Here is a 56174-nt window from a genome sequence, read left to right as displayed (position 1 = left end):
ATTTGCCGAATCGACCTTATTAAAGGTCAATAAGAGAATGATATTGATGACTTCGTCCAGCAAACCCAAGCCAGCCATCTGTTGCAAGAGGTCTCTTTCTGTTTGGGTAATGGTCCCCTTGCGTGTTTGCTTGATTTCTGCCAAGAACTGCAGGGCAGTTTTACTTTTAGCCTCTTTGATAATGGTCGTTTCCTTAGGACTAAAGTCAGAGGAAACAGGTTTTTGAGCAATTTTTTCCCGCATACGCTTGGTTGAAATAACCTGGGAAACAGCTGTTGACTTAGCCAGTTGATAGGTTTCAAACCAAGTCCATTTCTTCTCCTCAGCGATGGCAAAGAGGTTCAAGACATCGGACTGCTCATCTGCAAAACGAAGTCCATCTCGAGCCATAAGCTGGCGAAAATGGTCCAAGTCAAAATCGTTGGCCACTTTCTTCTTGAGACCAAGGTCTTCTTGACTTCCCTGTTCTGCCAAGTCTGGAAAGACTTGATTGAGTGAGACAGGTATTTCTTCACCATCAGCACTTTCAACTTTCAAATCCTCCACAGCCGAGTCGCCAATCTTTTTCTCTAAAAGTCTACGATAAACAGGATGCTCCAAGAAATCTTGACTTGAAAGAGGAGCATGGATAACTATCTGATAGGTATCACCCTTTTGATAGAGGGTCAAGAGATTAAAAGCAGATAGGATTTTCAAAGATTTTAAAAGTCTGTCCATCCCAAAATTGAGATGATTGAGAATGCTTGAAAAAAGGTATTCCTTTCTGCCATTATCCCAAAAACTAATCGTATAAAGATAAAGGCTCAGTGCCTCCTGACCGATAATCGGGAGGTAGCACTGTACCAGAGATGAGGTATCTTGCGACACCCGATTATTCTTTAGATAAGAAAAACGGTCAATTGGCTTCATTTATCTTTCCTTTTTCTTTTTAGAGGACTGGGTGATTTGTTGGAGCAGGCTCTCTAACTCACTAACATCCTTAAAACTACGATAGACACTGGCAAAACGTACATAGGTAATCTCGTCTAACTCAGCCAACTCCTCCATGACGAGTGAACCAATGTCCTCACTTTGAATTTCATTTTCATTTCGACCACGGAGTTTCTGTTCGATACGATTGACTACCATGTTGATTTCATCACTTGACACAGGACGTTTCTGGGCTGAGCGGATAATTCCATTAAAGATTTTATCTCTAGAGAATTGTTCCCGTGTGCCATCTTTTTTAACAACCACTAAGGTTCTTTCTTCTACTCGTTCGTAGGTTGTAAAACGGTGCTGGCATTCATCGCACTCACGTCTTCTACGAATAGTGTTCCCTTCTTCTGCTTGGCGACTATCGATAACACTTGACTTGGTAGCCCCACATTTTGGACAACGCATCCTTTCCCTCCTTATCGTTTTCTTTTCATTATACCATTTTTTAAACGATTCCCAAAACAATTCTTCTTTTTGCTTGACAAGTTTTTTGTTTTGTTGTATTATTTAATTAAGACAAAAGGATAAAAGAAAGGAGACCAAGATGTCCTGGACATTTGACAACAAAAAACCCATCTATTTACAGATTATGGAGAAAATCAAGCTTCAGATTGTTTCCCATACACTGGAACCCAATCAACAACTTCCAACCGTGAGAGAGCTAGCAAGCGAGGCCGGTGTCAATCCAAACACCATCCAAAGAGCCTTGTCAGACCTTGAACGAGAAGGATTTGTCTACAGCAAGCGCACAACTGGACGATTTGTGACTGAGGATAAGGAGCTAATCGCCCAATCGCGCAAACAATTATCGGAAGAAGAATTGGAACACTTCGTTTCCTCCATGACCCATTTTGGCTATGAAAAAGAAGAACTACCAGGCGTAGTCGGCGATTATATTAAAGGAGTTTAAGCCTATGTCATTACTAGTATTTGAAAATGTATCCAAATCTTATGGAGCAACACCAGCCCTTGAAAATGTTTCTCTTGACATCCCAGCTGGAAAAATTGTTGGTCTCCTTGGACCAAATGGCTCAGGGAAAACAACCCTGATTAAACTAATCAATGGCCTCTTACAACCAGATCAAGGACGTGTCCTTATCAACGATATGGACCCAAGCCCAGCAACCAAGGCTATCGTAGCTTATTTGCCAGATACAACCTATCTCAATGAGCAAATGAAGGTCAAAGAAGCCCTAACCTACTTCAAGACCTTCTATAAAGATTTCAATCTGGAACGCGCCCATCATCTACTTGCAGACCTCGGCATTGATGAAAATAGTCGTCTCAAGAAATTATCAAAAGGAAACAAGGAAAAGGTACAACTGATTTTGGTTATGAGTCGTGATGCTCGTCTCTACGTTTTAGACGAACCCATTGGTGGAGTGGACCCAGCAGCCCGTGAGTATATCCTCAATACCATTATCAACAACTACTCCCCAACTTCTACCGTTTTGATTTCTACCCACTTAATTTCTGATATCGAGCCAATCTTAGATGAAATTGTCTTCCTTAAGGACGGAAAAGTCGTCCGTCAAGGCAATGTAGATGACATTCGCTATGAGTCAGGTGAATCCATTGACCAACTCTTCCGTCAGGAATTTAAGGCCTAAGTAAAGGAGATTATTATGTTTTGGAATTTAGTTCGCTACGAATTTAAAAATGTTAACAAGTGGTATTTAGCTCTTTATGGCGCTGTTCTCTTCCTCTCTGTTCTTATTGGAATTCAGACACAATCCTTAATCAAACTACCTGAAAAAAATCTATCTGTTCTACTTTTTTTTCTATCTACTGTCTTTGGTGGTTTGATGGTTACACTTGTGATTTCAACTATCTTCTTGATTATTAAACGATTCAAAGGAAGTGTCTATGACCGACAAGGCTATCTGACTTTAACCTTGCCAGTTTCTGAACACCATATCATCACAGCCAAACTAATCGGTGCCTTTATCTGGTCGTTGATTAGCACTGCTGTCTTACTCCTATGTATCTATATTATCTTATTGTCAACAAATTCTGATGCAGTTCAACTTTCTACTCTTCTGTCATTTGTTGCAGAACATTTTACCGGCTTTAGTCTTACTGTCTTATCCTTCCTACTAAATACCATTTCTGGAATCCTCTGCATCTACTTGGCTATTTCCATTGGACAGCTTTTCAACGAATACCGTACCGCACTCGCTGTTGTAGCCTACATTGGGATCCAAATCGTCATAGGATTTATTGGAGTTTTCTTCAATACCAGTACTAACTTCTATGTCAATTCACTTGCAGGATTTAATGATAATTTCTATATGGGAGCAAGTACGGGCATTTTTGAAGAACTCATATTCATAGCTATTTTTTACCTCGGAACCTACTATATTTTGAAAAACAAGGTTAATTTGCAATAGTTTTTAAATAATTTTTACCTAGATATATAACATACTCATAGGACAAAAAGTCTTTAAAATCAGAAAACGCATAATATCAAGTGTTAAAAATCCTTGATATTATGCGTTTTATTGTTAGAAAATTTGCTTTATTTTCTCCTCTAATTGAGTTTTTGCCCAGCCTCAAAACACCAACTTCATTTTACCTACCAAGCACAGTCATTCGTCATTTATTTTTTCCAATATTATCTACGAACTTTGATAAAAAGAGAGGTACCATAGCTATAAAAACTTGCCCTCTTTCTCCCCATGCAAATAAAACGACTGCAAGAACAGCTGAAAAGATTGCTAAACATATAGATATTAGACGACATATTTTCTTATTATTCATAGCACTGCTCCTTTACTTCATAAATATTTTACAATAGATTTTAGTTGAAAGTATAAAAGAAACCCCAATCATGATACTGGCCAAAATTATGATACTTATAACTAGAAGGAAATGATTAGCTGAACTAATCCAGTTAATGAAAATCATGCCGAAAGTCGTTTTCTGAAGACCATACACTAATCCCATAACTAACGATAGTACCAGTATATTGACAATCGTATTTCCAAAAGCACCAAAGGCATATACGGAAGGAAGCAATAAGGCTACATACATGATTCCAAAGATTATTCCAATCAATGCCATAATTAAATGTAGATTGAGACTGTATTGATTAAACATGACATGGGTAGCAAGACTTAAACTCAATACTATAGAACTTACCAAAAGAATAAAAGAAATACAAGAGAGATACCTCGCTAAAATTATCTTAGATTTTGAAATTGGAAAAACTCCTACAAATTGATTCCAACCATTCTCACTATCTGATACAACTAAAGCTGTGGGAAGAGAAGCTAAACTTATTGGTAACACTATTAGTAAAAAAATTGTCCCCGATTCTCTTGCAAAGATTGTAATTAAGAATAAGGCTAAGGCAATAAATATTCTATTAATTATCTTTACTTTATTTAAAATAAGTTGCGCATCTTTATATAGTAGTCCTTTCATTTATTCGTTCTCCTTTGACTAAAAATAATAAAATTTCCCAAAGCGTTGCATAATTACTCTCGTCCTTACTCTTGTCAGATACAACTACTAAATATCGAACACTATCACCCTCTTCTAATTTATAATAAATGTCTACTTGATCCATATTGTTCTTTATTTCTGTTTTAATCATAAATCGGTTCAGTAAATTTTCTCTGTCTCCCTCTAGAAGAATCTCCCCATTATGGATAAAAATAAAATAATCTGCCGCCTGTTCTAAGTCACTCAAAATATGTGAAGATAAGATTACGGTCATATTCTCTTTTTTAACATACTCTTCTAAAATAGATAAGATCTCTCGCCTAACAATAGGATCCAAGCCACTTGTGGCCTCATCTGCAATTAATAGTCTCGGGCGATGAGCGAGTGCAGACGCAAAATTAAGTTTCACCACCATTCCTCTGGAAAATTCTTTCATCTGTTTTTGAGATGGTAAGTTAAACTTTTGAATAAAAGTGTAAAATAACTTTTTATCCCAACTAGGATAAATCATGCTCATCATTCTTTCAACTTGCTCCACCGAAAATGAAACTGGAAAAAAGTTTTGCTCTAAGACAACCCCTAGTTTCGATTTAATATCTTGCTCATGCTCTGAATAAGTTTGTTCAAAAACCCTTATACTATCCTTCTCAATCTGTAGTTGATTTAAAATCAGATTCAGTAAAGTAGATTTACCAGCTCCGTTTTCACCAATCAGTCCAATAACCTTACCTTCTGGAATCTCTAAGTTACGGACTTGCAATTGAAAATCCCCATACTGCTTGGTTAAATTTTTTATATTAACTATTGATCTGGCTCTCATGTTAACACCTCATCTAAATTATAACATCATGTATAAAATCGTTAAGCTATTCCCTAAAAAAATAAGACTCGCCAATAAAATATTAACTTTATTTGGCACATTAAGTTTTTTTAATTCCAGTAACAACAGCAAAGAAACTAGAACATAGTTAATAACACTAATAAATATAAAATACTGGTCAGTTATTTTCGTTCCTAATCGTATTCTAGGTATTAGACACGTCTGGCATTACTAAAATTTCTTAACTGCAAAAAAACATGAAAGTCTTAATTATTAGGATAAACTTACTAATCTGCCTTCCCAACATCAAGACAATTGGACTTCTTTTGTGATTGCACTCGAATCTCCAATTGTTTATTCTTCTGAATAAACTGTTGGTAAGGAATTGTATTACTAAACGTAAAAACACCTAGTAATGCTAATATAGCTAATTTTTTAATTCCGCGTTTTTTTCTCTTGCACTGAAACCCCTTTCTGTTTCCTTATTTTTATTCTAACATATATATTTTAATTAGCCAATTGTTTTTATTGTATTTTGAACTTTTTTTTCTTATTATTACCATAAAGAATTTTTTATTCCTTTAACTTGCTATTTTGAACTAAAAATTTTATAATGAAATTAAGCAAATAGGAAGGATTATTATCTTTTATGAATACACTCGCTGAGAAATTCAGAGTAAAGAGAAAAGAGTTAGGTCTCTCCCAACAAACTCTTGCAGAAGGAATTTGTGAACAAAGCCAGATTAGTAAAATTGAGAGAGGGCATTTCATTCCCTCCGCAGACCTTTTGTTCAAACTCTCACAACGACTTGAAGTACCATTAGATTATTTTTTTAATGAACAAATTGAAATTAAATCTAACCTCTCTAATTTCAAGCAATTATCTGCTCGACTATTAGATGACAGAAATTATGACGATTTGGAATATATTTATAGAATAGAGATTGAGCGAAGCACCTTTCTAACACTAGAAGACCGAACTTACCTTGAATGGATTAAAGCTATTATTGACTTCTATCAATATGACAGTAAGTGTGAGGCAATTTCTTCATTGGAAAATATATTATTAAAAGTCTCTTCAAATACTCTGATTTATTTAAAGGCGTTGAATACTCTATCTAATTTCTATTCCTTAGTGGGTCGTGAACAAGAATATGAGGCAAACTACTCTCATTTGATGGAGTTATATCAGACAAAAAATTTTGAGCATCAGGAGTTTTTATTTGGTTACATCAGAGTTCGTTACAACTACGCTCACTACCTAGTATCAAAGGAAAAATATAACGAAGCCATCCAAGAAGCTCTTGAGACGATTGAACTCTGTAAACAAAGACAGACAAGCTACCAACTGGCTCCTCTACTTATTCTTGTAGGAAATGCTGGAGCCAAATTTCTAGACAAAGAACAAGTCAAAAATTATTATATAGAAGCAAGAGAGTTATGTAAGATTTATAACAATCCTTTAATGTTGATGAAGATAGAAAATTATTTGAAGGAATTAGATACTGTTTAATTTATCCTATCATTAGAATTCTTCTTAAACTTTGAATAACCCCTAAAGCTAATAACCAGCTTGATTCAAATTCACTTCATAAATTAGTGGTATTTTGAGGTTTTATTTTATCAAGTATGTTGGCAAATTTCTCTAATCTTCTAACTTCATTATAGAACTTTAGGTATCAAAAGAGGCTGGGACAAAAGTCTAACCTTAAATATAAAAAGCGAACAAAACGAGTTATCTGAAACTTAGAATTCTGTTTTGTTCGCTTTTTTATCTAATCTATCGATTTTAAAATTTTATAATAAAGAATTCCTAAAATCAAAATCTTTTTGTCCCAGCCTCTTTTTAACTCAATATCAAACTGGCTACAATGGGGCTGACAAAGACATAGAGAATACCGGTGACACCGATAGCCAAGCCACCCATGGCTCCTGCTACAGAACCATATCGAAAGGCTGTCCCTGTTCCGACTGCATGGCCTGTTCCTCCAAGGGAAAGACCAACAGCTACTGGGTCGTCAATTTTCAACCACTTCAAAAGGGTTGGGCCGATGACACTGGTTAAAATCCCAGTTGCCACTACAACCACCAAGGTCACGGTCGTCAGACCTTGCAATTTTTCTGTGATTCCCACTGCCATGGCGGTTGTTACTGACTTGGGAAAGAGAGAAATGGCTAGGAAAAAATCCATGCCAAAGATTTTGGCCACAAGGGCTGTGAAAGAGGTATTGACAACTACTGCTAGCAGACTACCAAAGAGAATACTCCGAGCATGGTGCTTCATCAAGTGAAAACTCTTATAAAGGGGAATCCCTAGAGCAACAGTCGATGGGACAATCAAGTTGTTCAGATAAACCCCACCTTGGTAGTAATCTTGGTAAGAAATACCCGTCACCTTTAGAAAGATGATAATGAAAATAGCTGACAAAAGCAAGGGCGTTGTCAAAGGATGGGGAAAACGTCTGTAAATCAGCATTCCTACTAGATAAGCTAGGATAGACAGGGCAAGCCCAAACAGGGGATTGGAAACAAATTCACTCATTTGGCATCTCCTTTCTCATAATCTCCCTCAAACCGTCTCTTGATGAACTGAACTACCAAGGCTATGAGGATAATATTGATGACAGCCGCAAAAAAGACAATCAAAACAATGGGCAAGAGATAGGGAGCAATCACATCAAACTTCTCCATGATTCCCACTGCTGGTGGCAAAAAGAGAATGGTCATATTGGCCAGCAAGAAATTCCCCACCATATTGACATGTCTGGTTCTCAGCCACTTGAATTGTAGGGCTAGAAAGAGAATAATCAAGCCGATAATACTGCCTGGGATAGGCAAATGAAAGAAACTGGAAATTCCCTCTCCGATTAGAGAAATCACAAAGAGAATCATTAATTGAACATATAATTTCATCCTAAACTCCACGAAATAGACTTCTTGCATACCAGTTTACTCTTTTTTCAGAAAATTTCAAGGAAATACACAAGGGATAATGAAAATTAGAAATGGAAAGGGGATACAAACAATTCTTGACTTGTGAAAACTGGTATGATTTAGGATAAAAGATTTCAGCGTCCTTCTTGTCAGCATTCTTGAAAAGTAGTATAATTATTGCATGCGCAATCATCTTGTGATACAGAGACTGTCCGTGAATGGACTTTCTTCTATTTACAACTCTAAAAAGAAAGGAGATACTATGACCTATTTGGAAAAATGGTTTGACTTCAATCGGCGTCAGAAAGAAATTGAAAGTCTCTTGGAAGAGACTATTGCCCAGCAGAGCGAGCAAAGTCTGACCTTGAAAGAGTTCTACCTGCTCTACTATCTGGACTTGGCTCAAGAAAAATCTCTACGCCAGATTGACCTGCCAGATAAGCTTCATCTGAGCCCGAGCGCTGTTTCTCGGATGGTGGCTCGCTTGGAAGCCAAAAATTGCGGTCTGCTTAGTCGCAGGTGTTGTGATCAAGATAGGCGCTCTAGCTTTATCTGCCTGACAAGTGATGGGCAAAAGACACTGGCCACTCTACAAAAGGCTGTCGAAGAAAGCTTGGAAACTGGTTTAGATTTCTTGATTTAAGATGATTTTGAAAAAAAGTTGCGTGCGCAATCATTTTTCTTGACATTCTCTTTTACAAGGAGTAAAATAAAATCATCATTAAACAAAGGAGTTCTAAACATGATTGAAATTACCTATCTAGATGCCAGCAAGAACGAAAGAACTGTAACTTTCGAATCTTATGACGACTTTGATCGTTCGCAACAAGCTTGCCTTATCGGCGTCGCAGACTACTACCCTGTCCAAAAATTAACCTACAACGGTCATGATTTGGACTACCATGGGACTTATGGAGATGTCTTCTTCTATCTCATGAAACAAGATTTAAGCCAATATAACTAAAAAAGGAGAAATACAATGGCAAAAGCAATTACAGATGCAACATTCGAACAAGAAACAAAAGACGGTTTGGTCTTAGTAGACTTCTGGGCAACTTGGTGTGGTCCATGTCGTATGCAAGGCCCAATCTTGGATAAATTGTCTGAAGAACTTTCAGAAGATGTTTTGAAAATCGTTAAAATGGACGTTGATGAAAATCCAAACACAGCTCGTGCTTTTGGAATCATGTCTATCCCAACTCTTCTCTTCAAAAAAGACGGCCAAGTGGTGAAACAAGTTGCTGGTGTTCACACAGCAGAACAAATCAAGGCCATCGTTGCTGAATTGAGCTAATCAAACGAGAGACCAAGTACTTGCTTTGGTCTCTTTTTTCTTGCCCTTTGCCATTTTTCAAAAAATATGCTAGACTGTTAGTAGAATATTACGATGTTTGGGACATGCCATCGCTAAAAAAAACCTCTACTTGGTATTTTTTAGCTCCCTCAAGGGAGCTTTTTGCGTGCTCTGAACATTCCCCATTTTGGAAGGAGTACTATGAAACGTCAATCAGCCTTGGTCGTCTTTAGTGGCGGTCAAGATTCTACAACCTGCCTCTTTTGGGCTAAAAAACACTATGAAACAGTCGAAGCAGTTACCTTTGCCTACGGCCAACGTCATCATCTCGAAATTCAAGTTGCTAGAGAAATCGCCAAGGAACAGGGGATTCGTCATCACATCCTAGATATGTCTCTGCTGGGGCAAATCACTGAAAATGCCCTGACCTCTGATATGGAGATTGAGCAAAAAGAGGGAGAGGTTCCCAATACCTTCGTTGACGGTCGCAACCACCTCTTTCTATCCTTTGCGGCAGTCCTTGCTAAGCAACGAGGTATTAAAGATATCGTGACAGGTGTCTGCGAGACAGACTTCTCAGGCTACCCCGATTGTCGGGATGTCTTCGTCAAATCTCTTAATGTTACCCTCAACCTTGCTATGGATTACGACTTTGTTATCCAAACACCTCTCATGTGGCTAGACAAGGCTGAAACTTGGGAATTAGCCGACCAACTCGGTGCCTTTGACTATGTTCGTGAAAAGACCTTAACCTGCTACAACGGGATTATCGGAAGTGGCTGTGGAGATTGTCCCGCCTGCCACCTACGTCAACATGGGTTAGATGTTTATCTCTCACAGAAAGGAGAGGACTAATGTTTTTTGCACCCAAAGAAATCAAACAGGAAACTGGGGAGTCGCTTGTCTACAATCCTCACAGAACCTTGGTATCAAAAGAATTTACCTTTGATGCTGCCCACCACCTCTTTCACTATGAAGGAAAATGCAAGTCCCTGCACGGCCACACCTATCATCTGCAGATTGCTGTCAGTGGATTTTTAGATGAACGTGGTATGACCTACGATTTTGGAGACATCAAAGCGATCTACAAGAACTACTTAGAGCCCCACTTGGATCATCGCTATCTCAATGAAACCCTGCCTTATATGAACACGACTGCTGAAAATATGGTTTACTGGATTTTCCAAACCATGAATCAAGAGTTGCCCGACAAACGCGGTCTTCGTTTGGAATACGTTCGCCTCTATGAAACTCCGACTTCCTTTGCAGAGTTTAGACGGGAGTGGTTAGATGACTAGGGAACGTGTCCTCAAACTACCAGTTCTGGAAATTTTTGGCCCTACCTTTCAAGGTGAAGGCCGTGCTATTGGGCAGAAAACAATGTTTGTCCGCACTGCTGGTTGCGACTACCACTGCGACTGGTGCGACTCTGCCTTTACTTGGGATGGTTCTGAAAAACCAACTCGCATGACAGCTGACGAAGTCATTGCTGCCTTGGATAAACTAGGGAACTACGACTATGTAACCCTGTCTGGCGGAAATCCCGCTATCCTAGCAGCCAACATGGCTGAACTGGTCACTAAGCTCAAGGAACGTGGTGTCACCCTTGCTGTTGAGACCCAAGGCTCTCGCTGGCAAAATTGGTTAAAAGATATCGACCAGGTCACCCTGAGTCCCAAACCTCCTTCATCTAAGATGGAAGTCAACTTTGAGACCTTGGACTTTATCGTTTCCCAACTAGATCCAGACAAGGTCACCTTTAAAATCCCTGTCTTTGATGATGCTGATTTGGCCTTTGCTAAAGGGATTCAAGAACGCTACCAACCAGATGTTCTCTTCTTATCTGCAGGAAATCCTGAGCCCAAGGCCACAGGAAATATTGTCCAAGACCAACTGGACCGCCTCAAAGAACTCTGGGAACGCGTCGCTGCTGACGATAGCTGGGGCAATGTCCGTGTCCTTCCTCAACTCCATACCCTCCTCTACGACAACCAACGTGGTGTTTAAATTAGAAAGAAAAAATCATGTCACAACAAGAAGAAATGAAAAACCTAAGCCTCCTCGGCAACAAAGAAACCAACTACATTTTTGACTATCAACCCGAAGTCCTCGAGTCTTTTGACAATCGTCATGTGGAAAATGACTATTTCATCAAATTCAACTGTCCTGAATTTACCTCCCTGTGCCCAATCACTGCTCAACCAGACTTTGCGACCATTTATATTTCCTACATTCCTGACAAGCTCTGCGTCGAGTCAAAATCCCTCAAACTCTACCTTTTTAGTTATAGAAATCATGGCGATTTCCACGAAAACTGTATCAACACCATCGGGAAAGACTTGGTCAATTTGCTAGACCCTCGCTATTTAGAGGTTTGGGGAAAATTCACTCCGCGTGGTGGAATTTCAATCGACCCCTACTACAACTACGGCAAGCCTGGAACCAAGTATGAAGGCCTGGCAGAACAACGCCTCTTCCAACACGATCTTTATCCAGAGAAAATTGACAACCGTTAATACTCTTCGAAAATCTCTTCAAACTTCGTCAACGTCGCCTTGCCGTAGGTATGGTTACTGACTTCGTCAGTTCTATCCACAACCTCAAAGTAATATATTGAGCAACCTGCGGATAGTTTATTAGTTTGCTCTTTGATTTTCATTAAGTATAAATACGAAAAAGCCCTGTTCCTCAAACTGAGGAGCAAGGCTTTTTTAGTTTCAATTATTCTTCTGTTCCAAGGAAATTTTTAGCAACAAGTGCTGCAAGAACTCCACCAACGATTGGGGCAAGGATGAAAATCCATACTTGTTGAAGGGCTGCGCCACCTACCAATACAGCAGGAGCCAGGCTACGAGCTGGGTTAACTGAAAGTCCAGTGATGTTCAATCCCACAAGGATCATGGCCATCAAGGACAAACCGATTACCAAACCAGCAATCGCGCCATTTCCCTTGCTTTCTGAAGTCACGGTCATAATAACCAAGACAAACAAGAAGGTTGCAATCACTTCAAACAAGAAACCACCAAAGACAGTAACCCCGTTTGCCAAGGCATTTTCACCAAGACTAGCAGTTGACATACCTGCGTTCGACAAGAGGAAGAAGACCGCGCCAGAAGCGATGAAGGCTCCAACTACTTGTCCAAGGATGTAGTTTACAAGTTCTGAAGATGACAAACGTTTGTTTACAAACATAGCAATCGAAACCGCTGGGTTCAAGTGAGCACCTGAAACAGTTCCGATTGAGTAAGCAGCAACCACGATGGCCAAACCGAAGGCAAAGGCGATTCCAAGGTGACCAAGGCCATCAAGACCATTTCCAAAAACAACAGCTCCTGTTCCAATGAACACAAGCATGAAAGTACCGATTAATTCAGCAACAAATTTTTTCATTTTCTTTCTCCTTTTTTCAAAAACTAGATACTAGTCTATCAAAAGAGGGAAAGGGTTTCAAGAAAATTGATTGGAAATTTCAGGTTAAAATTCTGTAAAAACGGTAGTGTTTATTTGAAACATTTTTTTCAAAGGTGTATACTAATAGCGTAGTTTTGATAGGGGTTACAAAACTCATTATAAAAGCTCATTTGTAAACCTTTGCTGTTCTTTTATGAACGTTTGAATGGTATCGTGAATACCAAGGAGGAATCATATGTCTAAAGTTGCTATTGTCACAGGTGCAGGTCAAGGAATCGGTTTTGCAATTGCGAAACGATTGGTTCAAGATGGCTTTAAGGTAGGAGTCTTAGACTACAATCCCGAAACAGCTGAAAAGGCTGTTGCCGAATTATCAGCTGAAAATGCCTTTGCTGTCGTAGCTGATGTTTCGAAACAGGCAGAAGTTGCCCAAGCATTTCAACAGGTTGTTGACCATTTTGGTGATTTGAATGTTGTCGTAAATAACGCTGGAGTTGCTCCAACTACTCCTCTTGATACAATTACTGAGGAACAATTTACACGTACCTTCGGTATCAACGTTGGTGGTGTCATTTGGGGGTCACAAGCTGCACAAGCGCAATTTAAAGCACTTGGCCACGGAGGTAAAATTATCAACGCAACTTCTCAAGCTGGTGTAGTCGGTAATCCAAATCTAACTGTTTATGGTGGAACCAAATTTGCTGTTCGCGGAATTACGCAAACATTAGCCCGTGATTTAGCAGACTCAGGTATCACTGTTAACGCCTATGCACCAGGTATTGTTAAAACACCAATGATGTACGATATCGCTCATGAAGTTGGTAAAAATGCAGGAAAAGATGACGAGTGGGGTATGCAGACATTCGCAAAAGATATTACCCTAAAACGCCTATCTGAACCAGAAGATGTGGCTGCTGCTGTCAGCTTCCTCGCAGGACCAGATTCAAACTACATTACAGGACAAACCATTATCGTGGATGGTGGTATGCAATTCCATTAAGATACACAAAAAGAGGTTGGAAAATGATTCAACCTCTTTTATTAGTTTTTATTATCAGGTAGGAGGATACAATAGAAACCCTATTACTAAGTAATACTAGTTAATCCCTAGTATTGAAAAGACTGGATAGCTTCTTTCAAGTCATCTTGTAAACTGTTTCTCTGGTCAAGTTGGACATAGACTTCCAACAAACAGGATCTAAAGTTGGAAAATTTGTAAAAATCCTCCCTTTCTTCTATCGGAAAATCAACAGTTTTTATCCAAGAGGCTACTTGCTCTTGCGCTAACTTCCCTTGTAAAATCGGTTCATAAAGTACTCTGGCTAAACGCCAATCTTCATCATCTGTAAAACGAATGGGAATTCTTTTAAATAATGGGCCAAGTATGTCAAAGACTTCATGAATTCTGTTTTTAGGAAAGTCTGGATGACAAACCACCTCTGTCAGTAAATCGGCTCCATGTGCAAAAGCATGAACCCGACCATACTGACTTGAAAAACCTGTTGTATCCTTTTCTTTTGAAAGATAGTACAACCCTTGATTTAAAAGGACATTACGAATTCCTGCATTTAATTCCTGATAAAAAATCGATTGCTGGTTGGCATCAGCAGACAAGAGATTTGCATAAATAAGCGCCCTAAAAGAACGTTCAAGTGTTGACAAGCCTACCTTATCAATCTCCTTATCTAACCCTCCATCAGATGAAATCCCTTCAGCAATGAAATGAAATTGTTCCTGTGTAAATAGCTCTTCCTGAATCCCTCTAGCAAAGCTTGTAAAAACAAGGTCATCGCGAATTTCTGGAGAAGAATCTCCCAAATGATCAAGCAACCATTGGATTTCCTCCTGATGATAACTTGGTTTTTCTTCTTCTATTTTTCTAAGTAACTTTTGATACATGGTCAATACTTCTACATTTCTAGCAACTTGATATAATCTAGACCCCATTTCTCGACAGCATCTAAAACAACTCTGAATTCCTGCCCCATTTCGGTTAAGCTGTACTCAACTCGTGGTGGAACTTCGGCATAGACCTTTCGTTGAACAATCTTATCCTTTTCTAATTGACGGAGATGACGGGTCAAAATAGTTTGAGTAATCCCAGGCAATAATCTTTGCAATTCTTTAAATCGTTTGGTACCCGTACTCAACTGATAAATGATTACCAGTGCCCATTTCCCCGTTAAAACCCTCTGCGTTGTCGCAAATGGACAAATACCATACTCACTCACTTTATTTGTCATAAAATATCCTCTTTCTATTTTTTAAAAAAAATTTATCTTTTAGTATCAATAATAGTACTACTTTTGATACTAGCTATCGAAAAAGTATCTACTTGTTTTTTTGTTTGTAACTGTTACAATTATATCATAAAAAAGAAATGGAGAATATATATGTCAACAAACTTAGAAATTTTCAATGCTTATAACCAAGCTTTAATTGCTGGTGACTTTCCCAGTGTCTTTGAAACGATGGCAGACGATATTATCTGGCATCAACCTGGTACTCATAGTATATCTGGTTCAGTTGGTGGTAAGGACAAGCTAGGAACTCACCTGGCTACATTTGCTGAGAAAACTAGTGGAACCTTTAAGGTGATAACAAATTGGGTTTCTGACAATAAGGATTTAATCGCAGCCAATGTTACTTTTCTTGGAACACGTGCTGATGGTACTGAACTCAATATGAACGGGATTGACCTCTTCCGCATTGAAGACGGAAAAATCAAAGAAGTTTGGCTCTTCTCTTCAGATCAAGCTGAAGAAGATAGCTTTTGGGGATAATTTAAGAGGCCAGGACAAAAAATTTTGATTTTAGGAATTCTTTATTCTAAATTTTTAAATTAATAGATTAGAAAAAAAGCGAACAAGACAGAATTCTGAGTGTCAGATAACTCGTTTTGTTCGTTTTTTATATTTAAGGTTAGACTTTTATCCCAGACTCTTTTAATTTACTCTCCCAACTGGGCACTGTAGGCGATGATCTGATCAACTGTGTCTGACAAGAATTGGATTGTATCACGGAGTGGTTTGTCTGTTGAAATATCTGCTCCGATAATCATAGCTGACTCAAGCGGTGTCTTGCTACCACCTGATTTGAGAAGTTTGAGCCAGTCTTCAGCTCCAGTTTCTGAATTTTTTAGATGAAGGTAACCAGCAGTCGAGATAACTAGTCCTGCTGAGTAAGTGTAACTATACAAGCCCATATAGTAGTGAGCTTGGCGCATCCAAGTCAGAGCCGCATCGTCGTCAATTTCAATAGCATCTCCCCAGAAATCTGTCAAAACTTCCTTCATAATACTGTTGAGTTTGCTTGCTCCAAAGGTCTCCCCTTCTTCAATCAATGTATACACCTTACGCTGGAAGGCTGCTTCCAAAAGGTGGGTAATAAAGTTATGGAAGTAGGTGTCTGTCAAGCGGTGAGCAAGAGCGAAGCGTTTTTGACGTGGGTCGTCAGATTGGTGTTCCAAGTAATCACTGAGAAGCAACTCATTGAAAGTTGACGGTGCTTCAACATAGTAGGTCGACATGTGGGCATTAAAGTAGCTTTGGTGATTATCTGAAAAGATGAATTGACCAGAATGCCCGATTTCATGAATCAAAGTATAGACATCACTCAAACGACCTGTCCAGCTCATGAGGACATAAGGGTGCACGCGATATGGATCCGCCGCATAACCGCCAGAATCCTTGCCACTATTGGCAGCAAAGTCCACCCAGCGCTCTTCTTGATAGCGAGCAACTTCTTGACAATATTCTTTCCCCAAAGGTTCTACCGACTTCATGACCAAATCATAGGCGTCGTCAATAGTCACTTGAGGATTTAGGGCGCTATCCAAGTCCAATTTCCAATCTGCAAAGGTCATCTTTTCAAGACCATTTACTTTGGCAACATGCTTGAGGTATCTCTGAGCAACGGGCGCAAAATCCTTCATGATGAGGTCAATCTGACGATCAAACATAGCACGGTCCACTTCTTGCTCAGCCAGAAGGTAATCAAAGACAGAGTCGTAACCCTTCATATCTGCCAATAGTTTTTCAGACTTGACTTGGGCTAGATAGGCTGCTGCAGCCGTATTTTGGTGCTTACGAAGACCTTCTGAGAAGGAACGGAAAGATTTCTCACGAACCTCAGCATCCTCGTGGTTTTGGTAGAAATTCTCATAGGTCACAAAGCTGTTTTTGTAGGTCTTGCCATTGACTTCAAAGTCGGCCATTTCAAAATCCCCAGCTCGCATCTTAGTGTAAATGTCCTGTGGACTGTAGAAAACTTCACCGAGATTGGTCAAGGCCTTCTCCACATCAGCCCCTAGATAGTGGGCTTTTTTGATTTTTGCCTGACGAATAGCCGCCGTCAAATGAGGTAATTCACCCAAACGATCCAAGACTTCCTCATCAGCTTCCACCAAGGCATCGTCAAAGAAGGTCAAGACTACGCTAGCATCTGTTTCAAATTCCATCCCAGCTTGGGCAATGTTGGCAAATTCGTCATTGCTATAGTCTGTCGTCTGAGGCATAAAGCCATAGTTACCAATATGGCTCATCTGAATGTAGATTTGCTCCAGTTCCGCAAAAGCCTTTTCAAAATCCTCAAAAGTATGAAGATTCCCCTTGTAATTACGACTAAACTGGTTGATGTCTTCGCGAGCTTTCTCGATTGCACGCAAGAAATCCTCACGGTCTTGGTATAGGGCTGTTAAATCCCAAAGTTCCTTCTCTGGAAATTCTGAACGGTGTTTTTGTTCCATTTTCTTCCTCTTATTTCTCTAATTCTAATAAAACACTAAGGGCTGATAAGGCGTAAAGCGGTGCTGTTTCTGCTCGCAAAATACGAGGACCAAGACCTGCCAAGACTGCTCCCTTAGCTTCAAAACTTTCGATTTCTGCAGGTGACAGACCACCTTCTGGACCAAAGATAAAGAGCAATTTGGCTCCCTTCTCGAGTCCATTAACTGCTTGTAAAAGCGCAGCGGCTTCTCCTTCTTTTGCCGACTCTTCATAAGCCACTACAATGCGGTCAAATTGGTCAAGTTGGGCTAGAAAATCTCCTTTCTTCTCAAAAAGCTTGATACTTGGGACCAAATTACGCTTGCTTTGTTCTGCTGCTCCAAGGGCAATTTTTTCTAGTTTTTCAACCTTTTTACCCAATTTCTTGCCATCCCACTTGGCAACTGACCAGTCTGCTGGGAAGGCCCAGATTTGACTAGCTCCGAGTTCGGTTACTTTTTGAGTGATAAACTCCAGCTTGTCTCCCTTGGGAAATCCAGATGCGATGGTTACTTGAACGGGCAGTTCCACATTGTCATCTAGTTCTTGGACCAACTCAAACTGACGAGCTTCCACATCCAGCACATGCGCCAAACGCTTGACTCCATCATCAAAGACCAAAGTAACCTCATCATCTTCTTTCAAGCGCATTACCTGAAACATATGCTTGCTGGTTTCCTTATCCTCGATGATGACTGGCGAGGTAGCATTACCTTTTACAAAATACTGCTGCATGCTAGCCTCCAATCACACCGGAAATATCCTTGGTTTTCTTAAAGACACAGGCATTCCATTCCCCTTGAACCATGTGAGTTTCGAGGAAAAATCCAGCTGACTCAGCCGACTTGCGCACCATGTCCCACTTGTCCTTGATAATCCCACTCATGATGAGGTAGCCTTCATCCTTGACCAATCGATAAGCATCATCTGTCAGATGAATGAGAATATCCGCCAAGATATTAGCCACAATGACATCTGCCTCAATCTCAACCCCCTTAAGCAAATCACCTGCAGCTACATGGATGTTTTCCATGCCAGGGTTGAGCTCAATATTTTCCTGAGCCACACGAACCGCTACATCATCTAGGTCGTAGGCGAAAATTTCCTTAGCACCCAGTAGCGAGCTAGCAATAGAGAGGACGCCTGATCCAGTCCCCACATCTAGCACTGTTTCCCCACCACGAAGAACCTGCTCCAAGGCAAAGAGGCTCATCTTAGTGGTTGGATGGGTCCCCGTACCAAAAGCCATGCCAGGATCCAGCTTGATAATCTTTTCCCCAGCAGTCGCCTCATAGTCTGTCCACGACGGCACGATGGTCAAATCATGAGTGATGCGAGCAGGTTCATAGTATTTCTTCCAGTTGTCTGCCCAGTCTTCCTCAGCCAAGGCAGTCGTCCCCATCTTGACTTCACCCAAATCCATAAAATCTGTCAATTCTGCTAGACGAGCCTGCAAATCTGACTCAACCGTTGCTACATCAACCGTATCAGGGTAATAGGCTGTCACTACGATTTCTTCTTGCTGCTCGACCTCAGGGAAAATTTCACCGAAACGATTGACGTTGCCCACATAGTCCATACTGTCTTCAATCGCAACACCCTGGGCACCCAGCTCAATCAAGAGATTAGAGACTAACTCCTCTCCCTCACGCTTAACTGTAACTTTTAACTCTTGCCATGTTTCCATTATTAAGATACCAAGCCCGTAAAACACAAAGCCAAAATAGGAAATTCTCTGAAGACGCTTGTGTCTAAGAGAAGTTTATCTTTTTGGCACAGTGTTTAGGGCGGGTTCAGTTTAGAAATTTAACCGAACCATCCTTTCTAATCACTTACTTTTAAATAATCTTTTAATCTCTCTTGCAACTGAGGTACAGCTTGACTGGAGCTAAGAAATTCCTCGACATTCATCAGCTGATGGCCCTGTCCTTCATCTCCAAAGGTAATATTGTCAAATTGTTCTTGTCTTAGCTGACCAACCATAAAGACAGAGTACCGACCTTCATAGAGCACACTTGGATAAACCCTACTCCAAAGCAGACAATCCTCAGTCAGATGAATCCCCAGTTCTTCATAAACTTCACGCGCCGCACATTCAAATGGGCTTTCGTCCCCTTCACGGCCACCACCCGGCAACTCCCACATATTGGGCCAAGGGATATTTTCCTTATCATCACGCAAGATGACCAGTAGCTTATCACCACAAAATAAGGCAATCTTGCAACCTTGGAAATCAGTAAGTTCTATTTCCATATTAGACTCCTTCGGTTAATTCCTTTTCCAGCTCAGCTAACCAGTTTTGATAATAGCTTTTCTCATCCCGTAACATCCGACTGCTATTCATTTTCTGTCTAGCAATCTTCATAGCCTTGTGAGTTTGAACTACATCTTTCTTTACCTTAAATTGATACCAAGCTTGAATGACCTGCATATCTGCTGTTTTTAGAGATAAAAAGGATTTGACTCCTCGAATACTTGCATATTCTTCCGCCTTCTTATTATCTCCTTCCATCAGAGCAACTTGAAGAAGGTATAATTGAGAACTAGTTTTAGACATTGGATTGTCTGTTTTATCTAACACAGACTGAAACTGTTGCTTTGCAAGTTCTATATTATCATCCAATATGAATACCAACCCCTGAAGAGTCTGAACACTTTCTGCAAAACTCCCTCTCACCTCCTCATCAACAGGCATGATAAAGTCTTTTAAATCATATTCTTGAGGAGCTAGCAAGGTCTGGGCAGAATGCCTCAACATCAGGTAGGCGTATTTCGTATTTTCAGGGTGTTGTAGCAATTCCCAAATTTTTGCTCCATCGGTGATGCCGACTGGCAAAATGTTATTTAGGAAGAAAGACAAATTAAGAAAAATCCAAGTCCCTGCAAAATACCAGCTTCTTGTCAAAAACCCAAACACTATCGCCAATAATATCAAGCTGAGATGAACCATCAAGCCTCCTGAAAGCATCAGGATGATGCTTTGATCGCTTTCATCCTCTTTTAAACCAATGTATTGAGCACCAACATTTTTCATAATGGCTGTTCTACTAAGACGAAACTTGCATGACTTTTTGGTCAAAATAAAATGTCCTAATCCAAAAGCCACCAGCCGATAGCCTGTCAAGTAGCCACAAAAAGCATGTCCCAGCTCATGAAGAATAAAGATTAAATACATGCTTAGAAGAGCGAAGGCATAACCAAAAGTAAAGACTAAAACTGCGGAATACCCCAGCTCTGCAAATGCGATGGTTCCACAAGCAAAAGCCAGCATAATAAAGACAACAGCTAGCACATAAACCAAATAAATCCCAATTTTCTTCATAAAATCTCCAACCAACTCCTAGTATCTCGGATAAGGATAAAACTCTCCCTCTTCCAAGCCGACTTTTCCTTCTTCAAAGACTTCTTGGTTCCATTCCATGACGAATTCTTCTGCTTCTGGGTCTTCCAAAAAGTCCATGAGGGCATCTAGTCCAACCTCGGCAGTATCTTTGAGGAATAGCGCAAAATAAGCTAAGAATTCGCGGGAAAATCCTTTTTTAGGCAAGTAAGGGATGACAGTCAAATAGTCTTCCTCATTGACTGTTGATTTAGCAGGATTGTAAAAAAGCACTGCTTCTTCAAAGAGGATATCTTCTGATGAAACCTCTCCGTCTTCATCCACCATCTCCACGCCTGCAGCATTTTGCGCTTCTAACAAAAAACTCACTTCAACCGCGTGGTTGCGCTTATCCCAACTAATCTCAAAGTCAAAAGGAAAATTCTTCTCCAACTCTTCCTCTAAAACATCTAAAAATCCGTATGTTGCCATTTTGTCCTCTTTCTATGCGACTCTTTAATCGCCCCGATTGCTCGGAAATATGCTAAAATAGATACTACCATCTTACCACATATACATCAGAAAATCTACGTTAGAAAGGACTGCTATGCCAGACAATCTCGCGCTTCGCATGCGCCCTAAAACCATCGACCAGGTCATCGGTCAGGAACATCTGGTCGGACAAGGAAAAATCATCCGCCGCATGGTAGAAGCCAACCGCCTGTCCCTCCATGATTCTCTATGGCCCTCCGGGGAAATCGGCAAGACCAGTATTGCCTCTGCCATCGCAGGGACTACTAAGTATGCCTTTCGAACTTTCAATGCGACAGTTGATAGTAAAAAACGACTGCAAGAAATTTGCGGAAGAGGCTAAATTCTCTGGTGGTCTCGTCCTATTACTAGACGAGATTCATAGACTAGATAAAACCAAAGCAAGACTTCCTCTTACCTCTCTTGGAAAGTGGTCTGGTCATCATGATTGGCGCTACGACTGAAAATCCTTTCTTCTCTGTCACTCCTGCCATTCGTAGCCGTGTTCAAATTTTTGAGTTGGAACCTCTGTCTAACCAAGACGTCAAAGAGGCCCTGCAGATAGCTCTAAGTAACCCTGAGCGTGGTTTTGATTTTCCAGTAGAACTAGATGAGGATGCGCTGGATTTCATTGCTACCTCTACAAACGGAGACCTTCGCTCTGCCTTCAACTCACTTGACTTGGCTGTTCTTTCTACTCCCGAAAATGACAAGGGCATCCGCCATATCACTCTAGACATCATGGAAAATAGCCTGCAGCGAAGCTACATCACTATGGATAAGGATGGAGATGGCCACTACGATGTCCTCTCAGCCCTGCAAAAGTCTATCCGTGGCTCAGATGTTGATGCCAGTCTTCACTATGCTGCCCGCTTGATTGAGGCTGGTGATTTGCCAAGTCTCGCTCGTCGTTTGACTGTTATCGCTTATGAAGATATCGGTTTGGCCAATCCTGAAGCCCAGATTCACACCGTGACTGCTCTGGATGCTGCCCAGAAGATTGGTTTCCCAGAAGCCCGTATTCTCATTGCCAATGTCGTGATTGATTTGGCCCTTTCTCCGAAATCCAACTCAGCTTATGTGGCTATGGATAAGGCACTTGCTGACCTCAAAACATCAGGGCACTTGCCTATTCCGCGACACCTGCGTGATGGGCACTACAGTGGAAGCAAGGAACTGGGGAATGCCCAAGACTATCTCTATCCACACAACTACCCTGGAAATTGGGTCAAGCAAGACTATCTACCAGAAAAAATTCGTAATCATCACTATTTCCAAGCAGAAGATACTGGTAAATATGAACGGGCTTTGGCTCAAAGAAAGGAAGCTATCGACCGTTTGCGAAAAATCTGAAATCCTTTTCAAAAAATTGCACTTTCCTCTTGATTTTTTTTGAAAAAGTGGTATTATATAAACATAGAAACGCTGTGGTGTACGACTTCACACTTAAGTGTTGACCGACTATTTTTTGTATTATTAGGGAAACAAAAGTCTTCTAACAGCATGTAGGCCGTCTCACACGGAAACAGCTTCAGTTAGAGCGAGTTGCCCACCTGCTTAATTGCGCGGGTTCAATACAAACCGTGAAGTTTCGGCACCAATACAGCTTTTTTCTTTGCCTCCTTAGCTCAGCTGGCAGAGCAGCGGACTCTTAATCCGTGGGTCACAGGTTCGATCCCTGTAGGGGGCATCTAAATACAACAGGAAAAAGCCTTGTAAATCCAAGGCTTTTTTTGCTTGTCTATAACTGATTTACCCCATCATTTGTCCCACATTTTAAATCTATCTTTTCTTTTTGAATCAAATTACATCTTTACAAATAGTGTAAAGCCAGTTACTTTTGCTTTGATTCCATACAATATTTTCATGTAGAGAAGACAAATTTTATCTTCTCTTTTTATTTTCAAAATAATAAAAACTGATTTTCTTTTCATAAATCAGACTGAAACTTCCAAATTTTCCATTTTGTTTATTGACATTTCCTCTAAAAAGGTGTATAATATTTTTATTATCAAACTATACTATACTATATAGGGGGTATTGAAATGAAATTTTCTAATCGTTTACTGCTATTCCTTGCAGGAGTTGTTTTTGTCCTTTTAGGACTTTTCCTATTTACAAACCCAGTAGCTAATCTTGTTGCTTACAGCTGGTGGATTGCATTTGGTTTACTGGTTTCTTCTATAGCAGCTATTTTAGGCTATTTCTCTGTACCAAAAGAGCTTCGCTCACCAGCTCATCTTTTCCAAGGGATTGTTAATCTTCTCTTAGCTCTTTACCTCGTTGCCTATGGCTTTGTGACGCTGCCAGTTGTCATTCCAACTATTTTAGGAATTTGGTTAATTGTAGAAGCCATTATAGTTTTCTTTAAAGGCAATCGTCTGGGATTGATTTTCCCTATTATTGGCAACCATATCATGTGGATAGCGTTGCTTGCATTTTTACTAGGTCTAGTGATTTTGTTCAATCCAGTAGCTACAAGTGTCTTTGTCGTTTATGTCGTTGCCTTTGCATTTTTAATTGTTGGTTTCACCTATATCCTTGATGCCTTTCGTAAATAATCTAGCTGCCATTTTGGGCATATTAAAATAGCTGGGAAGTTACATTCTCAGCTTTTTCTGTTGCCTCCTTAGCTCAGTTGGTAGAGCAGTAGACTCTTAAGCTATGGGGCGCAGGTTCGAGCCCTGCAGGGGGCACATCTAAATCAACAGAAATAAGCCTTGAAACCAAGGCTTTTTTTAACGTCTAATAGCTTTTTGTAGAAAAGTATTTAAAAATAAAAGAGAAGAGAATCTCTCACTCTCTTCTCAGTATATCTTATTAAATTTAGTTTTTCTTAATCTAGCTGATTTTCCTTTGCAACGACAAATTCCTTAACCAATCGATAGATAACAGCAAATATCGGTGTAAAGAATATCATCCCAAGTAAGCCAAAGAGATTGCCTCCAATACTAGCAGCCGCAAGCGTGAAAATAGCTGGCAAACCAATAGATTGACCTACAACTCTAGGATAAATAAGGTTTCCTTCAATCAGCTGTATAACTTGATATAGAAGAAGAGAAAGTAAGGCTTGAGTAGGACTCACTGTGAAGATAAAAATCGCTCCCACAACACAAGCAATCATAGGCCCTACATAAGGAATGAACGATAGCACTCCTGCAAATATACCTGTCATTACCCCATAAGGTAGTCCAAACAGGCTGTAGCCAACCGCTATCATAACTCCTATGATGACTGCTTCAATCAGCTGACTCATCAAAAATTGGTCATAAGTCTCTAGTGCTACTTGTCCAATGTAAGTTAACTTTGTCACCACTTTCTCTGGAAATATAACTTTTAGAAGTCTACTCGTCATCGCTGCCAGATGTTCCTTACTGGATAAAAATAAAAAGGTAAATACTATAATCAGAAAGGCATTCATTATACTTTGAAAAAATATTTCCTATATTACTAGTCAGACCGGATAAGAAGGTTATCAAAGCTTGACTAATAGAGCTAGACTGTCCCTGAATTCCTGATACGATAGTTGACAGCATGTCTTTGGTTACAAATTCCGAGCTGTCTAGCAATTTCCCAAGTTGAGTCAGGACTGTTGAAAGGACTGCTCCCAGCTGACTAATAGTCTGAGCAAGGGTTGGAAGCACCAAAACCAAAAGACAGATCACGATTAAGATAAGAGATAGGAAAACAAGCACCATAGCAATCGGACGGCGCAACCCTGCCTTTACCTTCATTTTAACTAGGAATTCTTCAATTTTTTTCATGGGAACATTGAGCACAAAAGCAATGACAGCACCATAAATCAAGGTAGAAGTTACTTCAAAGAGAGATACTGCCCCTGATATAAAGCTTGATGCATTCAGAATTACAAGAGTAACCAGCCCTATAAAAAGTATTAATGGGGTGTATTTTTTTACTAAATTCATAAATTCTCCTTAATAAACATGTTTAGATACGACTATACTATTTGGTTTTTCAAACTCTCGGTCAAGGTAAGCTTGGTAAGTTCCTGGTGCGATAAATCCTTTGGGTGAGAGGATATCGGTGCCAGCCTGACCGACTATGGTATCAGCCAAGAGCACACAGTTTGTAGATAAGACAAAGTAGGATTTAAACTTAGATTTGATAAATTTATAAAGTTCCCCATCTGTCTCATGTCTGATTTTATAAGCGTAGGTGTAGTCTTCCTTACCATCACCTGTCATGATTTTATCTGCACTTGGCTCCCATGGAATCGTCAGTTGTTTCAATTCAGCCAACTTTTTCTGAACTGCTTTTTCCATTTCAGGCGTCAAATCTATCCCATAACCAAAAAGCGTTTTTTGACTCTCACGTTTACATAGGTCAATGTACTTGTCACGATCACAGAAATATAAGACACCATCTCCTACCATGCCAAATAAGGTCTCAGAAGACGGATCATAGTTGCCATAAGAAATAACACGGCCTTGATAGCAGATATCCACATGACCAATTGCCGAAAACAGAGAGGTCTCAGCTGTATGAACAAAAATTTCAAGCTCCGCTGTCTTACCAGACTTCACCATTCCAAGATGGATATCCTCTCTCTCATCAGCATTTTCCTGCATGAATTTGTTGATTTTTGCTAAAGTTCTTGCAGGGATGAGAGCGGCTAGGACAATAGGTAAGCTAATTCTAATACGACGTTTGAGATGGTTTTTCCCAATTTCCCCTTCAAATAAGAAACCGTCACGGATATTGGACAGACCATAAAGGAAAAAATAAGCCCCTAATACAAAGAGTTGAAAGACAGAATTTCCTGTAGAGGACAAAAGACTAGTCCCACCAAGAAAAACTAGTACGAGTCCATCTAGTAAGAGACGAAAACGAGGTCGAATTTTGTTTTTGCGGTAGAGAACATAGGTGACAAGGTTAATACTAGCATGAAAAATCTGATAAACTCCAATCACAAGAGCCAAAATATAAATCGGCACATCCGTCGCAAGATTGGAGCCAAGCAAATATCCCAGCACTAACAATTTAACCAGTGCAACTCCCAAGGTGTCCGTTGACTGACTTTTTTTGAAAATACGTAATACTAAATCTAAGACCGTTGCTATCCAAGCTAAAAACAGAACCAGTCGAATAACCTTTACTGGCAACCAAGTCCCCGTGACCATCAAGATGAGACCTAGCAGAACAAACAAGAACCCCTGAGCAAGTAATTTCTTACCTGTCAGACCTAAAGATAGAATTTTCGCCATATAAAAACCTTTCAACAATAAAAATTAAACACTCCGATTAAACTGACTAGTAAATAGCCAACACTACAAACAGCCTGTGCCAGCAACATATGGTGACTAGAAATGACTGTAGTAATGTCACCATCTTGTCTTATGCACTTCTAAAATTTGTTATATTGATTAGAAGCCAGAGCTTATAAAAACTAGCTAAACTCGAGAGATAGACACAATTGCGACGAAAAAATGTATAACCAATTCAACTTGTTAAGGTAAGAAAGCATTATTTCCAATCTATTAATTATTCATCTATTACCTATTATGACACAATATTCCCTATAGTTCAACTTTTTACTTGTTTTTATATTACACGGACTAAAAAGTTTTCAACAGTTGATTGCATTTGTTTTAATAAGTTTTAACCTTTCTTGGTTAGATAAAAAAAGAACCATACAGTTTAGAATCTGTATGGTTTTTGCCCCACTTTTGTCCCATTTTTAAATCATGACATTGAAAATACCTAAAATCACTTATATTTCAATATTTTTAATTGCTCTCAATATGAAAGTCCTTTCCAAATCCCTGTAGGGGGCATCTAAATCAACAGGAAAAAGCCTTGATTTACAAGGCTTTTTTGCTTGTCTATAACTGATTTGCCCCACTTTTGTCCCATTTTTAAATCATGACATTGAAAATACCTAAAATCACTTATATTTCAATATTTTTAATTGCTCTCAATATGAAAGTCCTTTCCAAATCCCTGTAGGGGGCATCTAAATACAACAGGAAAAAGCCTTGATTTACAAGGCTTTTTTGTGTATCTGTTCTACTTTTGGTCAACTAATGGATATCAACGGTATAATTTTATGAACACCCTTCCCAGACAGCTCTAATCTGATTGCACTCAAAATTTTTTAAAATTTAAAACAAAAGACTTGCTTTTCTTTTAATTTATGTTATAATTGTTCTTGTATCTGATACAAGTTTATTAAGAGAGGGATTCATATGGATACAAAATTCTCAGTTGCTTTGCATATCTTAACAATGATTAGTGAAAGCAAGGAAACCTTAAGTTCTCAAGCACTAGCTATTAGTGTTGGGACTAACGCTAGTTACATTCGAAAAGTGATTGCCTTATTGAAAAATGCAGATTTGATTCATTCCCAGCAAGGAAAAACAGGTTATCAACTCAGTAAGTCTCCAAAGAAAATGACTTTACTAGAGATCTACTATGCTACTCAAGAAATCAATCACATTAGTTTATTCCCTGTTCATCAAAATAGTAATCCCGATTGTCCCGTTGGAAAACATATCCAAGGAGCAGTTTCACCGCTTTTCGCTAGTGCCGAATCTCAATTAGAGAAGGAATTAGCAAATCAAACTTTAGAAGATGTCATTGACAATCTATATAAACAAGCCAAACAAGTCCGAAACTGATTTGATAGCAAGTCAAGTCAGTTTTTATTGGAAACAACATATACTTGTATCAGATACAGGTATATAAAATCATATTAAAAAGAAAAGAGAAAACACATGAAAGTCGCACAACACACTACTTATAACAAAAACAATATCACACTGAACATCACAGAAGTTGCTAAACCAAGCATTACAGACAAACAAGTCTTGGTAAAAGTAACCGCAGCCGGGGTTAATCCTCTCGATAACATGATCTCTCGTGGCGAAGTCAAGATGATTGTTCCTTACAAACTTCCTCAAACTGCAGGTAACGAAGTGGTTGGAATCGTTGAAAGCATTGGCAAGAAAGTTAACAACTTTCAGGTAGGAGATCGTGTCTTTGGCCGTCTGCCACTTGATCATATCGGTGCCTTTGCAGAATACGTAGCTGTCGATAGCCAAGCCTTAGCCAAGGTTCCAGACTATCTATCAGACGAGGAGGCTGCTTCTGTTCCTCTTACTGCCTTGACCATTATACAGGCTCTTGAACTCATGGGCGCTCAAGCTGGGAAAACGATCTTTATTTCTGGTGGGACTGGTGGTGTCGGTGGAATGGCCATTCCAATTGCCAAGGCCAAAGGTTTGAAGGTCATCACCAATGGAGCTGGAGATAGTGCTGAGCGTGTTCTGAAACTAGGAGCAGATAGATTTATCGATTACAAAACAGAGGATTATACAAAAACTGTTAGCCAGGTTGATTATGTCCTCGATACACTTGGTGGGGCTGAAACTGAAAAACAAATGTCTATCATGAAAAAAGGTGGTCATCTTGTTTCCCTTCGTGCCATGCCAAACGGTGCCTTTGCCAAACGCATGAATCTACCAAAATGGAAACAGATGATTCTTGGCTTAGCAGGTCGCAAATTTGATAAGATGGCGGAAAAATATGGCGTCCACTATCATTTTATCTTTGTAGAAAGCAATGGCGCTCAATTACAAGAGGTAGCTGACCTCTTTAGTAAATTAGAAATCAAACCCTCTATCGATACAGTTTATCCATTTGAAGAGGTAAATAGCGCATTAGACAAGGTCGCTAATGGTCGCTCACGTGGAAAAACAGTCCTCAGCTTTAAGAAATAAAAAGGAAAACACAATGTCATATCTTACTACAAAAAATCAATACATCACAGTCGACGGAAACAAAATCGCTTATCGCGAACTTAGTAAAGGCAAATCAAAACTACCTCTTCTGATGCTGGTCCATTTGGCAGCAACTCTCGATAACTGGGACCCTAAACTCTTGGACTTGATTGCTGAAAAGCACCATGTCATTGTAGTCGATCTTCCTGGTGTTGGAGCTAGTCAGGGCAAAGTTGCTTCGACGATTCCTGGAATGGCTAAGCAGACAATTGACTTTGTAAAAGCGCTTGGTTACGATAAAATCAATCTTCTCGGTCTTTCTATGGGAGGTATGATTGCCCAAGAAATCATCCGAATCAAGCCTACTCTAGTCAATCGTTTAATCTTGGCTGGAACAGGACCTCGAGGCGGAAAAGAGGTCGATAAGGTCACAGGAAAAACCTTTAACTATATGTTTAAAGCGGGACTCGAGCGCACCGATCCTAAACGCTATATCTTCTATAATCATGATAAACAAGGGAAAATTGAAGCTTTGAAAGTCCTAGGACGAATGGGGATGAGAACAAAGGAATTTGCGGATAAAGACATGAACCTATCAGGATTCCTAACTCAACTCAAAGCCATTAAACGTTGGGGGAAAGATTCTCAAGACGACCTAAAATTTATCACCCAAGCAACCTTAATCGTCAACGGGGATAAGGATATGCAGGTTCCAACGGAAAATTCTTACGATATGCATGAGAAAATAAAAGATAGCAAGCTGATTATCTATCCAAATGCTGGTCACGGTTCGATCTTCCAATATGCAGACGAATTTTCAACAGAACTAATAGCTTTCTTAGAGGACTAATATGGTCAAAACAATTCTGATTACAGGTGCTACTGACGGTATCGGTAAACATTTAGCAAAGAAATTGGCCAGCCAAGGCCATCATATCATCCTCCATGGTCGAAATCCTCAGAAACTTGAGCTGGCACTTCAAGAGGTTCGCGCAATTTCCTTGAGAGACCGAGTTTCTAGCTACTTGGCAGATTTTTCTAAATTAGATGATATTTATCGATTTGTAGAGGAAATTAAGCGAGACTTTCAAAGTATCGATGTCTTGTTTAACAACGCAGGCCTTTATGCAGGGAAAGAACGAAAAGCGAGTGCTGAAAATGTCGAGTTGACTTTTATGTTATCCGTTCTCGTTCCTTATATTTTAACAACTGAGCTAAGTCCCTTGTTAGAAAAAGCGGCTAACGGCCGTGTCATTAACACTTCATCCTATATGCATCATTTTGCAAAGGTCAAGGATTTGGACTTCGGATTTGAGAACAACTATAATCCAGGATTGGCCTATAATAATTCTAAATTATATACCATTTGGATGACACGCTATCTTGCCAGAGAGTTCTTTTTAAGAGGTTCAAATATCACTATTAATGCCTACCATCCTGGCTTGATTTCAACTAACTTAGGGAATGATTCCAGTGATGAAAAGACGAAAAAGTCTCTCTTCGGACGCTTGATGAAGTCATTTTCCAAAAATCTAGACGAGGGAATTGAAACAGGCTACTATCTTACATTGTCAGAAGAAGTCACTGGTTTGACTGGCTACTATTTTGATGAGAAAAAAGTGAAATCTGTATCTGAAAAAGGCTATACTTTTGAGAAAGCTCGAGATTTAATCAATTACTGTAATGATAAAATTGAGTTGTTTAAACAGAAATCTGCTCTGCTTAATTAGAAAAAAAATTCTCTTTCCATTTTGCTAGAAAGAGAACTTTTTCTTTAGGAGAAATAACTTATACTCAATGAAAATCAAAGAGCAAACTAGGAAGCTAGTCGCAAGCTGTACTTGAGTACGGTGAGGCGACGCTGACGTGGTTTGAATTTGATTTTCGAAGAGTATTAATTTTTAATCGATTCGTGATAGCTCCGCTGGCACTGTTAAGTAATAGGTTGCCGTCAAGCTTGCTTCGCCTTGATTGACAAAAATCTCGATGGAATTTTTATCTAGAATAACTTCCAATTCTTTAGCTTCAAGATCTACATACCGTCGACTAGTGTCCTGTTCTTCTTCACCTAGAATTTTTTGAACAAGATGGCTACGATCAATGTAAACTTGCTGCGCATTACTGTCATAACCAAATTCAAGATAATCTGTATCATTTCCTAAGTGGTAATGACAATCTTTATCTATTTGGATTTGATATTGGCCTTTTTTAACAGGGAATTGTCTTAGTTTGCCATCTTCCAATCTTAGAATTCTAGGTAAAGTCATGGCACATGCCCATTTGTGTTCTTGGTCATGGGTTGGAAGGGTACGCCCCCATGTCTGCATCCAAGCAATCAGGATACGACGATTTTGATCGTCCAACAATGTTTGAGGCGCATAGAAGTCTTGCCCATGATCAATTTCTTGAACTGATTCTGGGATAAAACGTTTTTCTCCCCAATCTACCTTACCCGTGAACAAAACCGATGAGTTGATGTTATGATATGAGTCTCCTTCACGCTGATAACGCATGGGTGACATAATAAGGCAATCTTTCCCATCTAACTCAAAGTAATCTGGGCATTCCCACATAAAGCCTTGGTGTTCTACCCCTTTTAAAAAGATGGATTCGAACCGCCATTCTACTAGGTTATCGGACCCTAGTAGAACGATACAGCCCACATTATCCTTGTGTTTGGCAGCTACTACGGAGTAATAGCGTCCATCTTTTTCAAAGAGTTTTGGATCACGGAAATCAGCTGCAATTAACTCATCTGGCAAGTCTGCTCCAGTTGAAACTGGATTTTGTTCAATCTTTTCAAAGTGAATCCCGTCGTCTGAAAATGCCATATTTTGCACTTGACGGACACCGGTTTCTTCTTCGATGTGACCAGTATACATGAGCCAGAGACGATCGTCTTTGACGATAGCTGATCCTGAGAAGCAACCATTGCGGTCGTAGTCTTGGTCAGGAGCAAGTGCCACAGGCAAGTGCTCCCAAGTCACCAAGTCCTTACTTTTAGCATGACCCCAGTGCATAGGCCCCCAAACACTATCATAAGGATAGAATTGATAAAAGAGATGGTATTCTCCACGAAAATAGACAAATCCATTTGGATCATTGATCCAACCAATCTCAGCTGAAAAATGTTCTTTAGGCTTATATTGAGTATTTACGAGATGTTTATTTTCTGCTATAAAACGATTGGCTTTTTCTACTGTAAATGTTTTATTTATCATAAGTATATCCTATTTTATTCCAGTTCCGGAACCACCCAGACCTTGAACAATATATTTCTGAGCGACTACATAGACCAAAATCAACGGAATCGTTGAAATAGTTAATACAGCCATTACCTGATTGATATAAACTGGTTGAGTTGTATTAATAGTTGTAATTGCAACCTGCATTGAAAATTTAGAAGAATCTGTCAAAACCATCAATGGCCAAATATAATCATTCCAGCTTGAAATAAATGATAAAACACCAACTGTAGCAACTGCAGGTTTAGACATTGGAAGCATAATTCTAAAGAAAATTCTAACGATACTTGCTCCGTCCATCTTTGCAGACTCAAGAATCTCTTCTGGAATTGCAATAAAGAAATTCCTAAATAAGTAAATATTAAATACACTCGCCAATCCTGGAATAATAACTGCAAGACGATTATTGACCAAACCTAAGGAATTGATAATGGTAAATTGTGGAATTAACACAGTTTCTACTGGAATAATAAGTAAAGCAAGTAAGAAACCAAATAGAATTTTCTTACCTGAAAAATTTACTTTTGCAAAAGCGAAACCGGCCAGTGCATTGACAATAATAGAACCAATAGCAAACGTTCCAGCATAAAAAATGCTGTTCCCTAGATATGTAAAAATACTAAAGCGCTCAAATACTTCCTGATAAGGTTTAAACCAATCAGCGGGATTTAAACTTGGTAAGAAGGCTTGCCAACTAGTCAAATTTTTATAAACATCCGCTTCTGGCTTCATAGCTGAAACTACCATCCAAACCATAGGAAAAAGGAAGAGTCCTGCCAATAAAGTTAACAGAATATATTCTAAGATTGTTGTTGGTTTAAATCGTTTCATCTTAGTCATCCTCCTTCAGAACTCGACGTTGTACTAAGCTAATCATACCAATTAACGTTGTAAATACTAAAGCGATTGAGCTAGAATATCCTACAAGACGATCAGTAAAACCTTGTTGATAAATATAGTACACCATAGTAATTGTTGAGTTTAATGGCCCACCTTGCGTCATAACCATTGGTTGTACAATCAGCTTAAAAGCAGAAATTAAAGTTGTTAACAATACAAACAGTGCTGTTGGTTTTAGTAGGGGCATCGTGATATAACGAAACTGAGCCCATTTTGAGAATCCATCCAATTCAGCAGCTTCATATACATCTTGTGGAATATTCTGCATTCCTCCTAAAAATAAAAGCATCTGATAACCTGCACCCTGCCAAGCAGAAACAAAAACAATTGCATACATAGCTTGTTTAGGACTAGTCAAGAAAGGTTGAGAAGCAATACCTACCTTATTTAAAATAGCATTTAATAAGCCACTATTTGGATTTAAAAGATAAAGCCAAAGAATAGAAATAACTACCAAGGACATGACAACTGGAGCAAAAAAAGCCACTTTAAAAAACATATTCCCTTTGCGCTTTTTATTAACAATCAAAGCCATTCCTAAGGCTGCTCCCAATTGAACTGGAATAATCCAAACAACAAATTTCAACGTATTCAAGAAGCTCTTTAAGAAAATCGGATCCTTTATTAATCGAATAAAATTTTCAAGTCCAACAAATTTTCTTTCATCTGGTGTCAACAAATAATAATCTGTAAAAGCGTAATAAATGACCATTCCAACTGGAATTACTAAAAAGATACCTAATAAAATTAAAGCTGGAGCTAAAAAACTATAACCTAGTATGTTATCCTTTATTTTTTCACGTCTTTTTGTATCCACAACAGTTTCTTTACTCATATCCATCTCCTTTAATCATATATATCAAACTAGGCTATTAACAAGAAAGGGGAAGGTAGTTCCAAATATTTTCCTTCCTCCTTCCTTTTTACAGATTATTTGAGTGACTGATCAATAGCAGTTTGCATTTCTTTTGTACGAGTATCCAAGACTTTTTGCACATTTGGATTTTCTTCATAATAGCTAATATCTTGCATTGCTTGTTGAAAAGCTCGAGAAACCTGAGGATATGCTACGACAACTGGGCGAGCATGAGCTGTTTTTGAATTTTGTTCCATCAAGAAACGCATTGGTTCGGTCACTTTATCTTTGATATTTTCAATTGTAGATTTACGAATCGGAAGGACCGAATTCCCCAAGCTAATAATTTCACTTGATTCTGTATTTGTAGCAAATTTAACAAATTCAGATGCTGCCTCTTTTTTATCAGATTTTGTCGTAACAGCTAATTGCCAACTACCTGAAGGGGATACTAATTTTTTCGTCTTACTAGATACTGGGTAAGGAAGGATACCAAAATCAATATCTTTGTAGTTTGTATTCATGTCAGCAATCGTCCAAGAACCACTCAAAAGCATTGGATACTCTCCTGTTTCAAAACCTTTTTCGACTGGACTAACAGTTGTGTAACCTTCTTTTACAAGATTTTGAATGAATTGAACTGCTTCTACACTCTCTTTTGAGTTGAAGTATCCTTCTGCCTTTGTTCCATCTTCGTTTACGACAGAACCATTATTTGACCAAATCAACGGCATATAAGCATATGGTAACATTTCATCGTTTGAATTAATACGAAAATCAATTGCCGGTTTGTTATAATGATCTTTCAATTTTTTAGCAATCGTATTAAATTCATCCCATGTCCATGGCTTTTCTAGCGTTGGAAGCTCTGATTCCGCAATTCCGGCCTCTTTGAACATTTTTTTGTTGTAATAAACACCAACATTCGATTCAGAAAATCCAAATGCATAGAATTTGCCATCATAAGTTCCTTGTTGTTTAATACTGTCCAAAACATCATCCATATTATTATCTTTTAGATAATCATCTAGCGGAGTAATCACTTTAGATTTTGCATAAGCTGCCGTATTTGGTCCATCAAGGGTAATAACATCTGGAAGACTATTAGTCGTGATAGCAGCATTAACCTTGTCTTCATATCCTCCACCACTACCACTACGAGGAATATACTCAGTTACAACCTTGTACTTACTTTTTCCTGATTGATTAAAGTTATCAACAACTTTTTGCCAAGCTTTTCCTTCATTGGTTTCGTCAGAGAATTGTACCCAGACTTTAATATCATTTGAAGAACTCGCTTGTTTTGAGTTAGTTCCTCCACTACAACCTGCAAGTATAGCTAACGATAGCCCCGCAACAACAGATAACATTGTACCTTTACGCATATTTTTCCTCCTTTTTGAAACGTTTCATTTATAGTTTATATTATAACAGCGCTTTCATTTTTTGTCAAGTGCTGTTTAAATTTTTTTTGTTGTTTTATCTCCCCAAAAATATGTGGGAATTACGATTCGTTTTTCTAGAATCTCTTCTCGCTTAATCATTTTCAGTATCATTGCAACAGATTCTTTTGCCATCATACCAATATCTTGAACTATTGTAGACACTAGATAAGATTGATCGACAGAAGTTTTTAAACCATCAAACCCAATTATCTGGTAATCATCAGGTGCTATTTTCCCCAGTTCTTTCATAACACTAATAACTCTCAGAGCCATCATATCATTTATTGTAAATATACCATCAATTTCTTTATGAGATTGCAAAAAAATTCTTATCTGATCTTCAGGATTTATTAAAGGTTCTTTCATTTCAAAATTATAGACATCTACTCCTAATTCCTTAGCTTTTTCTCTGAATCCTTTACTTCTGAGTATAGTCTCATTCTCATACATATTAATTGAACCAATAAAAGCAAGGTGCTTATTATCCCTTCTAACCAGTTCCTCTGCTGCAGTTTGTCCTCCTTTGTAATTTGCTGAAGTAACATAGCATACATTTTCCGAAAAATGTCTATCTATACTTACAAACGGTAAATCAGATAAAATATATTTGTCAATATCAGAATATGTAATACCAATAATTCCATCCACTTTATTTTGTTTCAACATTTCGATATATTCGATTTCATTTTGTGAATCGCTATCAGCGTTACAAATAAATAATTTATAATTATATTTTAATAACTCTTTCTCAACATGATAGGCAAACTCCGAGAAAAATGGATGCCATATGCTCGGAATAATCAAAGCGATAGTTTCTGTTCTATTCTTTTTCATACCTCGAGCATAATTATCAGGGATATAGTCCAATGTTTTTATAGCCCTTTGAACTTTCCTTAAAGTTACTTCTTTAATACCTTTTTCTTTATTAATTACACGTGAAACAGTTCCAACACTAACTCCTGCTTCTAAAGCAACATCTTTCATGGTAATTGATTTTCTTTGTTCTACCATCTTATCACCTCCTTTCAATATATAGTATCATGCAAACGCTTTTTAAGCAACTATTTCTCAATCATTTTTGTCCAGATTCTTTTTCCTATCATGAATAAAATCACTCCAATTATCTTTTGAAAATACTTCAATTTTCATGTGTAGACATCTACATAAAACAGGAAAAACCTTGGAATCAAGGCTTTTTCGTATCTTCTACAAAAAAAGCAAGAGATCTAGAGGGCTATGAATCTAGATGTACATTTTGCTTAAATGATTGAATGTCTTTTCTTAACAAAAACACCCCAAAAATTAGATTTTTTCTGTCTAACTTTTGAGGTACAGTTCAAACGCGAAATAGCGTTTTTTTGTTATTTTTGGTTACTCATCTAATCGAATAAACATCATGGCATTTAACAAAGATATGAGTGATACCTTGTTTATATTATTTGAATATATCAGTCTCTTATTCTCAATCGGAGGAATAATAAAATTAGAAATGATGATATCATAAGGCGATTCTTCTAAAGATTCCTTTGATAATTCTAATTCAGTCCAAACTTCAAGTTCAAAATTGTTGCTACAATAATAAGAAAGTGTCTCTGCAACGGATTTTGCATGATACTGATCAAAATTACTCATAACCAGGAGCAGCTTTAACATTCTATGAGTTGACAAATTCATTGGAAAGCTTGTTTCCTTATATACCAATTCTAACAATTGAGATAGGGGCTCTGATGAAAAATTTTCAAATAGCCATTCTAGGAAATAATATTTTTCTGAAAAATATTGTGCAAAAAAGTAACGAATGTCTCTCTCATTTCCAATGATTTGAACAGGGGTCAGACTGATTTCAAATTGAAATTGCCTTTTAATCACTTTATTGATTTGGCTAATAATACGATAGAGCGAAGATGAACTGATATAAAATTCTTTACAAATACTCTCAGCTTGACAACCTTCATTAAAGAATATAAATTCTAAAATCGAAAAATGAGTTGAATCCTTAAAGAAATGATGGTAAACCATTTCAATATCACTATCATCGGTATTAATAATGCGTATACCATTAGTCGAAGAATGAAAAATCAAGTCAGGAAAAGCAGATTTAACATGGGATAGATCATCTTTGACTACACGTTCTGTACAATTTAATAACTCTGCTAGTTCAGAACGATGAAACTAACGTTTATGTTCAAATAATAATTCTAATTGCCTATGACTTTTTTAGATAATAAATCTCTCATGAATGTCTTTCTCTTTTTATAAATTATCGGATTTCACCTCTTGCAATTATACCACAAAGAATAGGTATAGCATGATATAACGACTTTTACTAAAATCCTTTATTTCGTATAATAACACTACGGAGGCAATATATAAACAATTTTCTTATTTTACCGTCTATTGAGGGCGTGAATACAGGATCAAATTCAAGTCGAAAGATTATATTTTTATTTTTAAAAATTTATATAATAGCAACAATCAAAGAATTTGATTTTTTTATATTAAAATTATATAATAACCAAAATAATTGATTTTTTTATATTAAAATTATATAATAGCGATAATCAAAGTAATTGATTTATTTTTTAATATTAAAATAGAAAAGGAGGGTAAGCAATATTGTGGTCAATCATTGCTGGAGGTCTTATTGGACTTGTAGCAGGTAGAATCACTAAAAAAGGTAGTTCTATGGGAATCGTCGCAAATGTATTCGCTGGTTTAGTCGGGTCATCTGTAGGACAATCCCTTTTAGGTAGTTGGGCCCATCCATCGCTGGAATGGCTTTGATCCCATCTATTGCAGGAGCAGCAATTGTTGTTACTGTAGTATCATTCTTTACAGGTAAAAAATAATTACTTGTAGAATAAACTATTTTTAAATAGATTAGACGGGTAAAAATAGTTTAATGTTAAATCGAAAGGATTGTATATGTCAAAAACAAAGAAAATATTTTTAATTATTTTCTGTATTTTAATCTTGACAATTTTCCTTCCTGTTTTGATAGATTATCATCAAGTTAGTGATCTAGGCATTCAGCTATTTAGCTGGAGACAGAATCATTTCGTTGAATTCTATCTCTCTAGATATATATTCTGGGGGATAGTGGCTCTATCAACTTTAGTTTTGTTATCGATATTAGTTGTGTTGTTTTATCCTAAACGTTATTTGGAAATTCAACTTGAAACTAAAAACGATACATTAAAATTAAAGAATTCTGCAATCGAAGGTTTTGTTAGAAGTTTGGTAAGTGATCATGGATTGATCAAGAACCCAACTGTTCATGTAAATTTACGAAAAAATAAATGTTTCGTTCATGTAGAAGGTAAAATTCTTCCTTCGGACAACATCGCTGACAGATGCCAACTAATTCAAAATGAAATAACTAATGGATTGAAGCAGTTTTTTGGTATTGAGCGTCAGGTTAAACTAGAAGTTCTAGTAAAAGACTACCAGCCTAAACCAAAACCTCAAAACAAAAAGACTGTTAGTCGTGTGAAGTAAGGAAGTAAAAAATGGAATGGCTTAAACAATATCGATATCCAATTATCACTGGTCTCATAGGCGTATTTCTCGCTTGTTTGATTATCTCCTTTGGCTTCTTCAAAACAATATTTGTATTGATTTTAGGAGCACTGGGAGTTGCAGCTGGGTTATATATCGAAAAAAACTATATAGATAAATAAAAAATAAAAATTACTAATTTAATTAAAGGAGTTTCATATGTCAAACGAAAAAAACACAAACACTAACGTAGAAAAGAAAGATGCTACTGCTGTAGCTCACGAAATCAAAGGGGAACTTACTTACGAAGATAAAGTTATCCAAAAAATCATTGGTCTGTCACTAGAAAACGTTTCAGGTCTTTTGGGAATCGACGGTGGTTTCTTCTCAAATCTTAAAGAAAAAATCGTTAACAGCGATGACGTAACAAGTGGTGTTAACGTAGAAGTTGGTAAAACACAAGTTGCAGTTGACTTAAACATTATTGCTGAGTACCAAAAAAATGTTCCAGCTTTATATTCAGAAATCAGAGAAATCGTATCTTCAGAAGTTGCTAAAATGACTGACTTGGAAGTTGTTGAAATCAACGTAAACGTTGTCGACATCAAAACAAAAGAACAACATGAAGCAGACTCAGTAAGCCTTCAAGATCGCGTATCTGACGTTGCTGAATCAACAGGAGAATTCGCTTCAGAACAATTCGAAAAAGCTAAATCTGGTCTTGGATCTGGTTTCTCAACTGTTCAAGAAAAAGTTAGCGAAGGTGTAGAAGCTGTTAAAGGTGCAGCAACTGGTGTAGTATCTCACGAAAAAACTCGTGTAAACTAAGATAAAATAAATATAACAGGAAAAATTATCATGTCAGTAGAAGAAAAATTAAATCAAGCTAAAGGTTCTATTAAAGAAGGTGTTGGAAAAGCCATCGGTGATGAAAAAATGGAAAAAGAAGGAACAGCTGAAAAAGTTGTTTCTAAAGTAAAAGAAGTTGCTGAAGATGCCAAAGACGCTGTAGAAGGTGCTATCGAAGGTGTTAAAAACATGTTGAGTGGCGACAATAAATAAGGCTAAAAGTTACTTTATCTTTTTAGTAACATTAGTCAAAAGAGTCTGAGTCAAGATGATTCTCAGAAAACAAAAAGCTAGAGATTTCCAATTGCGGAACTCTAGCTTTTTAATTTTGCCTCTTTCTCTTATTATATTTCAGCAGGTTGTTGACCATGAGTACGAATCCCATGTCAATTCTCACTTGGCGCTTACCTTTCAGATGACATCTCTTATAACCAAACAAACCTTTATCTGCCCAAAGACAGATTTCATATCAATCTTACGTTTAGCGAAAATTTATCTACCCTTGGAAGATAAAAGTGCCTGATATTCTTTAATTTTTAAACACTGGTAACGTTCATTCATATACAGTCCCTTTTGAGGGGCTGATTCAGGTTCATCATCGCAGTCAAGATTGATTTCAAGGCTGTTTGCTTCTATCTCCCCTTTTTCATGATGTATTTTCGTACAGGTGCTTCAACCACTTGAACGATTTCAAATCCTTCTTTTTGATAAAGGTGCTGGGCTGCTTGATTTGCTTCGAGGACATTTAAAGAAATACTACCTATGTCTCCATTTTCAAAGACCAAACTAACAAATTTCCTTAAAGCCTGCCTACCTAAGCCTTGTCCCTGTTTCTGGGGATTGATAAAAAATCTCCCGATATGAAGATTGCTGTCTTCTTGCCTGATTTTCTGGATAAGCCCCACAAACTCTTGTCCTTCAAAGATTGAAAAGATTCCTTCCAAATCTTGCAAAACTTGAATGGTCAAGGGAAAAGGAATCCTTGGTCCCATCCATTGTTCTTGAAAAACTTTGCCAAGGGAGTTGGACCATTGGCATACGAGCTGAGCATTTTCTGTGCTCACCTTTTCTTCAAAACGAATTGTCATCTTTGCCTCCCCATCTTATCTATGTTTCTCCATTATACTACTTCTCCTATTTTTTACGAATAGATAAGTATGATTAATATTTATTTTTTTCTTGTCGGGAGCATTCTCGCTTCCTTTCTTGGTTTGGTTATTGACCGTTTCCCAGAGCAATCCATTATCCAACCTGCTAGTCACTGCGATTCCTGTCATACTCCCTTGCGTCCCTTAGATTTGATTCCGATTCTCTCGCAGGTCTTCAATCGCTTTCGCTGTCGCTACTGCAAGGTTCGCTATCCTGTCTGGTATGCCTTCTTTGAACTAGGCTTAGGACTCCTCTTTCTAGCTTGGTCTTTGGGCTGGCTTTCCTTGGGTCAAGTCATCCTGATAACTGCCGGTTTGACCTTGGGCATCTACGACTTTCGCCATCAGGAATATCCCTTACTAGTCTGGATGACTTTTCATATAATCCTCATGGCTTTCTGTGGTTGGAGTCTGATTATGCTCTTCTTTCTTGTTCTAGGAATAATAGCCCATTTTATCGATATCCGTATGGGAGCAGGGGATTTTCTCTTTTTAGCTTCTTGTTCTATCGTCTTTAGCGTAACGGAGTTACTGATCTTGATTCAATTTGCTTCTGCGATGGGAATTCTAGCCTTTCTCCTGCAAAAGAAAAAGGAAAGACTTCCTTTCGTACCTTTCCTCTTACTTGCTGCTTGTGTGATTATTTTTGGTAAGCTACTGCTTGTCTGATAAAGTCCTGAATTGGCTCTCCTTGATGAAGAGCTTTTACGATTTTTGAACCGACGATAACGCCATCTGACACCGCATTAAAGCGTTCTACATCGGCTTGACTAGATACGCCAAAACCTGTCAAAACTGGGATATCGGCCACTTGATAAAGTTGTGCCAAGTGCTTGTCCAAATCTGCACGGTAATTGCCTGATTTCCCTGTCACCCCGTTGATAGCAACGGCATAGACAAATCCTTCTGCCCCTTTAATCAACTCTTTCTGGCGCTCAATTCCTGTCGTCAAACTAACTAGGGGAATCAAAGCGATGTCTGTATCTGCCAAATAAGGCTCCACAAAATTGGCATGCTCATGAGGAAGGTCTGGAATGATCAAGCCCTTAACCGCTGTATCTGCCAAATCTTTGACAAAGTTCTCCACACCGTACTGAAAGAGGGGGTTGAAGTAGGTCATGATGACAAGTGGAACCTCTGTTTCAATGGTTTTCAATGTTTCAACCAAAGCCTGGGTAGAGGTCCCGTGGGCTAAACTGCGCAAGCCAGCTTCTTCGATAACAGGTCCATCTGCAACAGGGTCTGAAAAGGGAATACCAACTTCAATAGCCGAAACACCCAAATCTTCTAAAAAGTGAATTGTTTCTCCGAGTCCATCCAAACCTTTCTCATGGTCTCCAGCCATGATATAGGGAACGAAAATTCCTTTTCCAGCTGCTTTTATAGCGTTTAATTTTTCTGTTAGTGTCTTAGGCATGAGCTTCTCCCTTCTTTGCTGCATCTGCTTCCAAGAGGTCTTTGACTTGAACCACATCCTTGTCCCCACGACCTGATAGACAGACAATCATGGACTTGTCTGGACCGAGTTCTTTGGCCAATTTCACCGCAAAAGCAATAGCGTGGCTAGATTCCAAGGCTGGGATAATCCCTTCCACACGAGACAAGAGTTGGAATCCTTCCAAGGCTTCTTCGTCTGTCACAGGGACATAGCTGGCACGTTTGATATCGTGGTAGTGAGAATGTTCTGGACCGATACCAGGATAGTCCAAACCTGCTGAGATAGAGAAGGCTTCAAGAATTTGACCATGGGCATCTTGGAGCACATCCATGAGAGAACCGTGAAGAACACCAGGACGACCCTTGGTCAAGGTAGCTGCATGGTGCTCCGTATCCACACCAAGTCCAGCTGCTTCAGCCCCATACATGGCTACTGACTCATCTTCTACAAATGGATGGAAGAGCCCGATAGCATTCGACCCACCACCAACACAGGCTACTAGAGCATCTGGTAAATCTTGACCTGTCAAGTCACGGTACTGTTGTTTGGCTTCCCTACCGATGACACTTTGGAAGTCACGAACAATTTCTGGGAAGGGATGAGGCCCCAAGGCAGAACCAAGGATATAGTGGGTGTCGTCGATATTTGCCACCCATGAACGAAGAGCTGCATTGACCGCATCCTTGAGCACGCGCGAACCGTCTGTCACAGCCTCGACCTTGGCTCCCAAAAGCTCCATACGGAAGACATTAAGGGCTTGGCGTTTGACATCCTCCTCACCCATGTAGATGGTACATTCCATATTAAAGAGGGCCGCAGCTGTTGCAGTTGCCACACCGTGCTGACCAGCACCTGTTTCAGCGATAATTTTCTTTTTACCCATGCGTTTGGCAAGCAAAACTTGTCCTAAGGCATTGTTAATCTTGTGGGCCCCTGTATGGTTGAGGTCTTCACGTTTAAGATAAATCTTGGCTCCGCCAATATGCTGGGTCAAGTTTTTTGCGTAGTAAAGAGGAGTTTCACGTCCTACATACTGGCGCAAAAGTTGGTTTAATTCCTCTTGGAAACTTGGGTCTGCCTGACTTTCACGGTAAGCTTTCTCCAACTCCAAAACTGCTGTCATCAATGTTTCTGGGACGAAACGTCCACCGAATTTTCCGTAAAATCCATCTTTATTTGGTTCTTGATATGCCATTCTTTACCCTCTTTATAAATCTTCTAATCTTTTCATGATCTTTTTGTCCATCTGTCTCCACTCCGCTCGATACATCTACTGCATAGGGAGTAAAGTGTTGAATTGCTTTTACTACATTGTCTTCATTAAGCCCACCTGCGATAAAGAAAGGCTGAGTTAGTCCTGTCGTATCCAGTTGCCCCCAATCAAAGGTCTGGCCACTCCCAGCCACAGGGGCATCAAAGAGGAGATAGTCTGCCTGAGAATTGGGCACATGACCCTCTCCATCCACCTGCACAGCCTGAATACTGGCACAAGGCAAATTCTCAAATAAATCATCTGCCACCTGACCGTGAACTTGAACCAAGTCCAAGCCAACGTTGTCAATCGTTTCTAGCAGTTCTGCCCGACTTGGTGAAACAAACACACCAACCTTTTTGACATCTGCAGGAATAAGCTTTGCCAGCTCGGCAGCCTGATCCAAAGTCACCTGTCTTTTACTAGGTGCAAAGACAAAACCGATGTAGTCGACTCCTGCTGATACGGCTGTTTCCACCGCTTCTTTGGTCGATAATCCGCAAATTTTAACCTTTGTCAATCTGCAACTCCTTGATTCTCTGGGCTACATCTTCTGCCTGCATGAGAGCTGTCCCTACTAAAATTCCGTTAAAGTATGGCGCTACTCGTTCCGCATCCTGCCCTGTGAAAATAGCAGATTCAGAAATGTACAAGCAATCATCTTTGAAATGTTTAGCCAAATCTACACTGGTCTGCAAGTCAACTTCAAAGGTAGTCAAGTTGCGGTTATTAACCCCAATAATCTCAGCACCAAGCCTGTGGGCCACTTCTAGTTCAGCTAGATTGTGAGTCTCCACCAAGACTTCCAGACCAAGCTCTGTCGCGTAGTCATAGAGTTCCTTGACACGTTCTTCTGACAAGGCAGCGACAATGAGTAAGATAACTGTCGCACCAGCATTGCGAGCACGGATGATTTGCTTTTCATCGATGATAAAGTCCTTGTTGAGCGTCGGAATCTCTACCTGACTGGAAATCTCCCGCAGATAATCCAAATGCCCTTTAAAGAAAACCTCATCTGTCAGAACAGAAATCATCACTGCGCCGTTTTCTTCATAAGTCTGAGCCTGTTGCACAATATCCACATCTAGATTGATATCTCCCAGACTAGGGCTAGCCTTCTTGACTTCTGCGATTACCTGTAAACGGTCTTGATGTTGTTTTAGATAGTCAGCTAAACGATAGGTCTGGCGCAGGGGCTGGATTTCCTCCAGCTCCAGCTCCATCTGCTCGACCTCACGCGCCTTCTGCTCCAAAATTCGTGCTAAAAATTCCTGACTCATTTTTGGTACTCCTGTAACAGTCTGAGTTTTTCAAGGGCCTTGCCACTAGCAATGACTTCGCGGGCCAAGGCAACTCCATCCTTGATGCTAGCTACCTTGCCATTAGCATAGAAACCAAGACCAGCATTCAAGACTGTAGTTTCCAAGAATGGACTTGGTTCGTTCTTGAGAACACTGAGCAAAATTTCTGCATTTTCCTGAGCATTCCCTCCACGAATATCTTCGATAGCGTAGCCTTCCATTCCCAAATCCTCTGGAGTAAAGCTTGACAAGGTGATTTCGCCATTTTCAAGAAGTGCGATGTTAGTTGTTCCGTTCAAGCCAGCTTCATCTAGCCCTTCTGGCCCAGCAACCACAATGGCACGTTTGCGACCCATATTTTTCAAAACCTGAGCTGTACTTTCTAGAAGTTCTGGACGACTAATTCCAAGAAGCTGTGTTTCCAAGGCCATTGGGTGAATCAGGGGACCAGTCAAGTTCATAATCGTTGGAATTCCTAGTTCCAAACGAGCTGGCATGATGTATTTCATAGCTGGGTGCATATTTTTAGCAAAGAGAAAGACGATGCCAGTTTTGTCAAAGACCTTACCTAGTTCAGCTGGTTTGAGGTCAAGGTTAATACTCAAAGCTTCTAGGACATCTGCGGAACCTGATTTAGAAGAAATCGAGCGGTTACCGTGTTTTGCCATATGAACACCACCACCAGCCAAGACAAAGGCTGCAGTTGTAGAAATATTAAAACTGAAAGACTTGTCCCCACCTGTACCACAGTTGTCCATGGCATCATGAATTTCAGTTGGAATATGTTGGGCATGCCCTCTCATGACTTGGGCAATGGCTGTGCGTTCTTCAGGTGTTTCCCCCTTCATCTTAAGAGCCAAAAGGAGAGAAGCAATCTGTGCCTCTGTTACACGCCCAGTTACGATACGCTCAATGACATCCGTCATTTCCACACCTGATAAATTTTCAAATTTTGCTAGTTTTTCAATAATCTCTTTCATCCTAGTTTCCTCACTTTACAACCTTCTCGATAAAATTCCGAATAGAAGACAAGCCATCTGGCGTTCCGATACTTTCTGGATGGTACTGGAAGCCATAAATCGGTAGGTTTTTGTGTTGAATGCCCATAATAGCTTGGTCATCAGTCGAACGAGCTGTCACTTCAAAGTCTTCTGGCATTTCTTCAATCAAAATACTGTGGTAACGCATGACCGCACGGCCATCCTCGATGCCTTGATACAAAACAGATGGCGCTTCAAAGCTGATATTGCTCTGTTTCCCATGCATGACTTTTGGTGACAAGCCTAACTTCCCACCAAAGACTTCTGCGATAGCTTGGTGACCCAAACAAATTCCTAGAATCGGCTTCTTGCCGGCAAAGTCACGAATCATATCTTCCATCTTTCCAGCATCAACTGGCCAACCAGGACCGGGAGAAAAGACCAGACCATCTGCTTTTTCAGCTTCTTCATACAGCTTGGGATCATCATTTCTCAAGACCTGTACTTCTGCGAAATTCCCAATATATTGGGCCAAGTTATAAGTAAAAGAATCATAGTTGTCAATTAATAAAATCATGGTCTTAGTTCTCCAATTCTAGTCATAGATTTAGCCTTGTTAATGGTTTCTTGGTATTCGTTTTGGGCGATGGAGTCGTAGACGATCCCTGCCCCAGCCTGCACATAGGCTGTTTGATTTTTGAGAATCATGGTTCGGATGGCGATAGCGAAATCCATATCACCCGTCGCAGACAAGTAGCCGATTGCTCCTGCGTATACGCCACGTTTTTCTGTTTCCAATTCATAGATGCGTCTCATGGCCCGAATCTTTGGTGCTCCTGAAACTGTTCCAGCTGGAAGTGTTGATTTCAAGGCATCCATAGCAGTGAGTTCTGGAAGCAAACGCCCCTTGACCACGCTGGTCAAATGCATGACATAGCGGAAAAGCTCCACTTCCATATACTTGGTAACTTGGACACTGGCTGTTTCAGATATGCGACCAATATCATTACGACCCAAGTCTACTAACATCCGATGTTCTGCTGTTTCCTTCTCATCCGAAAGCAGGTCTGTCGCCAAAGCCTTGTCTTCTTCATCCGTAGCGCCTCTTGGTCGTGTCCCTGCAATCGGATTGGTTGTCACGATGCCATTTTTGACGGAAACCAAACTTTCTGGACTGGCACCGATAATCTGATAATCCCCAAAATCATAGAAATAAAGGTAATTGGATGGATTGGTCACGCGGAGATTTCTGTAGAAGTCAAATGGATTTCCAGTAACTTCTGCTGAGAAACGCTGACTGAGTACGCATTGGAACATATCACCATTTCGAATCAAGTCACGAGCTGTTTCCACCATTTCCTCAAACTTCTGAGGAGCGATATGCGGTTTGAAGTCTAACGGAGATAGATCCAAGTCTTCAAATTCATTTGGAGCAGGAATGCGTAATTCCTCAAGCACTTGGTTCAAGGCTTCTTCCAAGTTTTCTTGACTACGCTCACTATAGAGAGCATCCTCGATGACATGGATTTTTTCCTTCTTGTGGTCAAAGACAATGTAACTCTCATAGACGAAGAAATGCATATCTGGCGTTCCAATAGTATCTTCAGGAATTTGACCAATTTCTTCATAAAGCGAAATCATATCGTAACCAACAAAACCAATTGCCCCACCACCAAAAGGTAGGTCTGAATGGTGCTGGCTCTTATGAGTCACTTCATAAAGGAAATCCAAGGGATCCTGATCAATCACTTTCCCATTTTGATAAAGAACTCCATTTGCAAACTTAATCTCAAAAACTGGATTATAAGCTAAGATAGAAAAACGAGCTGTTTCCTTGTCTCTCGGAATACTTTCTAAAATAACCTTGTGTTGTCCCTTTAGACGCATATAAGCCAAGATTGGTGATAAGACATCTCCATGAATGATTCGTTCCATTGTAATTTCCCTTTCAGTTCCTTATTTTTAATTTTTTATCTTTTTCTATTTCCCTTAAATAGTGCGGACGGGAGGTAAAATTATCCAGTGGATGATTTTAGAAATCCATTAAATGAAAGACTTAATTTTTAAGCTCCTCGCTCATTCATTTCTAGGCTCAGGCTAAAATAGTTCCCCGAACTATTTTACTCTCAAAAATTCCGTCCTATAGAAGCATATTTGCTTCTATAGGATACCACTATGGCGGGAAATATCTTTTAAAAGCTCACTTCGTTCGCAAATTTTTTGTAGCAATCTATTTAATAATGAACAATAATCTAAAACTAAACAGCTGAACCTATAATAGACATATAAAAATCCCCACGCAAAATAACTTGCGTGAGGACGAAATTCGCGGTGCCACCTCAATTATAGGATTTCTCCTATCTCTCATTCCTGTCTCAGATATTTCCTGTAACAGGCTGTGCGATAAAGGGCACTCCCTTGAGAATTATGTTTTTTTCTCTTGTTTCAGATGGACCCAACCTTACAGTTTTCTCTGCTTGTTTCCAGCAACCACAAGCTCTCTGTGAGAGAAAAGACTGTAATTTTTCCATCTTTTATTTTTTAGCTTCTAGGTAGTCTGCAATCGCAGCTACGTCCTTGTCTCCACGACCAGAGACATTGATGATGATAATGTCGTCTTTACTTAGTTTCGGTGCACGTTTAACTGCTTCTGCGATAGCATGCGAACTTTCAATCGCTGGGATAATTCCTTCAGTCTTGCTGAGAAGGAGGAGAGCCTGAACAGCTTCTTCGTCTGTCGCAGCCACATATTCCACGCGACCTGAATCTTTAAAGTAGGCGTGTTCTGGGCCAACCCCTGGATAGTCCAATCCAGCTGAGATAGAGTAAACTGGAGCCAACTCTCCGTCTTCCTTAAAGACTGCATAAGTCTTCATGCCGTCGACAATTCCGATACTACCTTTTGTCATAGTAGCTGCGTGCTTGTCTGTGTCAAGTCCATGTCCAGCAGCTTCGACCCCAACCAATTTAACTTCTTCATCAGCCACATACTGAGAAAAAGCACCGATGGCATTGGAACCACCACCTACACAAGCAATAACGTAGTCTGGTAAGCGTCCTTCTTTTTCTAAGATTTGACGGCGAGATTCTTCACTGATGACCTTTTGGAACTCGTGGACAATTGTAGGATAAGGGTGAGGACCTACAGCAGATCCCAGAACATAGAAGGCTTCAAGGTCATTCATCCATGCTCCAAAGGCTGCATCAACAGCATCTTTAAGGGTACGAGTCCCTGTTTCAACTGCGTGAACAGTTGCTCCCATCATCTCCATACGGAAAACATTGAGACGTTGACGTTCCACATCCTCTGCCCCCATGTAGACATCACAGGCCATACCAAACTTGGCTGCAGCTGCCGCCGTCGCAACCCCGTGCTGACCAGCTCCTGTTTCTGCGATTACTCGTTTTTTGCCCATACGTTTGGCCAAAAGAATCTGTCCTAAAACGTTGTTTAGCTTGTGAGAACCAAGGTGGTTAAGGTCTTCACGTTTGAGATAAATCTTAGCGCCACCTAAGTGGTCTGTCAAACTTTCCGCAAAATAGAGCGGTGTTTCGCGACCTGAATAGTCCTTTAAGTAATGGCGAAATTCTGCCAAAAACTCTGGATCATCCTTGTACTTGTCAAATGTCACTTCCAACTCATCCAACAAAGCCTGAATCGGCTCCGGTACAAAACTACCACCAAATTGTCCAAAATAACCTTTAGTTGTCATAAAATTTTCCTCTTTCTGTATTGGTTCCAAGATATGAAAAAAGCCCACACACAGAATCTACTTCTGCGTGAGGGCGTTGGTAACGCGGTGCCACCTCAATTATAAAGGGACTATCCCCTTTACATCTCTACCTTGTCTAACAACAAGTTGCACTGTAAGGTGTGCGCACCGAACTTTCATTGTTTCAAATTCATTTTTAAAATCAGCCCACTTTCACTACTTCCAACCACCTGTTCACAATCACCACAGGCTCCCTGAAGATCAAAAATAATTACTTTTCTGATTTATTGAACTTATTTTAATACTTTGTTTTTTCTTTGTCAAGACTTTTTTACAATTTTTTTGATGAAGCTAGTACTTTTTCAGAAACTGTTTTGAAAGTCTCAATGATATAGTCCACTTCTTCATCGCTTAATTTAGTGTGAAGAGGGAGCGTAATTTCATTTTCAAAGAAGGCATAAGCCTTAGGATAGTTCGCCATATCAAAACCAAGATTCTTATAGGCTGTCAAAAGCGGAAGCGGTTTGTAGTGGACATTGCTTGCAATTCCTGCTTTAGCTAATTCTTGGATAATAAGATTGCGTTCTTCTAAACTCGCTCCTTCTACATGGGTGATGTAGAGGTGGCGTGAAGATTCGACAGTTTCAGTCTTGTGTGCCAATGGATGGATACGAGAACCTGCAAAACCACGATCATAGCGGTTCACGATCTCCTTACGACGTTCTAGCAAACTTGGGTAGCGGTCCAATTGTACCAAACCAAGGGAAGCCATAATATCGGTCATATTACACTTGTAGGCTGGTGTGACGATATCGTATTCCCATGAACCCAGTTGCATCTTGGCAAGAGCATCCTTAGTTTGCCCGTGAAGGGAAAGAATTTGGAATTCCTTGTACATCTCTTCGTCGTCAATCGCTGGATTGGCTTTCCAAGTGGCACTTCCACCTTCTGCAGTTGTAAAGTTCTTAACGGCGTGGAATGAGAAGGAAGTAAAGTCAGCGATAGAACCAGCTGGTTGCCCTTTATAAGTAGATCCCAAAGCATGGGCACTATCAGAAACAATCACGATACGGTTAAAGGGCTTTTTGCCACTTGCTTGAAGCGGTAAAGAGATCACGTTTCTTCTCCACAACTTGGAACAAACGGTCGTAGTCGCAAACAATCCCTGCAAGCTCTACTGGGATGATCACCTTGGTCTTTTCAGTGATAGCTTGCTCAAGCAGGTCATAGTCCATCTCAAACGTATCTGCTTGGATATCCACCATGACAGGAGTTGCTCCCACGTGAGTGATGACACTACATGAAGCTGTATAGGTCATGGCTGGAACGATGACTTCATCACCAGGTCCCACTTCCAAGACGCGCAAAATCAACTCAAGAGCGGCAGTCGCAGAGTTGAGGCAGACGGTCTTAGGTGTCTGTGTATATTGAGACAAGCGACGCTCTAGTTCTTTTGTCTTAGGACCTGTTGTGATCCAACCAGAACGCAGGGTATCCGCTACTTCAGCAATTTCTGCTTCCGTAATATCGGGTGGTGAAAATGGAATATTGTAATTTGGCATTGATTTGCTCCTTTTATCTGTACTCATTTTCTTATGACTACTTTATTTTAGCACTTCAAACACGGTTTGAAACATGATTTTGATGTCTCCAAGGAAACTAAACTCTCGGAGATAGGCGAGGTTATAGCGCATCTTTTCAGGAAGGACGTGTTCGACATAGGCCTGGTCAACTGACAAACCTTTCTCCGTCATTTGACTGATGATGGTGTCCTCATCCTTGTAGTTGATGCTGGCTGGAGAGGTAATCCCTGCTGGTAAAAGCAAAGTCGCCATCATTTCAGGGCTATACTGCTCTGTGTAGCGTGGCACTTCAGGTCGTGTACCGACAAAGGACATCTCACCTTTAAGGACATTGACCAACTGAGGCAGTTCGTCCAAACGGACACGGCGGATGAAATTGCCAACCTTAGTGATGCGGCTATCGTTAGCAGAAGTCACCAGACTTCCTTTTTTATCCGCATCCGTCACCATGGTACGGAACTTCCAAATCTTGAAAGGTCGATTGTACTGGGTCACGCGCTCTTGCTTGTAAATCACTGGCCCCTTGCTATCCAACTTGATCCAAATGCTCAAAATGAGAAAGATGGGAGAGGTCAGAACCAGTACAACCAAGGCCAAAACCCAGTCCAAACAACGCTTGAAAATCAGCGAACCCTTCCTTTTAGAGACAAGCTGGTAGTAAGACTCAACCTCGCTTGATTTCATTTCCACGGGCAAGTCTTCCCATTTCAGCATGCTGTTTCTCCTTTGTTTTTATTATACTATTTGTCAACATTTTTCATTATACCACAAAATGGAAAAGGCGGTGAAAGAAATCTGTAATTTGAAGGATTTCCTTCTTACACTCAATGAAAATCAAAGAGTAAACTAGAAAGCTAGACGCAGGCTGCTCAAAATATAGCTTTGAGGTTGCAGATAAAACTGACATGGCTTGAATAGATTTTCAAAGAGTATTAGGCCATGGCCCCTACCTGCAAACTATACATCTTGTGATAGGTTCCTCCCAAGGCCAAAAGTTCCTCATGGCTTCCACTCTCGATAATGCGCCCCTTGTCCAAAACATAGATACAGTTGGCGTCTTGGATGGTAGAAAGGCGGTGAGCAATGGCAATGGTTGTTCGTCCCTGTCTCATCTTAGCCAGTGAAGCTTGAACCAGACTTTCTGTTTCAGAGTCAATATTTGCTGTCGCTTCATCCAAAATCAAGATTTTGGGCTGACTGGCAACTGTTCTAGCAAAGGCAAGAAGCTGGCGCTGTCCAGTTGAAAAGCTCGAACCACGCTCGGACACAGGTGAGTCGTAACCCTGAGGAAGGTCTTGAATAAAGGAATCTGCATCCACGAAGGCTGCAGCAGCCTGGACCTGCTCATCACTAATGTCTTGGTACATGGCGATATTGGACTTAATGGTTCCATGATAGAGGAAGGGTTCCTGCAAGACCAGACCGATGTTTTTTCTCAGCTCTTCCTGACTGTAGTCCCTAATATCCACATCGTCCAAGAGAACTCGCCCTGATTGAAATTCATAAAAGCGCATGAGGACATTAATAATCGAAGATTTCCCTGAACCTGTATGGCCTACAAATGCAATGGTTTCACCCTTGTTAACCGAAAAGGAAATATCATCCAGAATCTGATGTTTCCCGTCATATGAGAAACACACATGTTCAAAACGGATATTGCCTTCTTTGACTTTAGCCTGGCCATTTTCTTGAAGAGGTTCATAGGTCCTCTCGTCTATCAGGGAAAAGACACGACCTGCAGAAACCATAGACGTTTGCAGGGTTGAGAAGTTTTGCGTCACTTCAATCAAGGGATCAAAGAGACGATTGATATACTGGATAAAGGCATACATGGTTCCTGCCGTTATTCCCAGATAAAGACCACGATAGCCAAAATAGGCCATCAAAACAGCGTATCCTAGAAGTTTCAGTAAACTCATGGCAGGACGCAAAAAGAGAGCATCCAAGGCTACAGAACGGTTGGCATAGACCAAGTGTTCTTGGTTGATTTCATCGAATTCCGCCTGCAGGCGCTTCTCTTGATTAAAGGCCTGAATAATCCTGATGCCCTCGATATTCTCTGCCAGCTTACTATTGATATCTGACAAGAGACTTCTGGTTTTCTCAATGATTTTCACTGATTTTTTCCGATAGAGATTGACCAAAAGGAAGATCAAGGGGAGAAAGAGCAAGACTAATGCTGTCAAACGAAAATCCAATACCAACATGGTATAAAGAGTTGTCAGAAAGATGAAAACTGCTGAGATAAAGCTAGATAAAATCCCCGAAAACATATCGCTGATGGTCTCGGTGTCATTTGTCAAACGAGAGACGATAGAGCCTGCTGGTGTCTTGTCAAAATAGGACATGCCCAATTTCTCCATATTGGCAAAGGCATCCCGACGAATATCCCTAACAATACTGTATGACACCCGTGCAAAGAGAAGATTACCGACATACTGAACTACAGTTTGTAGGATATAAAGGCCATAGTAGGCCAGCAAAACGGTAATGGCTAGTTGGTTAAGATTACTCAGATACTGGTCGATAAAGTGGGAAGCCACAAGGGGAATGACACTTTTGATGACCGTCGTCGCTAGGAGAAAACTGAGTGCCAAAAAGGTCAGGAGGCCGTAAGGCTTGAGATAGGACATCAAGCGCTTCAATACAGTCCATTGTTCTTTCTTATTCTGCATCTTCTTCTCCTTTCATTTCCATCTGCTGAGACTGGTAGGTTTGGGCATACCAGCCATCCAAAGCTAGCAAGTCTTCGTGTGTGCCCTGTTCAATAATTTGACCATTTTGCAGAACCAAGATTAGATCTGCATGGACAACTGCACTCAGGCGATGAGCCGTAATAATGGTTGTCTTGTCCTTTCGCGTCTCCTTAAGGTTGTCGATAATCGCATATTCTGTCTTGGCATCCACGGCCGACAAAGAATCATCCAAAATCAAGATATCTGGATCTAAAATCATAGCCCGACTCATGGCCAGACGCTGCTTTTGACCACCAGAAAGACTGACTCCCTTTTCACCGATAATGGTCTCAAATCCCTGAGGCATGTCTACAATGTCTTGATAAACTTGAGCTAGCTTAGTCGCTTCCTCGACTGCAGAAAGGGTCAAGTTCGGATTTCCAAAGCGAATATTGTCTAAGATAGAAGTCGCAAAGAGGAATTGATCCTGAGGAACATAACCCATAAGACTACGAAGGTCTGTCAGACGATAATCTCTAATATCATGACCATTTAGATAAATGGCTCCCTTGTCCACATCGTATTCACGCAAGAGAAGCTTAATCAAGGACGTTTTTCCAGAGCCTGTCTGACCAACCAAGCCCAGTGTTTGCCCTTTTTCCAAGCTAAAGTGAATATCCGTCAGTGTTTCCTCATTTTCAAAGGCAAAGCTATCAATATCATACTGCAAGCGCCCGTTTACAATGCCATCTAAAGGAAACTCAGGATCTTGTACAGGTGATTCCTGAGACAAGAGTTCCTCAATCCGCTGGTAGGAAACCTTCCCTCGCTGAGTGATATTAAAGAGGAAACCGATAGCCATAAGAGGCCAAACCAGCATATCCAAGTAGCTGATAAAGGTAACCAGATTTCCAACCGTGATTTTCCCTTCCTGAACCATCAAGGAACCGACCAAAAGCGTTAAAACATAGGAGGAGCCAACAAACAAGAGAACCATGGGGTCAAAGAGACTATCGTATTTCATGGTTTGCAGGTTCTTTTGGAAGGTCAATTCATTGACTGCCTGAAAAGACTCCAGCTCGTCTGCCTGATAACCGAAAGATTTGGTCACTTTGATACCTGATACAGACTCCTGCACCTTGTTATTGAGTTCAGAAAAGGCAGCTTGGGACTCTCCAAAGGCTCTGTGAGTCTTTCTACCTAGACGACTGGTCGCATAGGCCATGAAAGGCAGGGGAAGAATGGCAACCAAGGTCATTTGCCATGAAATGCTAAAGAGCATGGTCAACAAGGTCACTAAAGCTGTGATTGAGGCATCCACCGCTGACATAACCCCTCCCCCTGCCAGACGCGTTAAGGCATTGATATCGTTGGTTGCGTGTGCCATCAGGTCCCCCGTCCTATAGGTTTGATAAAAGGCTGGAGACATTTTTGTGAAATGCTCAAATAAGCGAGAGCGCATAATCTGTCCCAAACGGTAGGAAGTACCGAGGATATACATACGCCAAACATAGCGCAGATAGTACATCCCAAAGGCAGCAAGTAGCAAGTAAAATAGGTCAAGAAGGAGGTCCTGCTGGGTTAATTGTCCCGATGTGATGGCATCAATGACCCGCCCCATGACCATAGGTGGAATGAGATTGAGGACGGAAACCAAGACCAGGGCCACAATTCCGACTAGATAACGGCGTTTTTCTAACTTGAAAAACCACCAAAGTTTTTGAATAATGGACATAAAATCCCTTTCTGATTGCAAATGAAAACCTGAGGCCAATACTCAATGAAAATCAAAGAGCAAACTAGGAAACTAGCCGCAGGCTGTACTCGAGTACGGCAAGGCGACGTTGACGCAGTTTGAATTTGATTTTCGAAGAGTACAAGACCCCAGGTTTTTCTTATTCATAGGTTACGACTGTGACCGCACCCTTGTCATACTCAGCGATAAAGATATTGGCTACATTGTCATGTCCTTGTTTGCTGAGGTTATCAAGCAGCCATTCTTCGTTACGACCAATCGACTCCAAAACATCGACTTGTATCACACCGTCAGTC

General features: G+C 39.8%; 59 protein-coding genes, 2 tRNA genes, 6 pseudogenes and 2 other annotated features (2 of these 69 cut by a window edge). Of the genes and pseudogenes, 27 read left to right on the top strand and 40 right to left on the bottom strand.

Features of this window, described 5'->3' with window-relative positions:
• Both SM12261_RS02605 and nrdR read right to left on the bottom strand, forming a co-directional pair.
• Nucleotides 1–909, bottom strand: the 5' portion of a protein-coding gene (locus tag SM12261_RS02605; RefSeq protein ID WP_000802415.1) for a replication initiation and membrane attachment family protein. Its footprint begins 261 nt before the window's first position; only the first 909 of its 1170 coding nucleotides appear in the window; its start codon is at nt 907–909; its stop codon lies beyond the left edge, outside the window.
• Nucleotides 910–1383, bottom strand: a complete 474-nt coding sequence (gene nrdR, locus SM12261_RS02600; protein WP_001203672.1) for a transcriptional regulator NrdR — start codon at nt 1381–1383, stop codon at nt 910–912.
• A 139-nt stretch (nt 1384–1522) separates the two neighbouring features.
• On the opposite strand from nrdR, the gene SM12261_RS02595 reads away from it, so the two are divergent.
• From SM12261_RS02595 to SM12261_RS02585, 3 genes are read left to right on the top strand one after another with little or no spacing between them, the layout of a single operon-like run.
• Nucleotides 1523–1888 carry a GntR family transcriptional regulator gene (locus tag SM12261_RS02595; RefSeq protein ID WP_000119149.1) on the top strand — a complete coding sequence of 122 codons (366 nt, stop codon included), beginning with the start codon at nt 1523–1525 and terminating at the stop codon, nt 1886–1888.
• A gap of 4 nt (nt 1889–1892) precedes the next feature.
• A complete protein-coding gene (locus tag SM12261_RS02590) occupies nt 1893–2588 on the top strand; it encodes an ABC transporter ATP-binding protein (RefSeq protein ID WP_000055449.1) in 696 nt (231 codons plus the stop codon).
• A 15-nt stretch (nt 2589–2603) separates the two neighbouring features.
• Nucleotides 2604–3368 carry a hypothetical protein gene (locus SM12261_RS02585; protein WP_000498784.1) on the top strand — a complete coding sequence of 255 codons (765 nt, stop codon included), beginning with the start codon at nt 2604–2606 and terminating at the stop codon, nt 3366–3368.
• 205 nt (nt 3369–3573) lie between these two features.
• Here SM12261_RS02585 and SM12261_RS09410 read toward each other — a convergent pair whose 3' ends face one another.
• The 4 genes from SM12261_RS09410 to SM12261_RS09670 all read right to left on the bottom strand — a co-directional run bounded on the left by SM12261_RS09410 (nt 3574) and on the right by SM12261_RS09670 (nt 5685).
• Nucleotides 3574–3738, bottom strand: a complete 165-nt coding sequence (locus tag SM12261_RS09410; RefSeq protein ID WP_153198681.1) for a hypothetical protein — start codon at nt 3736–3738, stop codon at nt 3574–3576.
• Nucleotides 3739–3750: 12 nt separating this feature from the next.
• Complete coding sequence (locus SM12261_RS02575; protein ID WP_000677414.1) at nt 3751–4404, bottom strand: ABC-2 transporter permease; 654 nt, start codon at nt 4402–4404, stop codon at nt 3751–3753.
• Nucleotides 4385–5245: an ABC transporter ATP-binding protein gene (locus SM12261_RS02570; RefSeq protein WP_001202678.1), complete on the bottom strand. Its 861-nt coding sequence runs from the start codon at nt 5243–5245 to the stop codon at nt 4385–4387. The genes SM12261_RS02575 and SM12261_RS02570 overlap by 20 nt, the downstream gene beginning before the upstream one ends.
• Nucleotides 5246–5532: 287 nt before the next feature.
• A complete protein-coding gene (locus SM12261_RS09670) occupies nt 5533–5685 on the bottom strand; it encodes a PhrA family quorum-sensing system peptide (protein ID WP_033687794.1) in 153 nt (50 codons plus the stop codon).
• 209 nt (nt 5686–5894) lie between these two features.
• On the opposite strand from SM12261_RS09670, the gene SM12261_RS02560 reads away from it, so the two are divergent.
• Complete coding sequence (locus tag SM12261_RS02560) at nt 5895–6758, top strand: helix-turn-helix domain-containing protein (protein WP_001093645.1); 864 nt, start codon at nt 5895–5897, stop codon at nt 6756–6758.
• A gap of 333 nt (nt 6759–7091) precedes the next feature.
• On the opposite strand, the gene SM12261_RS02555 is transcribed toward SM12261_RS02560, so the two are convergent.
• Both SM12261_RS02555 and SM12261_RS02550 read right to left on the bottom strand, forming a co-directional pair.
• Nucleotides 7092–7787, bottom strand: a complete 696-nt coding sequence (locus SM12261_RS02555; protein ID WP_001288943.1) for an LrgB family protein — start codon at nt 7785–7787, stop codon at nt 7092–7094.
• Nucleotides 7784–8158, bottom strand: coding sequence for a CidA/LrgA family protein (locus tag SM12261_RS02550; protein WP_000781325.1), 375 nt, complete (start codon nt 8156–8158; stop codon nt 7784–7786). Before SM12261_RS02550 ends, SM12261_RS02555 begins: the two co-directional genes overlap by 4 nt.
• Before the next feature lie 283 nt (nt 8159–8441).
• Between SM12261_RS02550 and SM12261_RS02545 the strand changes: the two genes are divergently transcribed.
• The 7 genes from SM12261_RS02545 (at nt 8442) to queF (ending at nt 11989) form a co-directional block, all read left to right on the top strand.
• Nucleotides 8442–8822 carry a MarR family winged helix-turn-helix transcriptional regulator gene (locus tag SM12261_RS02545; protein WP_000221634.1) on the top strand — a complete coding sequence of 127 codons (381 nt, stop codon included), beginning with the start codon at nt 8442–8444 and terminating at the stop codon, nt 8820–8822.
• Nucleotides 8823–8921: 99 nt separating this feature from the next.
• On the top strand, nt 8922–9143 hold the full coding sequence (locus SM12261_RS02540) for a DUF4649 family protein (RefSeq protein WP_000570251.1): 222 nt from the start codon (nt 8922–8924) through the stop codon (nt 9141–9143).
• A 15-nt stretch (nt 9144–9158) separates the two neighbouring features.
• Nucleotides 9159–9473, top strand: coding sequence for a thioredoxin (gene trxA, locus SM12261_RS02535; RefSeq protein ID WP_001029581.1), 315 nt, complete (start codon nt 9159–9161; stop codon nt 9471–9473).
• A gap of 201 nt (nt 9474–9674) precedes the next feature.
• Nucleotides 9675–10328, top strand: coding sequence for a 7-cyano-7-deazaguanine synthase QueC (gene queC, locus SM12261_RS02530; RefSeq protein ID WP_000828780.1), 654 nt, complete (start codon nt 9675–9677; stop codon nt 10326–10328).
• Nucleotides 10328–10771, top strand: a complete 444-nt coding sequence (gene queD, locus SM12261_RS02525; protein WP_000464574.1) for a 6-carboxytetrahydropterin synthase QueD — start codon at nt 10328–10330, stop codon at nt 10769–10771. The genes queC and queD overlap by 1 nt, the downstream gene beginning before the upstream one ends.
• Nucleotides 10764–11480, top strand: a complete 717-nt coding sequence (queE, locus tag SM12261_RS02520; RefSeq protein ID WP_000196453.1) for a 7-carboxy-7-deazaguanine synthase QueE — start codon at nt 10764–10766, stop codon at nt 11478–11480. The genes queD and queE overlap by 8 nt, the downstream gene beginning before the upstream one ends.
• Before the next feature lie 17 nt (nt 11481–11497).
• Nucleotides 11498–11989: a preQ(1) synthase gene (gene queF / locus SM12261_RS02515; RefSeq protein WP_000082579.1), complete on the top strand. Its 492-nt coding sequence runs from the start codon at nt 11498–11500 to the stop codon at nt 11987–11989.
• A gap of 205 nt (nt 11990–12194) precedes the next feature.
• Here the strand turns inward: queF and SM12261_RS02505 are convergent, their stop codons facing one another.
• Nucleotides 12195–12863 carry an MIP/aquaporin family protein gene (locus SM12261_RS02505; RefSeq protein ID WP_000714813.1) on the bottom strand — a complete coding sequence of 223 codons (669 nt, stop codon included), beginning with the start codon at nt 12861–12863 and terminating at the stop codon, nt 12195–12197.
• A 256-nt stretch (nt 12864–13119) separates the two neighbouring features.
• On the opposite strand from SM12261_RS02505, the gene SM12261_RS02500 reads away from it, so the two are divergent.
• Nucleotides 13120–13884: a (S)-acetoin forming diacetyl reductase gene (locus SM12261_RS02500; RefSeq protein WP_000048148.1), complete on the top strand. Its 765-nt coding sequence runs from the start codon at nt 13120–13122 to the stop codon at nt 13882–13884.
• Between the two features lie 107 nt (nt 13885–13991).
• Here SM12261_RS02500 and SM12261_RS02495 read toward each other — a convergent pair whose 3' ends face one another.
• Both SM12261_RS02495 and SM12261_RS02490 read right to left on the bottom strand, forming a co-directional pair.
• Nucleotides 13992–14783, bottom strand: coding sequence for a DUF2785 domain-containing protein (locus SM12261_RS02495; RefSeq protein WP_000284390.1), 792 nt, complete (start codon nt 14781–14783; stop codon nt 13992–13994).
• Between the two features lie 11 nt (nt 14784–14794).
• Nucleotides 14795–15127, bottom strand: coding sequence for a winged helix-turn-helix transcriptional regulator (locus SM12261_RS02490; protein WP_000182730.1), 333 nt, complete (start codon nt 15125–15127; stop codon nt 14795–14797).
• 150 nt (nt 15128–15277) lie between these two features.
• Here SM12261_RS02490 and SM12261_RS02485 point away from each other — a divergent pair, with 150 nt between their 5' ends.
• Nucleotides 15278–15667: a nuclear transport factor 2 family protein gene (locus SM12261_RS02485; RefSeq protein ID WP_000106207.1), complete on the top strand. Its 390-nt coding sequence runs from the start codon at nt 15278–15280 to the stop codon at nt 15665–15667.
• Between the two features lie 167 nt (nt 15668–15834).
• Here the strand turns inward: SM12261_RS02485 and pepF are convergent, their stop codons facing one another.
• From pepF to SM12261_RS02455, 6 genes are all read right to left on the bottom strand, one after another.
• The gene (gene pepF, locus SM12261_RS02480) at nt 15835–17631 is read right to left on the bottom strand and encodes an oligoendopeptidase F (RefSeq protein ID WP_000435590.1); all 1797 of its coding nucleotides are present in this window, start codon (nt 17629–17631) and stop codon (nt 15835–15837) included.
• A gap of 10 nt (nt 17632–17641) precedes the next feature.
• Nucleotides 17642–18385 (bottom strand): 16S rRNA (uracil(1498)-N(3))-methyltransferase, encoded by a 744-nt coding sequence (locus tag SM12261_RS02475; RefSeq protein ID WP_001188174.1) that lies wholly within the window; start codon nt 18383–18385, stop codon nt 17642–17644.
• Between the two features lies 1 nt (nt 18386).
• Complete coding sequence (gene prmA / locus SM12261_RS02470; RefSeq protein ID WP_000451175.1) at nt 18387–19337, bottom strand: 50S ribosomal protein L11 methyltransferase; 951 nt, start codon at nt 19335–19337, stop codon at nt 18387–18389.
• Between the two features lie 137 nt (nt 19338–19474).
• The gene (locus tag SM12261_RS02465; protein ID WP_000402088.1) at nt 19475–19903 is read right to left on the bottom strand and encodes an NUDIX hydrolase; all 429 of its coding nucleotides are present in this window, start codon (nt 19901–19903) and stop codon (nt 19475–19477) included.
• A 1-nt stretch (nt 19904) separates the two neighbouring features.
• Complete coding sequence (locus SM12261_RS02460; RefSeq protein ID WP_000719487.1) at nt 19905–20972, bottom strand: M50 family metallopeptidase; 1068 nt, start codon at nt 20970–20972, stop codon at nt 19905–19907.
• A gap of 18 nt (nt 20973–20990) precedes the next feature.
• On the bottom strand, nt 20991–21461 hold the full coding sequence (locus SM12261_RS02455; RefSeq protein WP_000257127.1) for a DUF3013 family protein: 471 nt from the start codon (nt 21459–21461) through the stop codon (nt 20991–20993).
• A 115-nt stretch (nt 21462–21576) separates the two neighbouring features.
• Here SM12261_RS02455 and SM12261_RS02450 point away from each other — a divergent pair.
• The 4 genes and pseudogenes from SM12261_RS02450 (at nt 21577) to SM12261_RS02435 (ending at nt 24196) form a co-directional block, all read left to right on the top strand.
• Nucleotides 21577–22853 (top strand): annotated as a pseudogene (locus tag SM12261_RS02450) (replication-associated recombination protein A).
• 264 nt (nt 22854–23117) lie between these two features.
• Nucleotides 23118–23190 (top strand) — tRNA-Lys (locus SM12261_RS02445).
• A gap of 355 nt (nt 23191–23545) precedes the next feature.
• Nucleotides 23546–24061: a DUF308 domain-containing protein gene (locus tag SM12261_RS02440; protein WP_000672740.1), complete on the top strand. Its 516-nt coding sequence runs from the start codon at nt 23546–23548 to the stop codon at nt 24059–24061.
• Between the two features lie 62 nt (nt 24062–24123).
• Nucleotides 24124–24196 (top strand) — tRNA-Lys (locus SM12261_RS02435).
• A 140-nt stretch (nt 24197–24336) separates the two neighbouring features.
• Here the strand turns inward: SM12261_RS02435 and SM12261_RS02430 are convergent.
• Together SM12261_RS02430 and SM12261_RS02420 are read right to left on the bottom strand one after the other, a co-directional pair.
• A pseudogene (locus tag SM12261_RS02430) lies at nt 24337–25426 on the bottom strand (AI-2E family transporter).
• A 9-nt stretch (nt 25427–25435) separates the two neighbouring features.
• Nucleotides 25436–26725 (bottom strand): membrane protein, encoded by a 1290-nt coding sequence (locus SM12261_RS02420; RefSeq protein WP_001062781.1) that lies wholly within the window; start codon nt 26723–26725, stop codon nt 25436–25438.
• Between the two features lie 981 nt (nt 26726–27706).
• On the opposite strand from SM12261_RS02420, the gene SM12261_RS02415 reads away from it, so the two are divergent.
• From SM12261_RS02415 to SM12261_RS02400, 4 genes are all read left to right on the top strand, one after another.
• Nucleotides 27707–28138, top strand: coding sequence for an Rrf2 family transcriptional regulator (locus SM12261_RS02415; RefSeq protein ID WP_000379854.1), 432 nt, complete (start codon nt 27707–27709; stop codon nt 28136–28138).
• A 96-nt stretch (nt 28139–28234) separates the two neighbouring features.
• Nucleotides 28235–29239 carry an NADP-dependent oxidoreductase gene (locus SM12261_RS02410; protein WP_000861520.1) on the top strand — a complete coding sequence of 335 codons (1005 nt, stop codon included), beginning with the start codon at nt 28235–28237 and terminating at the stop codon, nt 29237–29239.
• Nucleotides 29240–29252: 13 nt separating this feature from the next.
• A complete protein-coding gene (locus SM12261_RS02405; protein WP_000121100.1) occupies nt 29253–30089 on the top strand; it encodes an alpha/beta fold hydrolase in 837 nt (278 codons plus the stop codon).
• Nucleotide 30090: 1 nt separating this feature from the next.
• Nucleotides 30091–30969 carry an SDR family NAD(P)-dependent oxidoreductase gene (locus tag SM12261_RS02400; protein ID WP_000241137.1) on the top strand — a complete coding sequence of 293 codons (879 nt, stop codon included), beginning with the start codon at nt 30091–30093 and terminating at the stop codon, nt 30967–30969.
• 171 nt (nt 30970–31140) lie between these two features.
• Here the strand turns inward: SM12261_RS02400 and SM12261_RS02395 are convergent, their stop codons facing one another.
• The 6 genes and pseudogenes from SM12261_RS02395 to SM12261_RS02370 all read right to left on the bottom strand — a co-directional run bounded on the left by SM12261_RS02395 (nt 31141) and on the right by SM12261_RS02370 (nt 37922).
• Nucleotides 31141–32460 carry a glycoside hydrolase family 32 protein gene (locus tag SM12261_RS02395; RefSeq protein ID WP_000608890.1) on the bottom strand — a complete coding sequence of 440 codons (1320 nt, stop codon included), beginning with the start codon at nt 32458–32460 and terminating at the stop codon, nt 31141–31143.
• Between the two features lie 9 nt (nt 32461–32469).
• Complete coding sequence (locus SM12261_RS02390) at nt 32470–33315, bottom strand: carbohydrate ABC transporter permease (RefSeq protein WP_000819520.1); 846 nt, start codon at nt 33313–33315, stop codon at nt 32470–32472.
• A 1-nt stretch (nt 33316) separates the two neighbouring features.
• Nucleotides 33317–34219: a carbohydrate ABC transporter permease gene (locus tag SM12261_RS02385; protein ID WP_000032530.1), complete on the bottom strand. Its 903-nt coding sequence runs from the start codon at nt 34217–34219 to the stop codon at nt 33317–33319.
• A 95-nt stretch (nt 34220–34314) separates the two neighbouring features.
• Nucleotides 34315–35625 (bottom strand): ABC transporter substrate-binding protein, encoded by a 1311-nt coding sequence (locus SM12261_RS02380; RefSeq protein WP_001225466.1) that lies wholly within the window; start codon nt 35623–35625, stop codon nt 34315–34317.
• 75 nt (nt 35626–35700) lie between these two features.
• Nucleotides 35701–36696 (bottom strand): LacI family DNA-binding transcriptional regulator, encoded by a 996-nt coding sequence (locus SM12261_RS02375; protein ID WP_000230210.1) that lies wholly within the window; start codon nt 36694–36696, stop codon nt 35701–35703.
• Nucleotides 36697–37056: 360 nt separating this feature from the next.
• Nucleotides 37057–37922 (bottom strand): annotated as a pseudogene (locus SM12261_RS02370) (AcpB/EbpR/MafR family transcriptional regulator).
• Nucleotides 37923–38298: 376 nt separating this feature from the next.
• On the opposite strand from SM12261_RS02370, the pseudogene SM12261_RS02365 reads away from it, so the two are divergent.
• From SM12261_RS02365 to SM12261_RS02345, 5 genes and pseudogenes are all read left to right on the top strand, one after another.
• Nucleotides 38299–38534: pseudogene (locus SM12261_RS02365) on the top strand (GlsB/YeaQ/YmgE family stress response membrane protein).
• A gap of 76 nt (nt 38535–38610) precedes the next feature.
• Nucleotides 38611–39183, top strand: a complete 573-nt coding sequence (gene amaP, locus SM12261_RS02360) for an alkaline shock response membrane anchor protein AmaP (protein WP_000047598.1) — start codon at nt 38611–38613, stop codon at nt 39181–39183.
• A gap of 11 nt (nt 39184–39194) precedes the next feature.
• On the top strand, nt 39195–39365 hold the full coding sequence (locus SM12261_RS02355) for a DUF2273 domain-containing protein (RefSeq protein ID WP_000455069.1): 171 nt from the start codon (nt 39195–39197) through the stop codon (nt 39363–39365).
• A 37-nt stretch (nt 39366–39402) separates the two neighbouring features.
• On the top strand, nt 39403–40011 hold the full coding sequence (locus SM12261_RS02350; protein WP_000064112.1) for an Asp23/Gls24 family envelope stress response protein: 609 nt from the start codon (nt 39403–39405) through the stop codon (nt 40009–40011).
• Between the two features lie 30 nt (nt 40012–40041).
• Nucleotides 40042–40245: a CsbD family protein gene (locus SM12261_RS02345; protein WP_000109960.1), complete on the top strand. Its 204-nt coding sequence runs from the start codon at nt 40042–40044 to the stop codon at nt 40243–40245.
• 109 nt (nt 40246–40354) lie between these two features.
• Here the strand turns inward: SM12261_RS02345 and SM12261_RS09750 are convergent.
• Both SM12261_RS09750 and SM12261_RS02335 read right to left on the bottom strand, forming a co-directional pair.
• Nucleotides 40355–40629: pseudogene (locus tag SM12261_RS09750) on the bottom strand (transposase); the annotation flags it as partial.
• A 35-nt stretch (nt 40630–40664) separates the two neighbouring features.
• Nucleotides 40665–41120, bottom strand: coding sequence for a GNAT family N-acetyltransferase (locus SM12261_RS02335; RefSeq protein ID WP_000155436.1), 456 nt, complete (start codon nt 41118–41120; stop codon nt 40665–40667).
• Nucleotides 41121–41189: 69 nt separating this feature from the next.
• Between SM12261_RS02335 and SM12261_RS02330 the strand changes: the two genes are divergently transcribed.
• Nucleotides 41190–41849, top strand: coding sequence for a prepilin peptidase (locus SM12261_RS02330; RefSeq protein ID WP_000608383.1), 660 nt, complete (start codon nt 41190–41192; stop codon nt 41847–41849).
• Here the strand turns inward: SM12261_RS02330 and trpA are convergent.
• From trpA to SM12261_RS02265, 13 genes and pseudogenes are all read right to left on the bottom strand, one after another.
• Nucleotides 41821–42597 carry a tryptophan synthase subunit alpha gene (gene trpA, locus SM12261_RS02325; RefSeq protein ID WP_001127014.1) on the bottom strand — a complete coding sequence of 259 codons (777 nt, stop codon included), beginning with the start codon at nt 42595–42597 and terminating at the stop codon, nt 41821–41823. The genes SM12261_RS02330 and trpA overlap by 29 nt on opposite strands.
• Nucleotides 42590–43813 carry a tryptophan synthase subunit beta gene (gene trpB, locus SM12261_RS02320; RefSeq protein WP_000331264.1) on the bottom strand — a complete coding sequence of 408 codons (1224 nt, stop codon included), beginning with the start codon at nt 43811–43813 and terminating at the stop codon, nt 42590–42592. The genes trpA and trpB (SM12261_RS02320) overlap by 8 nt, the downstream gene beginning before the upstream one ends.
• Complete coding sequence (locus SM12261_RS02315; RefSeq protein WP_000169924.1) at nt 43791–44390, bottom strand: phosphoribosylanthranilate isomerase; 600 nt, start codon at nt 44388–44390, stop codon at nt 43791–43793. Before SM12261_RS02315 ends, trpB (SM12261_RS02320) begins: the two co-directional genes overlap by 23 nt.
• On the bottom strand, nt 44377–45150 hold the full coding sequence (gene trpC / locus SM12261_RS02310; protein WP_000076529.1) for an indole-3-glycerol phosphate synthase TrpC: 774 nt from the start codon (nt 45148–45150) through the stop codon (nt 44377–44379). Before trpC ends, SM12261_RS02315 begins: the two co-directional genes overlap by 14 nt.
• Complete coding sequence (trpD, locus tag SM12261_RS02305; protein WP_000658712.1) at nt 45147–46151, bottom strand: anthranilate phosphoribosyltransferase; 1005 nt, start codon at nt 46149–46151, stop codon at nt 45147–45149. The genes trpC and trpD overlap by 4 nt, the downstream gene beginning before the upstream one ends.
• A 10-nt stretch (nt 46152–46161) precedes the next feature.
• Nucleotides 46162–46728 carry an aminodeoxychorismate/anthranilate synthase component II gene (locus SM12261_RS02300; RefSeq protein WP_000601911.1) on the bottom strand — a complete coding sequence of 189 codons (567 nt, stop codon included), beginning with the start codon at nt 46726–46728 and terminating at the stop codon, nt 46162–46164.
• A complete protein-coding gene (trpE, locus tag SM12261_RS02295) occupies nt 46725–48086 on the bottom strand; it encodes an anthranilate synthase component I (protein WP_000439605.1) in 1362 nt (453 codons plus the stop codon). Before trpE ends, SM12261_RS02300 begins: the two co-directional genes overlap by 4 nt.
• Before the next feature lie 377 nt (nt 48087–48463).
• Nucleotides 48464–48689, bottom strand: a binding site (T-box leader).
• Entirely contained in the window at nt 48686–49864 is a 1179-nt protein-coding gene (trpB, locus tag SM12261_RS02290) for a tryptophan synthase subunit beta (RefSeq protein ID WP_000208439.1), read from the bottom strand. (Overlaps the previous feature by 4 nt.)
• A 66-nt stretch (nt 49865–49930) precedes the next feature.
• Nucleotides 49931–50161, bottom strand: a binding site (T-box leader).
• Nucleotides 50162–50195: 34 nt separating this feature from the next.
• Nucleotides 50196–51426: pseudogene (locus tag SM12261_RS02285) on the bottom strand (DegT/DnrJ/EryC1/StrS family aminotransferase).
• A gap of 42 nt (nt 51427–51468) precedes the next feature.
• A complete protein-coding gene (locus tag SM12261_RS02280) occupies nt 51469–52161 on the bottom strand; it encodes a sugar transferase (RefSeq protein WP_000922210.1) in 693 nt (230 codons plus the stop codon).
• A 218-nt stretch (nt 52162–52379) separates the two neighbouring features.
• A complete protein-coding gene (locus SM12261_RS02275) occupies nt 52380–54122 on the bottom strand; it encodes an ABC transporter ATP-binding protein (RefSeq protein WP_001180041.1) in 1743 nt (580 codons plus the stop codon).
• Nucleotides 54112–55857, bottom strand: a complete 1746-nt coding sequence (locus SM12261_RS02270) for an ABC transporter ATP-binding protein (protein WP_000022595.1) — start codon at nt 55855–55857, stop codon at nt 54112–54114. The genes SM12261_RS02275 and SM12261_RS02270 overlap by 11 nt, the downstream gene beginning before the upstream one ends.
• 160 nt (nt 55858–56017) lie before the next feature.
• Nucleotides 56018–56174, bottom strand: partial view of a DUF421 domain-containing protein gene (locus SM12261_RS02265; RefSeq protein WP_000174457.1) — the 3' end only. The gene runs 479 nt beyond the window's last position; only the last 157 of its 636 coding nucleotides appear in the window; its start codon lies beyond the right edge, outside the window — the gene reads right to left on this strand; it ends in the stop codon at nt 56018–56020.

Source organism: Streptococcus mitis NCTC 12261 (assembly GCF_000148585.2).
In the GTDB taxonomy this organism is placed as follows: Bacteria; Bacillota; Bacilli; order Lactobacillales; family Streptococcaceae; genus Streptococcus; species Streptococcus mitis.
Note: the sequence above shows the minus strand (reverse complement) of the source record. Positions and strands in the feature narration are given on the sequence as shown.

Bases quoted from the DNA above. Each gene is read 5' to 3' on its own strand.
- nrdR (WP_001203672.1), bottom strand. From the start codon at position 1,383: ATGCGTTGTCCAAAATGTGGGGCTACCAAGTCAAGTGTTATCGATAGT.
- SM12261_RS02595 (WP_000119149.1), top strand. From the start codon at position 1,523: ATGTCCTGGACATTTGACAACAAAAAACCCATCTATTTACAGATTATG.
- SM12261_RS02590 (WP_000055449.1), top strand. From the start codon at position 1,893: ATGTCATTACTAGTATTTGAAAATGTATCCAAATCTTATGGAGCAACA.
- SM12261_RS02585 (WP_000498784.1), top strand. From the start codon at position 2,604: ATGTTTTGGAATTTAGTTCGCTACGAATTTAAAAATGTTAACAAGTGG.
- SM12261_RS09410 (WP_153198681.1), bottom strand. From the start codon at position 3,738: ATGAATAATAAGAAAATATGTCGTCTAATATCTATATGTTTAGCAATC.
- SM12261_RS02575 (WP_000677414.1), bottom strand. From the start codon at position 4,404: ATGAAAGGACTACTATATAAAGATGCGCAACTTATTTTAAATAAAGTA.
- SM12261_RS02570 (WP_001202678.1), bottom strand. From the start codon at position 5,245: ATGAGAGCCAGATCAATAGTTAATATAAAAAATTTAACCAAGCAGTAT.
- SM12261_RS02560 (WP_001093645.1), top strand. From the start codon at position 5,895: ATGAATACACTCGCTGAGAAATTCAGAGTAAAGAGAAAAGAGTTAGGT.
- SM12261_RS02555 (WP_001288943.1), bottom strand. From the start codon at position 7,787: ATGAGTGAATTTGTTTCCAATCCCCTGTTTGGGCTTGCCCTGTCTATC.
- SM12261_RS02550 (WP_000781325.1), bottom strand. From the start codon at position 8,158: ATGAAATTATATGTTCAATTAATGATTCTCTTTGTGATTTCTCTAATC.
- SM12261_RS02545 (WP_000221634.1), top strand. From the start codon at position 8,442: ATGACCTATTTGGAAAAATGGTTTGACTTCAATCGGCGTCAGAAAGAA.
- SM12261_RS02540 (WP_000570251.1), top strand. From the start codon at position 8,922: ATGATTGAAATTACCTATCTAGATGCCAGCAAGAACGAAAGAACTGTA.
- trxA (WP_001029581.1), top strand. From the start codon at position 9,159: ATGGCAAAAGCAATTACAGATGCAACATTCGAACAAGAAACAAAAGAC.
- queC (WP_000828780.1), top strand. From the start codon at position 9,675: ATGAAACGTCAATCAGCCTTGGTCGTCTTTAGTGGCGGTCAAGATTCT.
- queD (WP_000464574.1), top strand. From the start codon at position 10,328: ATGTTTTTTGCACCCAAAGAAATCAAACAGGAAACTGGGGAGTCGCTT.
- queE (WP_000196453.1), top strand. From the start codon at position 10,764: ATGACTAGGGAACGTGTCCTCAAACTACCAGTTCTGGAAATTTTTGGC.
- queF (WP_000082579.1), top strand. From the start codon at position 11,498: ATGTCACAACAAGAAGAAATGAAAAACCTAAGCCTCCTCGGCAACAAA.
- SM12261_RS02505 (WP_000714813.1), bottom strand. From the start codon at position 12,863: ATGAAAAAATTTGTTGCTGAATTAATCGGTACTTTCATGCTTGTGTTC.
- SM12261_RS02500 (WP_000048148.1), top strand. From the start codon at position 13,120: ATGTCTAAAGTTGCTATTGTCACAGGTGCAGGTCAAGGAATCGGTTTT.
- SM12261_RS02495 (WP_000284390.1), bottom strand. From the start codon at position 14,783: ATGTATCAAAAGTTACTTAGAAAAATAGAAGAAGAAAAACCAAGTTAT.
- SM12261_RS02490 (WP_000182730.1), bottom strand. From the start codon at position 15,127: ATGACAAATAAAGTGAGTGAGTATGGTATTTGTCCATTTGCGACAACG.
- SM12261_RS02485 (WP_000106207.1), top strand. From the start codon at position 15,278: ATGTCAACAAACTTAGAAATTTTCAATGCTTATAACCAAGCTTTAATT.
- pepF (WP_000435590.1), bottom strand. From the start codon at position 17,631: ATGGAACAAAAACACCGTTCAGAATTTCCAGAGAAGGAACTTTGGGAT.
- SM12261_RS02475 (WP_001188174.1), bottom strand. From the start codon at position 18,385: ATGCAGCAGTATTTTGTAAAAGGTAATGCTACCTCGCCAGTCATCATC.
- prmA (WP_000451175.1), bottom strand. From the start codon at position 19,337: ATGGAAACATGGCAAGAGTTAAAAGTTACAGTTAAGCGTGAGGGAGAG.
- SM12261_RS02465 (WP_000402088.1), bottom strand. From the start codon at position 19,903: ATGGAAATAGAACTTACTGATTTCCAAGGTTGCAAGATTGCCTTATTT.
- SM12261_RS02460 (WP_000719487.1), bottom strand. From the start codon at position 20,972: ATGAAGAAAATTGGGATTTATTTGGTTTATGTGCTAGCTGTTGTCTTT.
- SM12261_RS02455 (WP_000257127.1), bottom strand. From the start codon at position 21,461: ATGGCAACATACGGATTTTTAGATGTTTTAGAGGAAGAGTTGGAGAAG.
- SM12261_RS02440 (WP_000672740.1), top strand. From the start codon at position 23,546: ATGAAATTTTCTAATCGTTTACTGCTATTCCTTGCAGGAGTTGTTTTT.
- SM12261_RS02420 (WP_001062781.1), bottom strand. From the start codon at position 26,725: ATGGCGAAAATTCTATCTTTAGGTCTGACAGGTAAGAAATTACTTGCT.
- SM12261_RS02415 (WP_000379854.1), top strand. From the start codon at position 27,707: ATGGATACAAAATTCTCAGTTGCTTTGCATATCTTAACAATGATTAGT.
- SM12261_RS02410 (WP_000861520.1), top strand. From the start codon at position 28,235: ATGAAAGTCGCACAACACACTACTTATAACAAAAACAATATCACACTG.
- SM12261_RS02405 (WP_000121100.1), top strand. From the start codon at position 29,253: ATGTCATATCTTACTACAAAAAATCAATACATCACAGTCGACGGAAAC.
- SM12261_RS02400 (WP_000241137.1), top strand. From the start codon at position 30,091: ATGGTCAAAACAATTCTGATTACAGGTGCTACTGACGGTATCGGTAAA.
- SM12261_RS02395 (WP_000608890.1), bottom strand. From the start codon at position 32,460: ATGATAAATAAAACATTTACAGTAGAAAAAGCCAATCGTTTTATAGCA.
- SM12261_RS02390 (WP_000819520.1), bottom strand. From the start codon at position 33,315: ATGAAACGATTTAAACCAACAACAATCTTAGAATATATTCTGTTAACT.
- SM12261_RS02385 (WP_000032530.1), bottom strand. From the start codon at position 34,219: ATGAGTAAAGAAACTGTTGTGGATACAAAAAGACGTGAAAAAATAAAG.
- SM12261_RS02380 (WP_001225466.1), bottom strand. From the start codon at position 35,625: ATGCGTAAAGGTACAATGTTATCTGTTGTTGCGGGGCTATCGTTAGCT.
- SM12261_RS02375 (WP_000230210.1), bottom strand. From the start codon at position 36,696: ATGGTAGAACAAAGAAAATCAATTACCATGAAAGATGTTGCTTTAGAA.
- amaP (WP_000047598.1), top strand. From the start codon at position 38,611: ATGTCAAAAACAAAGAAAATATTTTTAATTATTTTCTGTATTTTAATC.
- SM12261_RS02355 (WP_000455069.1), top strand. From the start codon at position 39,195: ATGGAATGGCTTAAACAATATCGATATCCAATTATCACTGGTCTCATA.
- SM12261_RS02350 (WP_000064112.1), top strand. From the start codon at position 39,403: ATGTCAAACGAAAAAAACACAAACACTAACGTAGAAAAGAAAGATGCT.
- SM12261_RS02345 (WP_000109960.1), top strand. From the start codon at position 40,042: ATGTCAGTAGAAGAAAAATTAAATCAAGCTAAAGGTTCTATTAAAGAA.
- SM12261_RS02335 (WP_000155436.1), bottom strand. From the start codon at position 41,120: ATGACAATTCGTTTTGAAGAAAAGGTGAGCACAGAAAATGCTCAGCTC.
- SM12261_RS02330 (WP_000608383.1), top strand. From the start codon at position 41,190: ATGATTAATATTTATTTTTTTCTTGTCGGGAGCATTCTCGCTTCCTTT.
- trpA (WP_001127014.1), bottom strand. From the start codon at position 42,597: ATGCCTAAGACACTAACAGAAAAATTAAACGCTATAAAAGCAGCTGGA.
- trpB (WP_000331264.1), bottom strand. From the start codon at position 43,813: ATGGCATATCAAGAACCAAATAAAGATGGATTTTACGGAAAATTCGGT.
- trpC (WP_000076529.1), bottom strand. From the start codon at position 45,150: ATGAGTCAGGAATTTTTAGCACGAATTTTGGAGCAGAAGGCGCGTGAG.
- trpD (WP_000658712.1), bottom strand. From the start codon at position 46,151: ATGAAAGAGATTATTGAAAAACTAGCAAAATTTGAAAATTTATCAGGT.
- SM12261_RS02300 (WP_000601911.1), bottom strand. From the start codon at position 46,728: ATGATTTTATTAATTGACAACTATGATTCTTTTACTTATAACTTGGCC.
- trpE (WP_000439605.1), bottom strand. From the start codon at position 48,086: ATGGAACGAATCATTCATGGAGATGTCTTATCACCAATCTTGGCTTAT.
- trpB (WP_000208439.1), bottom strand. From the start codon at position 49,864: ATGACAACTAAAGGTTATTTTGGACAATTTGGTGGTAGTTTTGTACCG.
- SM12261_RS02280 (WP_000922210.1), bottom strand. From the start codon at position 52,161: ATGCTGAAATGGGAAGACTTGCCCGTGGAAATGAAATCAAGCGAGGTT.
- SM12261_RS02275 (WP_001180041.1), bottom strand. From the start codon at position 54,122: ATGCAGAATAAGAAAGAACAATGGACTGTATTGAAGCGCTTGATGTCC.
- SM12261_RS02270 (WP_000022595.1), bottom strand. From the start codon at position 55,857: ATGTCCATTATTCAAAAACTTTGGTGGTTTTTCAAGTTAGAAAAACGC.